Source organism: Planotetraspora mira, assembly GCF_016863275.1.
Lineage (GTDB): Bacteria > Actinomycetota > Actinomycetes > Streptosporangiales > Streptosporangiaceae > Planotetraspora > Planotetraspora mira.
Map to the genome: position 1 here is coordinate 226,053 of NZ_BOOO01000015.1, position 56,447 is coordinate 282,499.

Consider the following 56,447-nt stretch of genomic DNA (forward strand, 5'->3'; position numbering starts at 1 on the left):
GGCCGGCGCAGGTGGGCGCCCGGCCTCTCGGGCGGGATCGGTACGTCGTGCCGCTGCTCACGGAGGCCGGGCTCCTGACCCTGCGGATCGAGAGCGAGCGGGCGCGGGTCGTCAGGCAGAGCCTGTGGGGCGGCCGGTTGCGCCTGGAGGGCCGGGTCGTGACGGGCACAGTGACCGGCACAGTGACCGGCAGAGCGACGCGCACGGCCAAGGGCGGTGCTCGGCATGGGACGAAGGGCGGCGCGGCGCGTGCCGTCAAGCGCGGGGCGAGGTCCCGGGTCGGCGAGGACGTGGGCCTCGGCCCGGAGCCGGTGCTCCGGGTGACGCGCAGGCCCGGCGGTGTGCCGCTGCTCTACCCGATCAGGATCGACGGCCGCGTGTTCACGGCCGACATCGACCTGCGTGACGTCCTTCCGGCGCGTGGATCGGCGGTCGCCGAGAGAGGGCTGCCGGACCGGCCCGCCGAATGGCGGGTCGAGGTGCGGTCGGCCGACGGCGTGCTGACGCCGGTGACCTTCGCCGAGGACCTGCCCGAGGGGCGCCACGGCCTCGCCGGACGGGAGATCGTCGTGTCCCGCGACCACGGCGGTGGGCTCGTGCTGCGGGACCAGCCCGCCGCCGCGTTCGTGGACCTGGCGGAGTGGCTGCCGGGCGGCGAACTGCTGATCGAAGGCGGCTTCGCCGAGCCGTACGAGACGGACGCCCTGGTGATCCGCTCGCGCGACGGCAGAGTCGAGCGGACGGCGCCGATCGAGGGGACGGGCGCCCGGTTCCGGGCGCGGCTCACGCCGGAGGGCGTCGGCTCTCCGCTGGGCCGGCTTCCGCTGCCGCGCGGCCGGTACGGCCTGGCCGTCAGGGTCAGGGGCTCGGACCGGGAGTTGCCGGTCGAGTTCACGCCCGACTTCGCGCTGGTTCACGAGACGGCCCGTCGCACCTTCACTCTCGACGGGGACGCGACCGGGCATGCGGTCCTCGTCGTGAGCGGCGACCTGTCGGGCGACGAGAGGGGCGTGCGGGCCCAGCGGGCACTGCGCAAGGAGGCCTACCCGGCGCTGCGCGACAAGCCGCTGTGGCCCGCGGTCCTCTTCGACTGCGACGACGGCACGGCGTTCTCCGACAGCCCTCGCGCCATCTACCAGGAGCTCGCCCGGCGGAACACGGAGCTCACCGTCCTGTGGAACGTGCACGACGGGCAGGTGGCCCTGCCCGGCGACGTGGAGGCGGTGCGCACGCACGGCCGGGAGTACTACGAGGCGCTCGCCCGCTGCCGTTACGTCGTCACCAACGACCATCTGCCGCCGTGGTTCGAGCGGCGGGCCGGTCAGACCGTCCTGCAGACCTGGCACGGATCCCCGCTGGAGAAGGTCGGCCACGACGGGGCCGTGCGGCACGGGCGGCTGTCCAGGCAGGTCGGGCAGTGGAGTCACCTGCTCTCGGCCGGGCCCTGGTGGACGCCGCTGCTGCGGGAGGCCTTCGGATTCCACGGGGAGATCGTGGAGGTGGGCCTGCCGCGCAACGACGTCCTGCGGGCCCCCGGCCACGAGGCGGCGGCCGTGCGTGTTCGGAGGAGGCTCGGAGTCCCGGACGGATGGCGGCTCGTGCTGTACGCCCCGGAGGGGGAGGAGACGCTCGACCTCGAACGGGTCGTGGCCGCGCTCCAGGACGACCGTGTGCTGCTGGCCCGGCGCGCGGACGCAGGGCGGCCGGCGCCCGCCGGCGTCCTCGACGTGTCGGCGTTCCCGGACGGGCACGAGCTCTACCTCGCCGCCGACGCGCTGGTGACGGACTACTCCAGGGCGATGTTCGACTTCGCCGTGACAGGCCGTCCGATCCTCTTCCACGTCGGCGCTCCGCGCACCGGCCTCTACCTCGACTTCCAGGCCGAGGCGCCGGGCCCGTTGCTGCGCGGCGCCGACGAGGTCGCCGAGGCGATCCGGAACCTCGGGGAGGTCGCGGAGAAGTACGCGGGCCTGGGCGACGCCTTCGTCGCGCGGTACTGCCCGCTGGACGACGGCCGGGCCGCCGCCCGGGTGGCCGACCGGCTGTTCGCCTGACGAGCCGACGGGATCGAAACGATGGACCATGCACCCGCGTGCCGGCCGCTGCCTGCCCGCGTGCCCCCCGTGCTGTCGGTGATCGTGCCTGTCCTGGGCGGGGAGGAGCACCTCGAGGAGTGCCTCGACTCGCTCAGGGACCAGACCCTCACGGGGATCGAGATCGTCCTCGCCGGTCCTGCGGCGGGAGCCGTACGGGATCGGTGGTCGTCCGTCGTCGTGCCGGAGGGCCGCGACGCGGGCACGGCGAGGAACGCCGGAGCGGAGCGGGCGACGGGGGCCTACCTGGCCTTCACCGGCGTCGACTCCGTCGTGCCCGCCGGCGCCTACCGGACGCTCGTGGGAAGTCTCGAGGCCACCGGATCGGATCTGGCCTGCGGGAGGTCGGCTCCGCTGCCCGCGGGACGGGCGCCGGCCGTCGAGGAATGCGCCTGGCTTGCCGCCGAGGGGACCGACGGCGCCGATGTTCCGCGCACGCACGTCACGAGGCTTCCCCGGCTGATCCATGACCGATCGGTGGCGAACAAGGTCTTCCGCCGCGCGTTCTGGGACGAGCACCGATTCCGGTTCCCCGACGGCATGCCCGCGGACTTCCCCGTCGCCGTCCCCGCGCACGTGCTGTCCCGGTCGACGGACGTGCTGGGCGACGTCGTACGGCTGTGCCGCGCGGCGGACGACGAACCCGTCGACCCCGTACGGCGGCTGGCGGCCATGCTGGAGATCTCCGCACTTCTGGATCGGCGTGATCCCCGGCTGAGGCGACGCTGGGACAGGGAGGTGGAGGAGGCCCTCACCGAGGTCCTCGACGCCGCCGTCGTCCAGAGGGATCTCGGCGGGTTGTGGACTCTCGCTCCCGCCCTCGTGGAGTTGCACCCGCACGCCGCCGACGGGTTCACCGCGCTCAGGCGCCTCGTGTTCTTCCTGCTCACGCGGGGCATGGCGAAGGAGCTGTCGGAGGTCCAGCGATTCGCGGCAGAGCAGATCATGGATCGCGGCGTCGTCAGGCGAGGCCTGTTACGGCCCCGCTGGTTCCTCGACTATCCCTTCCTTTACGACGACAGGATTCCCGGCGAGGTCCACTCGGCGGAGCACGACTTCGAGCTTCACGCCAGGGTCGACGACGTGCGAACCGGCGGCGACGGCGTGGTGCGGGTCGAGGGACACGCCTACATCGCCCATCTCGGCAGCCGGCGCAGCCACGTGGAACTCTGGCTCCAGCGTGGGGACGAGCGGATCGAGCTGCCGGTCAGGCGGGTTCCGCGGCCGGATGTGACCGCGGACTCCCGGCAGTCCGCCGCCTGCCATGACAGGTCGGGCTTCGTGGCCGAGGTGGCCGTGCACGGCCTTCCTCCCGGCCGATGGACGCTGCACGTGCTCGTCTCCGCCCGCGGGGTGACCCGGTCCGGCAGTGCCGCGGGCGGCCGGCACGCGGGCGAGCGGACGTTCCGGACCGGCGGAGTGCGGGTGACCCTCACGCGGGAGGACGGGCTGATCCTCAGGCCGGCCGGCCAGCCGGCACCCGCACCGTACGTGGGGGACCAGGTGACCGTGGTCGAGTGGACCGGCGCACACGAGTTGGTCCTGTCCGGAACGGGGGACGGGGACGGTGACGGGCACGGGTACGGGGACCGGATCGTGACGACCTGCGGGGCGGAACGCCACGAGTGGCCGCTGCGCCGCGACGGCGGCCGCTGGGCGGCGACGATCGGCAGGACGGCCGGGGGACTGCCCCTGCGCAGCGGAACATGGCGGGTGTCCACCGGCGGACGGCGACTGCGGCTGAGCCCGGATCTGGTGGCGGAACTGCCGGGGCCGCACACGACCCCACTCCACGAGATCTCCTTCAGGACCAACCTGGCCCGGGAGCTCAGCCTGACGGTCAGGCCCGCGCTGGGGCCTGGCGAGCGCGGCCGTTACGCGACCCTGCGGCGGCGCGGGCACGGCCCGTTCCGCAGAGGCGGCCTTCTCGGGGGTGTCCTCGTCCGCGACGGCCGCCGGCTCGGGGACGCCGCGCTGTTCGACAGCTACGGGGGCGGCCAGTACTCCTGCAACCCGAGGGCGATCTCCGAGGAACTCGCGCGCCGCAGCCCCGGCACGGAGCTGATCTGGGTCACCAGGGACGGGCAGTTCACGGCGCCGGCGGGTGTGCGCACGGTCCTGTACGGCTCCCGCGAACACGAGCACGCCCTGCGCACCAGTCGTTTCGTCGTGGCCAACAGGAGGACCCAGCCCAGCTGGTACCGCAAGCGTTCTGGCCAGTTGTTCGTGCAGACCTGGCACGGCACACCGCTCAAACGCCTGGGCCGTGACATCGGCGCCATGCCGTACGCGCAGCGGGACCTGGACGGCGATCTGGAGCGCTATGCCGCTATGTGGGACGTGCTGGTCTCGCCCAACCCGTTCTCCACGCCGATCCTGCGAAGCGCGTTCGCCTACCGGGGGGAGGTGGTGAACTCGGGTTATCCCCGCAACGACGTGCTCTTCCGCCAGGGACACGGCCCGCGTGTGCGCCGCCTCCTCGACATCCCCGAGGAAAAGCGGATCGTCCTCTACGCGCCCACGTGGCGGGACGGCGAACCGACAGGGGAGGGTGACCTCCGGATGCGGCTCGACGTCGATCGCGCCGTGGCGGCTCTGGGCGAGGACCACGTGCTGCTGGTGCGGGCGCACTACCTGGTGGCCGACCGGATGACCGTCCCACCCGGCGCCATCGATGTCTCGAGATTTCCGGATATGGCGGACCTGCTGGCCGCCGCGGACGTGCTCGTCACCGACTACTCGTCGGCCATGTTCGACTTCGCCTGCACAGGCCGGCCGATGGTGTTCTTCACCTACGACCTCGAGCGCTACCGCGACGAGATGCGCGGGTTCTACTTCGACTTCGAGGCCGACGCCCCCGGGCCGATCGTCCATACATCCGACGAGGTCATCCAAGCCCTGAAATATGGCGATCCATCGTCCTACAAGGTCAGATACGACGATTTCCGATTTGCCTTCTGCCCGTGGGACGACGGACACGCCTCCGAACGAGTGGTCTCCAGGATGCTGACATGAACCTCGTCCTCCCCCGCATGGCGCGCCTGTCCATCCCCCGCACGGCCGCCTGCGTCGCCGTACCGGCCGTGCTGGCGCTCGTCGCCGGGCTGTGGGACCTGGGCGGACCGCCTGTCTGGCGGGACGAGGCGGCGACGGTCAGCGCGGTGACCAGGACGCCGGCCCAGCTCGCGCACCTGTTGAGCGGCGTCGACGCGGTGCACGGCCTCTACTACGCGGTCATGCACGTCGTCGCCGTGGTGTTCGGGACCGGCGAGGTGGCGCTGCGCCTGCCCTCCGTCCTGGCCGGAGTGCTCGCCGCCGCGGGCGTGGGCGCGCTCGGGCGGGCGCTCGGCGACCCCCGAGCCGGTCTGTACGGCGGGGCCCTGATGGCCATGACGCCGGTCTTCTCCCGTTACGTGCAGGAGGCCAGGCCGTACCCGATGACGATGGCGGCGACCGTCGGTGTGACCCTGCTGCTCCTGCGCGCGGTCCGCGAGTCGTCGAGGAGGGCCTTCCTGCTGTACGGCACGGCCCTCGCGGTCCTGGCCTTCCTGAACCTGTTCGCAGTCCTCGTGGTGGGAGCGCACGGCGTCTACGTCGTCTGGTCGCGGGGGCCCCTCGGGAGATGGGCCGCGGCCGCGTTCCTGGCCTTGGCGGCGGCCGCTCCGCTCGCGTGGATCGCGTCCGGGCAGAGTGACCAGATCGGCTGGATCTCCGCACCCGACGCGGGGGACGCCGGGATGCTCGTGGTCCAGCTCTTCGGGGACCTCGGAGCGTCGACCCCCGCATGGGTGGGAGTCGCCCCCCTGGCGTGGGGTCTCACGATCTTCGGGCTCACCCGCCGGATCCGGCGGACCAGACGAGCCCGGCACGGCGTGGAGACCCGCGCGCCGTCGACCGAGCTGACCCGGCTGGCGTTGCCCTGGCTGCTGATCCCGCCGCTCGTGTTGTTCGCCGCCTCGTGGGCGGCGCATCCGGTCTACGTCTTCCGGTACGTCTTCTCCAGCGTGCCCGCCGCCGCGCTCCTCGCCGGAGCGGGGCTGGCCGCGCTGCCCTGGAAGAGCGCCGTCGCGCTCCTCTGCGTGGCGTTCGGGTTGTCGCTCCCGGGGCAGATCGCGACGCGCGGGGCCGACGGCAGGCAGGACGACCCCGAGCCCGTCGCGGCGGTGCTCGCGTCCACGGCGCGGCAGGGAGACGGGGTGATGTTCGTCCCCGGCAAGGTCAGGAAGTACGAGCTCGTGTACCCGGATGTCTTCGCGCGCCTGGACGACGTCGCCCTGTCCAGGTCGCCGCGCCGAGACGGAACCTTCGCCGGCCGCCACGTCGGGCGCCGGGCGCTGGCCGACCGTCTGACCGGCATCCCCACCGTCTGGGTGGTCGGCCACACCGGGAAGACCCGGAACTGGCAGATCGACGTCCTGAACGGCTCCTACACCCCCACGGGCCGGTGGGCGTCACGCGGGTTCTTCGTCGTGCGCTATGAACGGCCGCCGGGTGTGCCCTCTTCGGCTCCGGCGGCCGTCCGACCGCAGGCTCAGGCGAGCTCGAAGGGCGCGGGCATCGGGTAGTAGGCCTCGAGGAACCGGCCCAGGAGCGCGTCCTGCTCCGGGGTGGTCGGCGCGGTGTCGTTCAGGCAGAAGGCGTCGTGCTTGCGCCGGGCCAGCATGCGGCGCAGCTTGGCCGGGGTCTTGCGGAGCGACAGGTCCACGTAGGTGTACTCCACGGCGCCGGGCACCGCCCTGCCGTTCAGGTAGCCGTAGTAGTGCGCCAGCGAGGACGTGACCGAGATGTCGGAGGTCCTCCTGAACTTGCCGCGCGCCGTCGCCTCGAACTCGTCGCTGAACCGCTCCTCGAGCTCGAACATGGCCGAGCGGCGCAGGGCGTAGGGCGCGTGCTTGAGCTTGCGCGTCAGCGTCCGTCCGTAGATGTCCTCCAGCATGCGCCGGTTGTTGATGCCGGCCGCGTGCACGGGAGACTCCTCGCCCTCGGGCTCGCCGAACGGCACGTGCGCCAGACTGGGGAAGAAGTGGGTGATCCCGTTTCCCTCGAAGAACATCCGCGGTGAGAGCGGCCGGCCCAGGAAGAAGTCGTCGTTCAGGTAGAGGAAGTGCTCGGCCAGCCCGTCGATGTGGTGCAGCTGGGTCTCGATCGCGTGCGAGTTGAAGACAGGCAGCACCGAAGGATCGTTGAAGATCTCCTTGTGTTCCACCACCCGGATCATGGGATGCGACGTGTCGAGCCAGGACGGCGTCTGCCCGTCGGTCACGATCCACACGCGGTTGATCCAGGGCGCGTATGTGATCAACGAGCGCAGCGAGTAGCGCAGCTCGTCCCTGCTGGTGAAACGGGCCTCGGTCGTGGCCATCTCGCTGAGGGCGCCGGACGGCCCGCCGTCGGCTCCCTCAGCGAGGGCCTGGTCCCTGCGTGATCGCCACGCGGGATCCGCGCCGTCGACCCAGGTGTAGACCGCGTCGATGGGGAAGTCGATGTCGTCGACCAGGCGCCGGGTGAACTCCCGCCGCGTCCGGTAGGTCCGCACACCCTGCCCGGCGGACACGAGCGGGTTGAACAGCTCCTCGCCGCCCTCGACGATCTCGCCCTTGGCCGGAACGACCGCGCACGCGGGGTTCGCCCTCGGTGCGACGAGCATGTTCTTCTGCTTGGCCCAGAACTCCAGGTCGCAGCCGTGCTCCGGCCCGAGCGTCAACGTCCGGGACGGGCTGGAGAACAACAGGCCCACCCGCACGGCCCACGCGTCGTTCAGCATCGCCGCCGCCCGCTTCAGCGGTCGCAGCCGGCCGATCTCATCGGGCGCCTGGCCCCGGGCGTGTTTGCCGTACGGCAGGCGCGCGGCGAGCAGCGGCCTGCCGCTCGAGGCGAGGACGGTGAGCGCCCGCTTGCGGTCACGCTGCGAGACGGCGACGACCGGCGGGTGGCCCGGCATCGGACGGACGCAGAAGTAGGGCACCTTGGCGGCGGAAAGCAGCGTGCAAACGATGTCCAAGGTTTCCCGCTGCGCCTGAAGCGGACTGGCGTCCTCGCGGATCAGAGCCGACCGCGGTGTGGTCTCCCACGACGGCAGTCGCTCCTGCAGCTGTCGATACAACGTAATCACCGGCATGATCTCCCCCTGGACACGGACTGTAACCGACGGCCGTCCGCGTCGGCGGACGGTTTACCCAGGTCGGGGGAACAGTCAAGAAGTGGCAATGAGATGCCCTACCTGTTCTCGAAGTGCGGGCTACTCGCTACTCACTGTAGTCATTCTTACCTGCATGGGGCGCTACACGCTGGACGACATACTCGCAACTCGCAAGTCGAGAGACGCATGGTGGACCGTTTTCATGGTCGACCCGATCGCCTGCAGGATCGCGCTGCTCGTCGCGAACCACACCTCGCTCACGCCTAACGCGCTCACGGCGCTGTCGATGCTCATCGGCTTCGGCTCCGTGGCCGCGTTCGGCATGGGCGAGCTGGTTCTCGGAGCGGTGCTGTTCTACCTGAGCTTCATGGTCGACTGCATGGACGGGAAGATCGCCCGTCTGAAGGGAACCGGCACGCCGTTCGGCCTCTGGCTCGACTTCGTCGGCGATCGGATCAGGTTCGCCTGCTGCGCCTTCGGGCTCGGCGTCGGCGAGTACTCGCGCACGGGGGACCACGCCTTCCTGGTCGCGGGCGTGGGCGTGGTTCTTCTCGATTTCTTCCGCTACATCAACGGGCCGCAGCTCAAGAAGGTCAAGGACGCCACTCGCGCACTGGCCAAGGCGAGGACTCAGACGCAGGTCGTCTTCGTCGAGGACGTGATCAAGGCTCGGCCGGAGCTGGACGCGACCACGGCGGTCCGGGAGGTCGAGGAGAATCACACCGAAGGCCAGGCGGTCGTCGACCTGCAGAAGGCCTTCCATGCCCGTTTCCCCTGGTACGACCGCTTCCGTCTCGCACTCGTCAAGTACCGCGTGCGCACACATTTCTTCAGCGGGATCGAGTTCGAGGCGGCGGTGTTCGTCGTCGCCCCGTTGCTCGGCTCCTGGGCGTTCGTGCCCACGTCGATCGGCGCGAGCGCGCTGCTGCTGGCCTTCGAGATGAGCCTCATCTACCGCGTCTGGCTGGCATCGCGCCAGGTACCGAAGCGCGCGCCGGAGAAGGCCAAGATCCTCGTCTGAACCGCCGATCGATACACCGCGTGCCGGAGCCTCGCACCCGGCACACGAGCGGCAGGCCGCCTCCACGGGGGCGGCGGCCCGCCATCACGCCTTTTAACTCACATCACGGGGGATTGATCTCATGCAGTCCGACAGACCGCTATTCGTGGTCGGTTGCCCGCGTTCGGGCACCACGATGCTGCAGCTCATGCTGCACTCCCACCACCGCATCGCCGTACCGCCGGAGACCCGCTTCCTAGGCCCCGCATACTTCTCGCGCAGGATGTACGGCGACATGCGGCTGGCGGACAACCGTCGCAAGCTCGCGAAGTGGATCGCCAACGGGCGCAACACCAAGTTCCGCGAGCTGGGCCTCGACCCGGCCGAGTACATCCAGGCCGCCATGCTCGGCCCCGGCAGCCTCGGCTCGGTCACGGGCATGGTCTTCAAGGCCTACGCCGAGCGGTTCGGCAAGCCGCGCTGGGGCGACAAGCGGCCCAGCTACTACCGGCACGTCGAGATCCTCACGCGCATGTTCCCCGACGCCCAGTTCGTGCACATCGTCAGGGACGGGCGCGACTGCGTCGCCTCCCTGAAGGAGATGCCCTGGTACAAGCCGGACAGCATCCACGCGATGGCCAACTGGGCGGAGGCCGTCGACTTCGGCCGCCGCCACGCGCGCAAGCTGCCGGCCGACGCGTTCTACCAGCTTCGCTACGAAGACCTGACGGCCGACCCGGAGGGCGAGCTCAGGAAGCTTTGCACGTTCATCGGCGAGGACTACGACCCGGCGATGTGCGAGCCCCAGCACATGGCCGAGGTGGCCGTGCCCAAGCACAAGGTGTGGCACAGCAACACCCACGGAGAGGTGACCACGGCGCGCTCGGGAAGCTGGGCGTCCCGGCTCGAACCGTGGGAGATCGCCCTGTGCGAGGACGTTCTGAGCGAGCGGCTGGCCCACCACGGATACGAGCTCAGCGGCGCGCCCAAGGCCGAGCGCCAGCACGTGGCCGCGTACAAGGACGCCGCGTCCAAGCGCAAGTCGGCGCGGCTGCGCAAGTACAACCGCGACCGGTTCAGCCGGCTCCGTGAGCCCGGCCCCATCGCGGCGCTGCTGACCGACGGCCAGCGCAGGCTGGCCGGGCTGCCGCAGCAGCGGACCCGCGAGCTCGTCGCCCGCTGACGCCTCCCGCGCGGGAGCACGCCGGCCCACGACAACACACCGCGTTCACAGCGGCGGGCCGGTCTCCCTGAAGCATTCCCTGGCTTCTCGGAGTCTCCCGCGCGGCGACGCTCAGATGCCGCCTCCGCATGAGGCGGCATCGGGCTCCGCGCATCTCACCTGCGCAGCAGTCTGCGCACCAGATAGGCCAGCACGGCGACGGCGGCCAGCGCGCCGAGCGCGGGGGTGAGACGCCGCACCAGCGGCGCACCGGCGATCTCGAGCAGGTCGAGCGCCTCCTCCTCGGCCGACCGGTAGGTCCGGGAGACACCCTCAGGCTCGGCGTCGACACTCCCCGCGGCCTCCGGCCACGGGGCCGGGGACTGCGCCCGGTCCTCCTCCAGGCCCTCTTCGAGGAGCGCGGCGAGGTTGGCGGCGAAGCGGTCGATGAGCCGGGCGCCGACGTCGGCCAGCACGCCCCGCCCGAACTGCGCGGGCCTTCCCGTGACGGTGAACGACGTCTCCACATGGACCCGGGTCCGGTCGGCCTCGGGGGATAGGCGGGCCGTGACCTCGGCGTCGGCGGTGCCCGCCCCGCGGGCCTCCTTGGCCGACGCCTTCAGCGTGACCGTCCGGGCGTCCTTGTCGACGTCCTCGAAAGCCGCCTCTCCCCGGTAGGTGACGGTGATCGGCCCGACCTTCACCCGCATGCGGCCGGCGAAGGCGCCGTCCTCGACGGACTCGAGCGCCGCTCCCGGCAGGCACGGGGCGATCCGCTCGACGTCGATGAGCACCGACCACGCCTGCTCGACCGGCACCGGAACCGTGAACTCGTGCTCGAAGCGCATCGCCATGGCTCGACTCCGTTCTGAGATGGGCCCGCGATCCCGGCAGCCGGCGTGAGATCCCGCGCGAACCCCCATTTGTGACACTACGACTCGCGAAACCGGATCCGCCACCTCGCGGGGGACGCACGACGGTGCGGTTCCGCCGTCCGCGACCTCGGGAAGGCCGGGGTCGCAAACGGCGGAACGTCCCTTCCTACGGCCCGTTCCCGGGACTCCGCTCCGTCACGTCTGAGGGGACCGGTGGGCGGACGCGGAGACCAGCGCGCGATGCGTCAGCACCCGGGCGAGGTGCTTCCGGTAGTCGGGCTGAGCGTGCAGGTCGGCCGGCGGATCGGTGCCCTCGGCGGCCTGCTCCGCCGCCTGGCGCAGCGAGCCATTCCGCCCCGCCTCGACGCCCCGGGCCGCCGCCTCGACGCCCGCCGCCCGCACCGGGGTGGGACCCATGTTGGTCAGGCCGACACGCACCTCCTCGACGGTCCCGTTCGTCTGCCTGACGGCGGCCGCGACCCCCACGGTGGCCCAGGCCTGCGCCGTACGGTGGAACTTCTCGTAGTGGAAGCCCCATCCGGGGCCGAGCTTGGGCACGCGCACCCCGGTGAGGATCTCCCCGGGCTGAAGGGCCGACTCGAGGTAGTCGAGGAAGAAGTCGGCCGCCGGGATCGTCCTGTCGCCCGTGGATGAACGGACCACGAAGACCATGTCGAGGGCGAGGGCGACGGCGGGCAGGTCGCCCGCCGGGTCGGCGTGCGCGAGCGAACCGCCGAACGTGCCGCGATGCCGTACGGCCGGGTCGGCGACCGTCGCGGTCGCCAGGGCGACGAGCGGGCAGTGCTCCCTGACGATCGGCGAGCGGACGACCTCGTCGTGGGTGGTGGTCGCGCCGATGTGGACGTGGTCGCCCCGATCGGCGACGCCTCGCAACTCGGCGACGCGGCCCACGTCGACCATGGCCGTGGGATAGGCCAGCCGCAGCCGAAGAAGGGGCAGCAGCGACTGGCCTCCGGCCAGGACCTTGGCCTCTTCGCCCGCCCCCGCGAACACCTCGAGTGCCTCGTCGAGGGTCGACGGCCGGAAGTAGTCGAACGATGCGGGAATCATGCGGACTCCCCCTCTACGGACCGCAGGGTTCGCCAGACCCGTTCAGGCGTGCACGGCATCCGCACGTCGTGCACGCCGTGTGGGCGCAGCGCGTCGACGATCGCGTTGACCACCGCGGGGGTCGAGGCGATCGTGCCCGCCTCGCCGACGCCCTTGACGCCGAGCGGGTTCGTGGTCGCGGGGGTCTCGGTGCGGTCGGTGGTGAAGGACGGCAGGTCGGCGGCGGACGGCAGCAGATAGTCGGCCATCGTCGTGGTGAGCAGGTTGCCGTCGGAGTCGTAGACCGCCTCCTCGAACAGCGCCTGCGCGATGCCCTGGGCGATGCCGCCGTGGACCTGCCCCTCGACGATGAGGGGGTTGACCACGTTGCCGACGTCGTCGACGGCCACGTACGACCGGATCGCCGTCGCGCCCGTCTCGGTGTCGACCTCGACGGCGCACAGGTGCGTCCCGTGGGGGAAGGAGAAGCTCTCCGGGTCGAAGGTGGCGCTCGCGTCGAGCCGCGGCTCGAAGCCGTCCGGCAGGTTGTGCGCCGCGAACGTCGCGAGCGCGATCTCCTGGATGGTCTGCGACGTCCCGGTTCCGCGGACCCGGAACCGGCCCTCGGAGAACTCGACGTCGTCGGGCGAGGCCTCCATCAGGTGCGCGGCGACCTGCCGGGCCTTCTCCTTCACCTTGTCGCAGGCGTGGACGACGGCGATCCCGCCCACGGCCAGCGAGCGCGAGCCGTAGGTGTCCATGCCCTTGTGCGACGACGCCGTGTCTCCATGGAGGACCGCCACGTCCTCGAACGGCACGCCCAGCGAGTCGGCGACGATCTGGCTCCACGCGGTCTCGTGGCCCTGGCCGTGCGGACTGGTGCCGGTGACGACCTCGACCTTGCCGGTCGGGAGGACCCGGACGTCCGCGTGCTCCCAGCCGCCCGCGGCGTAGGAGAGGCTGCCCAGGACGCGGCTGGGCGCCAGGCCGCACATCTCGGTGTAGGTGGAGATGCCGATGCCGAGCTGGACGGGGTCCTCACGTTCGCGCCGGTCCGACTGCTCGGCGCGCAGCTTGTCGTAGCCGAACAGGGCGAGCGCCCGGTCGGTGGCCGCCTCGTAGTTGCCGGAGTCGTAGGTCAGGCCGCAGATGGTGGTGTACGGGAACTCGTGGTGCCGGATCCAGTTCCGCCGCCTGATCTCCATCGGATCGACGCCGATCTCGGCCGCCAGTTCGTCCATGACGCGCTCGATCGCGAAGGTGGCCTCGGGCCGCCCCGCGCCGCGGTAGGCGTCGGTCGGCATCTTGGTGGTGAAGACGCCGGTGCACGTGAAGTCGTAGGCGTCCATCTTGTAGATGCCGTTGTACATGAACGCGCCGAGGATCGGGACGCCCGGCGTGACCAGCATCAGGTACGCGCCCATGTCGGCGAGCAGCTTCACCTGCACGCCCCTGACCCGGCCGTCGGCGTCGGCGGCGACGCGGATGTGCTGGATCTGGTCGCGTCCGTGGTGGACGGTCAGGTTCCCCTCGGACCTGGCCTCCGTCCACTTGACCGGCTTGCCGAGGCGGCGCGTGATCAGCAGGCAGAGCACCTCCTCCGCGGTGACCTGCAGCTTGGAGCCGAAACCGCCGCCCACGTCGGGGGCGATCACCCGCAGTTTGTGCTCGGGGATCCCGGTGGTGAGGGCGAGCATCACCCGCAGGACGTGGGGGATCTGCGTCGAGGTGTGCAGGGTGAAGGAGTCGCCGTCGGTCTGCGCCACGACCGCGCGCGGCTCCATCGCCGAGGGGATGAGCCGCTGCTGGACATAGGTCCTGTCGATGACGACCGGCGCTTCACGGAAGGCCGCTTCGATGTCCCCTCCGGCGAACTTCCAGGTGAAGGACTCGTTGCCGGTCTCATGGACCTTCGGGCTGCCCTCCGCCAGCGCCTCGTTCATGTCGAGGACCGGCTCCAGCGGCTCGTAGTCGATCTCGATGGCCTCCAGGGCGTCCGCCGCCTTGTAGCGATCGGTGGCGATCACACAGGCCACCGCCTCGCCGACGTACCGGACCTCGCTGACGGCCATCGGCGGGTGGTCGGGGATGACGGTGTCCGGGGTGACCGGCCACGCGCACGGCAGGCTGCCCTGCTCGCCGGCGAAGTCCTGGCCGCTGAAGACGGCGACGACTCCGGGCCGGGTGCGGGCCGGCGAGGTGTCGACCCGGGTGATGCGGGCGTGCGCCATCGGGCTGCGCAGGAACGCCACGTGGAGCAGGCCGGGTAACTGGATGTTGTCCGTCCACTGGGTGCGGCCCGTGACCAGGCGTGCGTCCTCCTTGCGCCTGCGCGCCTTGCCGACCTCGCCGCCGGGGGCGCCGAGCGCGCCGTTCTCCTTCACCTGCTGGGTGACCGTGCCCGCCTCGAGTTGCTCGGTCATGGCGTGGTCACCCGCATCTCCTGCGCGGCCCGCCGTACGGCGCGGACGATGTTGCAGTAGCCGGTGCACCGGCACAGGTTCCCCTCCAGGCCCTGGCGCACGGCCTCCTCCGACGGGTCGGGATCGTCCTTCAGCAGGTCGATGGAGGCCAGGACCATGCCGGGGGTGCAGTAGCCGCACTGGAGGGCGTGCTCCTCGTGGAAGGCCTTCTGCACGGGATGCCAGACCCCGTCGCTCGAAACGCCCTCGATGGTGGTGATGTCGCACCCGTCCACCTGGACGGCGAGTACGGAGCAACTCTTCACGCTCCTGCCGTCCAGGAGCACTGTGCAGGCGCCGCAGTTGGTGGTGTCGCAACCGATCGGGGTCCCCGTCTTCCCCAACCGATCTCGCAGGTAGTGGACGAGGAGCAACCTCGGCTCCACTTCGTCCTCGTAGGCGATTCCGTCGACCTCGACGGAGATTCGGGCCATAACAGCCTCCCGAACAGAGCAGTGAGACCGGATACGAGTGAACGTACGCTCCCGTTCTGTTCGGTCAACCCCCCGGAATCGCGAGGGCCGGAATCCGTCAGGCCGCCGGCTGCGGGAAACGCCGGGGCCGTCACCGCAGGAAACGCCGGACCGTCACCGGCTGACCCTCACCGCCGGATCGTCACCGCCGGATCGTCTTACCGGCGGATCGCCTTGGCGATGATCGCGACGAAGGCCGCGAAGCCGAGGCCCCCGACGACCACGGGGGTCATGACGACGGCGTCGGCCGCCGGCGCGGCCATGTAGGTGATGCCGACGCCGATGAAGAGCAGACCGCACAGCAGGGCCATCCAGTCGGTCCTGTGCACCCGCCGCGGGCGCGCCGGCAGCTCCGTGCCGGGAGAGGCCGGCTTCGCGTCAGGCCGCACGGCGCACCTCCACGTCCCCGATGCCCGCCTTGACGTGCAACTCGATCGTCGGCGCGTCGGCGGTGCCCGTGACCTCGGGTTCGAGGACCCGGTCGAACTGCACGTCGGCGCCGTCCTCCACCTTGTGGTCGATCTTTACCTCGCCCAGCCGGGTGTATCCGTACACCTCGACCCTGGCGGTCGCGGGGACGATCACAGTGATCTGCCCGACCGCCACCGACGCGTTGAACCTGACCCGGGCGCCCGGAGTGAGGGGGACGTCGCTCAGGTCGAGCCTTCCCTCACCCATCCCGAGCGCGTAGTCCTCGGTCGTCTGGGTGACCGTCACCGGGTGCCAGACGAAGCTGCCGACCTTCTTCGGAATTCCGTTCACCGTCGACCCCGCGACCAGGACGAGTGACACGAACATGCCGGCGACGACGAGCCCCGCGCCCCGGCCGAACCACGTCGCGACGAGCAGGCCCGCCCCGATCGTGACGAGAACCGCCCCGCCGACCATCGGCAGGCTGACCGAGCCGGTGCCCGACTGCTGAACCGCAGCCATGACTCCTCCAACAATGAGAGCCAGGCAGAGGGTGAGTCCGCCGATGAAAGATCTGGGACGCTTCGGCTTGACCGGTCGCGGTGGCGGCGGCACTGCCGTAGGTGGTTCCTCGGGCCGGTACGGCTCCCGCACCGAGTAGGGACCATGGGGTGCGAAGGGCTCACCGGTGGCGTAGCCGTACGTGCCGGCGCGTGCCTCCCTGGCGAGATCGGACAGACGCCGGTATCCGCCCGTCGGGCCCGTGGGGGGGACCGCGGTCGGCGGCTGCGGCGCGGGTCCGGCCGGGTTCGTGGTCTCGGCGGGGGCGCCGGCCTCCCCCTCGACGCCGGCGCCCGCCGTGTCCCGCTCGGGAGCGGTGTCCTGGCTGGACGCGGTGTCCTGCCCGGAGGCCGTGCCGCCCGGTGCTCCGGCGGGAGCGGCGGTGAACGGCGCGGAGGGAGATGAGGGAGTCCAGCCGGCGTACTGCGCCCCCGAGGAGGGGGAGCCGAACGGGTTCTCGACGGGATTGCGGGTCATGCCACGCCGCCCGATCGCCCGGTCCGGCACGGACTTGGCCATCGTCAGCAGGTCGACGCCGCGGGAGTGGGCGGCGAGCAGCACGATCGCCAGCAGCGTGCCCACCACGATCGTGCCCCGGTTGATCCCGCCCGACGCCACGTTGATGATCAGTCCGAACGCGAAGACGGCCGCCATCAGGGCCAGCACGGTCTCGGCGTCGAACAGGCGGTGCGTCCAGCGCTCCAGGTAGCCGGGCCCCCCGCCGGGCTCCCGCATGAGCAGGAACGCGGCCACGTACAACATGGCCCCGATGCCCGAGGCGAGCAGGAGGACGGCGAAACCCACCCGGAACAGGACCGGGTCCATCCCCGTGTACCTGCCGAGCCCCGCGCAGACGCCGGTGACCATGCGGCCGGAGCCGCTCCGGCACAGCGGGCGCTCCGGCTCGGGGCCCGTGGTGGGTTCGTCGGTGGTGGGTGGTGCCTCGGTCATACGTCCATCCTGGCGTTCGGCGCTATCGGCGCACTATCGGGGGAACCCCTGACTCGTCCCGGAGCCGGGGACTCCGGTGACGGATGGGCCCGAGGGTCCGGGGGCTTGGCGAGAGCCGTACAAGGAGGTATCAAAGAGATCAGATCGGCGATCCTGGGGTGATGTCCGTCGAGTGGCGCACAGAGGATCGCCAGACAGGAGGAGCGCGATCGTGATCCAGTGAGCCGCAAGTGGGTCGGGCCCATGTTGAGCGCGGCGGCCGGCCTCGGGTCGGCCATCCTGGCCTCCGGCCAGCCGACGCCCGTCCCGATCCTCGCGACCGCTGTCGGAGTGGCGGCCGTGTCGGTGATCCTCTTGGGGGTCGTCGCCTGTGCCGCGACGTTCTCCCAGACCCACGGCGACCGGGCGCTGAAGGTGCTCGCGCTGCTGATCGGGCGGGACGAGCCCGAGCCTCCGGACGGAGGTGAGGCCCGCTCCGGCTCCTGATCGTCGCCGGGCCGCCGGTCGGATTCACGGGGGTCCCGGTGGCCCCATGCGGCTTCATGGGCATCGCGCGAACTCACGAACCCTGCTCCGGCTCACGGGTGCGCGAGCGGCTCAGGGCTGCGCGAGTGGTTCACGGGCGCGCGAGCGGCTCACACCGCCGCCTGCGCCTCGTCAGGCGCGACCGGCTCATGAGCGAGCGGACCCGCGCACGCTTTCCCGGCGCTCGCCGCCACGCTTGCCGGTCGCCCCATATGGTCGGAGGTGAGGGAACTGAAGGAGGGACCCCGAAGCACAGGACGTCGTCTCGGGGACGGGCCAGGGGCATGCCTGATGCGCGCCGTGCCGCGGCGTGTGACGATGCTTGCCAAGATGTCCGCCGTCACCGGAATGCGTCGCCGAAATGTCAGTCATGTCAGAAGTCGGGATCAGAGTGCGGGAAACCGAGGTGTCCAACGCTCCTGAGGCGTACCCGAGACTCGTCAGGCCCGTGAAGGGCCGCGTGGTCGCGGGCGTCGCCCAGGGCGCCGCCGCCCAGTTGCGACTCGACCCGGTCGTGCTGAGGCTGGCCTTCGTGCTGCTCACCGTCGTCGACGGGCTCGGGTTCGTGGCCTACGCCGCGTTGTGGATGTTCACCCCGAAGGAGCAGATCAAGGGCCGTGAGCCCGGACGAGACTGGGGCCAGCTCGCGGCGTACGGCGTGCTCTGGCTGGCGCTCGCCGCCTTCGGCTGGATGACGGGCGCCTCGAGTGGGGGATTCGGGACCTGGCCGATCGCCGTCGGCGGCATCGGCGCGCTGATCCTGTGGCAACAGGCCGATCCCGGCCGGCGGCAGCGGTGGATGACCGGCGCGGTCAAGCAGGTCAGCACGACCTGGGTGCGGACGATCATCGGTGCCCTGCTCGTGGCCGTGGGGGCCATCGGGTTCCTCGCCGCCAGCGGTGAGCTCGCCAAGGCGCGGACCGGCCTGGTCTTCACCGCCGTCGTCGTCGGCGGCATCCTCATGATCGCGGCGCCGTACCTGGCCTCCCTGGTCAAGGAACTCCAGCGGGAGCGCACCGAACGCATCAGGCAGGAGGAGCGCGCGGAGGTGGCCGCACACGTCCACGACTCCGTGTTGCACACACTGACTCTGATCCAGCGCAACGCGAGCGACGCGCGCGAGGTGACCCGCCTCGCCCGTTCGCAGGAACGCGAGCTGCGCAACTGGCTCTACCAGCCCAAACAGGACGCCGACGCCACCCTCGCAGCCGCCGTGCGGAGGGTCGCCGCCGAGGAGGAGGACGCCCACGGCGTGCCGATCGAGGTGGTCTGCGTGGGCGACTGCGAGCTGACCGACGGTCTGGTGGCCTTGCTCCACGCCGCCAGGCAGGCGATGGTGAACGCGGCGAAATACTCCGAGTCGCCGGTGATATCCGTCTACGCGGAGGTCGAGGCCGACGAGGTGACGGTGTTCGTCCGCGACCGCGGGAAGGGATTCGTGCTCGACGACGTCCCGGAGGACCGGATGGGCATCCGCCAGTCGATCATCGGCAGGATGGAACGCCATGGAGGCGGCGCCCGGGTCAGGACCGAGCCCGGAGACGGTACGGAGGTCATGCTGACCATGAAGAGGAACACTTGATGAAGACCGTGCGTGTCCTGATCGTCGACGACCACCGGCTGTTCCGGTCGGGTGTCCGCGCCGAGCTCGGGCCGTCGATCCAGGTGATCGGCGAGGCCGACGACGTGGATTCGGCCGTCGCCGCCATCGCCGACCTGCAGCCCGACGTCGTCCTGCTGGACGTGCACATGCCGGGCGGCGGCGGCCAGGAGGTGCTCAAGCGGGTGCTCGGCCCGGGCTCGCAGGTCCGGTTCCTCGCCCTGTCGGTGTCCGACGCGGCCGAGGACGTGATCGGCGTGATCCGCGGCGGCGCCCGGGGCTACGTCACCAAGACCATCAGCGGCGCGGAGCTCACCGACGCGATCAACCGGGTGTCCGACGGCGACGCGGTGTTCTCGCCCCGGCTCGCGGGGTTCGTCCTGGACGCGTTCGCCTCCACCGAGGCCCCGCCGATCGACCCGGAGCTGGACTCGCTCACCCAGCGCGAGCGCGAGGTGCTGCGGCTCATCGCCAGAGGCTACGCGTACAAGGAGATCGCCAAGGAGCTGTTCATCTCGGTCAAGACGGTGGAGACGCACGTGTCGAGCGTGCTCAGGAAGCTCCAGCTGTCCAACCGGCACGAGCTCTCCCGCTGGGCGACCGCCCGCCGCCTCGTGTAGTTCCGGGGGAACGGTCGGATGGTTCGGAGGGAACGGTCGGATCTGAACCTCGAAACGGTCGCACTCGCGTCAAATGCGGGGAAGGTACCTCCTATGTGATCGGGGGTCCAGGCGCCGCTCGGAGGTTCAGATGGGCCGTGACGTTCCCGCCATCGCGTTCACCAGGGAAGACCGCCGCCGCTACCGCGACAAGGTCAGGCGGTCGCTCGACGTCCTCGCGCAGATGTTGCGCGAGTCGCGCTTCGAGCTCGACCGCCCGCTGGCCGGGCTCGAGATCGAGCTCAACCTGGTCGACGCGCGCGGTGAGCCGGCCATGAAGAACGCGGAGGTCCTGGAGGTCATCGCGGAGCCCGACTGGGCGACCGAGCTGGGCCAGTTCAACGTCGAGATCAACATCGAGCCTCAGGAGCTCGGCGGCGACGGATTCCTCAGGCTCGAGGAGTCCGTACGGCGCCGCCTCAACCATGCCGAGGAGCGGGCACGACAGGTGGGCGGGCACCTCATGCTCGTGGGGATCCTGCCCACGCTGAAGGAGACGGACGTCAGCGAGGCGACCCTGTCCGCCAACCCGCGGTACAAGCTGCTCAACGAGCAGATCTTCGCCGCGCGCGGAGAGGACCTGCATTTCGAGATCGAGGGGACCGAGCGCCTCGACACCTACGCCGACAGCATCACGCCTGAGGCCGCGTGCACGAGCGTCCAGCTGCATCTGCAGGTGAGCCCTTCGGCGTTCGCCGACCACTGGAACGCGGCGCAGGCCATCGCGGGAGCCCAGATCGCGGTCGCGGCCAACTCGCCGTACCTCTTCGGACGGGAGCTCTGGCGGGAGACCCGCATCAGCCTGTTCGAGCAGGCGACCGACACCCGGCCGGACGAGCTGAAGGCGCAGGGCGTGCGGCCGAGGGTCTGGTTCGGCGAGCGGTGGATCACCTCGGTCTTCGACCTCTTCGAGGAGAACGTCCTCTACTTCCCGGCTCTGCTCCCGATCTGCGAGGAGGAGGACCCGCGGGAGGTGCTCGACCAGGGAGGCACGCCCGAGCTGCACGAGCTCACCCTGCACAACGGCACCGTCTACCGGTGGAACCGGCCCGTGTACGCCGTCGTCGACGGCGTCCCGCATCTGCGGGTGGAGAACCGGGTGCTCCCCGCGGGGCCCTCCGTGGTCGACATCGTCGCCAACGCCGCCTTCTACTACGGGCTCATGCGCGTGTTGCCGATGGAGGAGCGGCCGGTGTGGACGCGCATGTCCTTCGCCGCCGCGGAGGAGAACCTGCGCAACGCGGCACGCCACGGCCTCGACGCACGCCTGTACTGGCCGGGGCTCGGGGAGGTGCCCGCCGCCGAGCTCGTTCTGCGCCGGCTGCTGCCGTTGGCCCACCAGGGTCTCGACCTGTGGGGGGTCGATCCCGTCCAGCGCGAGCGACTGCTCGGGATCATCGAACGGCGATGCCTCACGGGCCGCACGGGGGCGGCCTGGCAGGTGGACGCCGTCCGCGACCTCGGCGGCGGGTACGAGGCCCTGCGCCGGATGACCCTGAGGTACCTGGACCGCATGCACGAGAACAAGCCGGTCCACCTCTGGGATCTTTGACCGGGATGGGTCACTATGACGGAGTGATCCTGCGACGTCTCCTCGTACTCGTCCTCGCGGGGACACTGGCCGCGGCCTGTGGCGGTGACGCGAGGGATCCCACCGGTGCCTCCCCGCGCGGCTCGGCCGCCGGATGCGACGCGAGGGGCGAGGACTTCGCCGGAGACGTCGAGCTGGCCAGGTGTCTCACCGAGCGGTTCTGGGCGCGGCGTTTCCAGGCGAGCGGGAGCACGTACGCGCCCATCAGCGATTTCGTCGCCTACAACGGCGAGGACGGCCCCGACTGCGGCCGGGAGCCTTCGGTGCCGAACAACGCGTTCTACTGCCCGAGCGGGCATTTCATCGCCTACGACGCCGCGTGGCTGGAGGGGATGTACGACCGGATGGGAGACGGGGCCGTCTACCTCGTCATCCCGCACGAGTTCGGGCACGCCGTGCAGGCGCAGCTCGTCAACGACTTCCGCTTCAGCGTGCAGCGTGAGTTACAGGCGGACTGCTACGCCGGGGCCACCCTCAGCGGGCTGATCCAGGAACAGGCCCTCCAGGCCGACGAGGGGGACGGCGCGGAGCTTCTGGCCAACCTCGAGGCGGCCGGCGATCCCACCGACGCGTGGTGGGCGCCGGACGCCCACGGCACGGCGGCACAGCGCCAGGCGTCCTTCGCCAAGGGATTCGGCCAGGGCGTCGGGGCCTGCTGACGCTCGTGGCGTGGCCGCCGGTGGCAGCATGGCGGCAAGGGCGCTCGCCGGTGAGAGGACATCTGTGAAGGGCATCGACCCGCTCGTGACCTCACTCGGCGTGCTCGCCGGGGCGAACGTGCTGAACAACCGCGTCGCCGAGCGCTGGGCGCCGGTGACGTCGGCCGTCGCCACAGCGGCCCTCCTCGGCGTCGCGCGGCGTGAGGGGCTGACGTGGCCTGCGCTGGGCTTCGAACGTGCGGAGCGCGGAGCGCGGATCGGCGGTCTCCTCGCGGCGGGGGTGGCCGCGGTCTACGCGGCAGGGATCGCGCTGCCTCGGACCCGGCCGCTGTTCCACGACGAGCGTGCGCTCGCCCTGTCCCGGGGCCGTCTGCTGGAGGAGATCCTCGTCCAGGTGCCCGTCGGGACCGTGCTGCTGGAGGAGGTCGCCTTCCGCGGCGTCCTGCCCGCCCTCCTGGCGCGCAGATGCTCCTCGCGTACGGCTCTCGCCGGATCGGCCGCCCTGTTCGGGCTGTGGCACGTGCTGCCGTCCATGGACATGGCCCGTGCCAACCCCGCGCTGGGAGGCATGGCCTCGGATCCCACAGTTCTCACGGCGGGGCCTGCGGGATCCGCAGGTCTCACGGCGGGACGTCGCCCGGCCACGGCGCGCGTGGTGGCGGGGACGGTCGTGTCCACCGCCGCGGCCGGCGTGCTCTTCCACGAGTTGCGGCGCCGGGGCGGCCTGCTCGCGCCGTCGCTGTTCCACCTCGCCACGAACTCCTTCGGCTACGTGGCGGCGCGCGTCGCCGCCCGGGTGGCGTCGCGCTGAGGCTTGCGGCGTGTCTCACCTGGAGAAGCGGCCACGGGCCGCCAGTTCGATCGTCACCATGACGGCCACGGACTCCGCGGCGAGCAGGGCGACGAGCACGGCGACCTGGACGACTCCCGCGTGGACGGGATCGGAGCCGGCGATCATCATGCCGACGAACGCGCCGGGAAGCGTGACCAGGCCCACGGTCCTCGTCTGGTCCAGCGCGGGGATGAGCGCCTGGGCGGCGGAGGTTCTGCAGATCTCCATCGCCGCGTCCCGCTGGGAGAAGCCCAGTGACAGCGCCGCCTCCACTTCGCCGCGCCGCTGTTCGAGGGCGTCCAGCGCCCGGCGCCCGGCCAGGGAGGTGGCGGTCAGGCACCCGCCCAGGAGGATGCCGGTGACCGGGATGAGGACCATTCCCGTCACCGGCATCACGCGGGCTCCCAGCATCAGGACCAGGACGGGGACCACTCCCGCGGCGATGGGCAGAGCGGCCCACCAGGCGGTGCGGCCACGGGCGATCCGCCGTCCCGCGGTGAAGGCCGCCACGCCGTACATCAGCAGCAGGAACCCCGTCGCGGCGGGCAGGTGGCTGATCGCCCAGACGATGATCAAGGAGACCGCGGAGAGCTGCACGGCGGCCCGCAGGGAGGCGGTCAGGATCGCCGTCGAGTGCCCCAGCCGCCCGACCGCGGCGACGCCCGCGCCCGCGAGGGCGAGCAGGACCACCACCACGCCGAGTTGCGGGGTGACGGGAAGCAGCGTGTTCACGTGACCGATCCTGCCCCGCCGTGCCCACCCGACCCGCACCGGTGCGGCCACGGCGGTGGAAGGCGGGCAGCCGGGCGGCGGAATCAGATGGGCGGCCGGCGGTCTGGAGGCCGGGCTCGAGGTGGCGATGGTGCCGGGCTGGAGGTCGGGCTCGAGGCGGTGACGGTGCCGGGCTCGAGGTGGTGACCCGCGGCTTGGACGTGTGGCTTCAGGCGGTGACCCCGGGCTCGGATGTGTGGCTCAGGCGGTGATCACGGCCTGGAACGCCTCCGCGAACCTGCCTTCGGGAAGGCCGGCCGCAGCGGCGTTCGTCGCGAGCCAGCCCCGTACGAATTCGTCGAGGTTGTCCATGTGGGCGGTCTGGCTCTCGTGAGCCCTCAGAGCCTCGATCTTGCGGTCCACGGTGGCGGTGACGTCGACGTAGCGGTCGGGCGTCATCGTGCCCATCAGCCACACCTCGCGGACGATCCAGGCCTCCAGCCCCTCGTCCGCGAGCAGTTCGGGGAAGGCGTAGGGGTTGCGGGCGTCCGGGTAGACCGCGTCGAGTGTGGCGCCGCCGACGGCCCGGTGGTCCGGATGGCTCGGGCCGATGCGGGCGTAGTTGCGCTCGGGAGTGGACGTCAGCACGATATCCGGCCGGACCTGCCTGATCACCCGTGCGATGTCGCGCCGGAGGTCCAGGGACTGCTCGACCATGCCGTCCCGGTAACCGAGGAAACGGATGTCCTCGACGCCGACGCACCTGGCAGCGGCCATCTGCTCGGCCCGCCGGGCGACCGCCATCTCGCCGTTGTCGAGCTTCCTGTCGAAGCCGCCCGCGTCGCCATCGGTGACCAGGCAATACACCACCTCGGCCCCCGCATCGACGAGTTTCGCGACCGTTCCCGCGCCGCCGAAGTCGATGTCGTCGGGGTGAGCGGTCACCACGAGAACGTTCTTGATCTCAGCGTCGTCGAGCATTTCGTACGGCCTCCTCGTTTCTGGCACCTCACCTTAAAGGGGGCGGTATGGACGGCGAGGCACCGGATGTCGGTGGGCGGCAATACCCTTAGGAGGTGTCCATCGGAACCGCCACTCACCCTTTGCTCGACGGCCTGAACCCTCAGCAGCGGGAGGCCGTCGTCCACCAGGGCAGCCCCCTGCTGATCGTGGCGGGGGCGGGCTCCGGGAAGACACGGGTGCTCACCCACCGGATCGCCTACCTGTTGGCCGAGCGGGGCGTCCAGCCGTCCGAGATCCTCGCGATCACCTTCACCAACAAGGCCGCGCGCGAGATGAAGGAGCGGGTGGACCGGCTCATCGGCCCCCGGTCCAAGGCCATGTGGGTGATGACGTTCCACAGCGCCTGCGTGCGCATCCTGCGCCGGGAGGCCAAGCGGCTGGGCTTCACCAGCAGCTTCTCGATCTACGACCAGGCCGACTCGCAGCGGCTCATGGCGCTGGTGTGCCGGGAGCTCGACCTCGATCCCAAGCGCTACCCGCCGCGGTCGTTCTCGGCCCAGGTGAGCAACTTCAAGAACGAGCTGATCGACTACGAGACGGCCGCCGAGCGCGCCCAGACCCACCTGGAGCGCACGCTCGCCGAGGCGTACAAGACCTATCAGCAGCGGCTCACCGAGGCCGGCGCGATGGACTTCGACGACCTCATCATGCTCACCGTCACCCTGTTCCAGCTCTTCCCCGAGGTCGCCGAGCACTACCGGATGCGGTTCCGGCATGTGATGGTCGACGAGTACCAGGACACCAACCACGCGCAGTACATGCTGATCCGCGAGCTCGTCGGCCGTCCCGAGGTCAGGACCGCCGACGGCGACGTGGTCAGGGAGGGCGTCGAGCCCGCCGAGCTGGTCGTGGTCGGCGACGCCGACCAGTCGATCTACGCCTTCCGGGGTGCGTCGATCCGCAACATCCTGGAGTTCGAGCGCGACTACCCCGACGCGAAGACGATCCTGCTGGAGCAGAACTACCGCTCCACGCAGACGATCCTCAACGCGGCGAACGCCGTGATCTCCAGAAACGAGAGCCGCAAGCCCAAGAACCTCTGGTCCGAGCAGGGCGCCGGGGCGAAGATCGTCGCCTACGTGGCCGACAACGAGCACGACGAGGCCATGTTCGTCGCGCAGGAGGTCGACCGGCTCGCCGACGACGAGGGGGTCACCCCCGGCCAGGTCGCGGTCTTCTACCGGACCAACGCGGCCTCCCGCGTCTTCGAGGAGATCTTCATCCGCACCGGCCTGCCGTACAAGGTCGTGGGCGGGGTGCGGTTCTACGAGCGCAAGGAGGTCAAGGATCTCCTGGCCTACCTGCGAGTCCTGGCCAACCCGAGTGACACGGTCTCGCTGCGGCGCATCCTCAACGTGCCCAAGCGCGGCATCGGCGATCGGGCCGAGGCGATGATCGAGTCGTTCTCGACGCGAGAGCGGATCAGCTTCTGGGAGGGGCTGCGGCGGGCGGAGGAGGCCCCGGGCCTGGCCACCCGGTCGCTCAACGCGATCAAGGAGTTCACGGCGCTGCTCGACGATCTCCGCGCCAAGGAGCTGCCGCTGTCCGACCTGGCGGAGGAGGTGCTGAACGGCACCGGCTACCGCACCGAGCTGGAGACCTCCGGCGACCCGCAGGACGAGAGCCGCCTGGAGAACCTGAACGAGCTGATCTCGGTGGCGGCCGAGTTCGAGGAGGCCAACGCGGACGGCACGCTGGTCGACTTCCTGGAGCAGGTCTCTCTCGTCGCCGACGCCGACCAGATCCCCGAGGGGGAGGACCACGGCGGCGTCGTCACGCTGATGACCCTGCACACGGCCAAGGGCCTGGAGTTCCCCGTGGTGTTCCTCACCGCGCTGGAGGACGGCGTCTTCCCGCACATGCGCTCGCTCAGCGACGCGAAGGAACTGGAGGAGGAGCGCCGCCTCGCCTACGTGGGCATCACCCGGGCCGAGCAGCGGCTCTACCTCTCCCGGGCGGCCGTGCGGACCTCGTGGGGCGCCCCCTCGTTCAACCCCGCCTCGCGCTTCCTGTCCGAGGTGCCGGGCGATCTCATCGACTGGCGCGGCGACCCGGGCAAGAACGCCTGGTCGGCGGCCGTCTCCCGAGGCCCCGCCCGTACGGCTCCCGCCCCGAAGAAGGCGGGCGCCAAGGAGATCCCGAATCTCTCGCCGGGAGACCGGGTCACCCACGACTCGTTCGGCCTGGGCACGGTGGTCGCCGTGGAGGGGAATGCGGAGAAGACCCGGGTGAAGATCGACTTCGGCGCCTCGGGGGAGAAGACCCTGCTGCTCGCCTACGCCAACGTCGAAAAGCTCTGAGCCGATCTGACCTGGTCTGGCCTGATCGGCCGAGGCCGGGCCGGCCCTCACCGAGGTGCAGGCTGGCCCTGTTCCATGAGGGGCGCGGACTAGCGAGTGATCGGGCCGGGCAGAGCCGGCTCGGGCGGGGTCGTCGAGTCGGGGGGAGTCAGGTCGGCCAGCCCGGCGACCTGGCTGGCCGGCGGAGCCTTCAGCGCCACCTTGGCGCCCCAATGGGCGTAGCGCGAGTCGACGGTGAACGTCGTCCCCGGCATGCCGACCGCCCTGCCGTTGTACGAGCTCACCACGCGCGTGATCACGCCCTTGCTGGTGACGTACAGCTTCCAGGAGACCTTGGTCTTGGCGTCAGAGCCCGTGGGGCGCTCGCCGACCGAGTACCGGAACCAGCTGGAGACCTTCCACAGGTCCGCGAAGGTGGTCGCGCCGCTGTAGGTACCGCCCTTGCGCTTCCCGTGCGACAGCAACCCCTTCAGCGTGCGCGGCTCGGTGACGCCGATGAGCTGCCCCAGGGCACTGCTCGTCCCGCCCACGGGGCCCTTGGGGTACTTGAGCCAGGTCTTGCCCTTGGGCAGGTAGTCGCCGAGGAGGCCGCCCTTGATGTATGCCGTCGTGCCGATGCGGATCGTCCGCTCCGACTTGAGGAGGCTCCTCATGTCCTTCGGCACGTCCTTGAGCTGGGGGGCCGAGAGGTTGAACCTGGCGGTGAGGTCCGATGCGGCCAGCCCACTCTTGTTGAACTGGAACTTGCCGGACCGCTGCAGCAAGAGATTGGCGTGCCCGGCCTCCTTCACGGAGGTGCGGTCTGCGAACGTGGCGCCGTGGCCGGAGACGAACTGCTTCTTGAGTACGGCTACGGGGTCCGCGACGCGGGTCTGGGCGTGCGCGGGTGTGGCGAGCGCCGACGCGGCGACCGTGGCCGTCGTGGCAAATGTCAAAGTGGCGATAAATCGCCTCATAAAAGGATTCCTCCCGTAGGCCCCCGCCTGGTCGAGGGGCAGTCCGCACATGGTGCTGAAAGATGATCACTTCGCGGTCACGGAAGTCCGTCTTCGCGGTGAGGGAAGGGTGTACAAGGCGTGTGGGCGCGCAGGCCGTGACGACGTAGAGGCATCGGCCGCCACGGGTGACTACGCTGCGGGCAGCGGGCACGCTATCGAGGCGACGTAGCCTCGGGTACGGCCGGGCGCGCGATCCGCGCCCTTCAGCGCCGTAGCTTGGCGGGCATCACTCGGGAGGTCTGCATGGAAGCCAGGATCCGCGTCGTCGTCGCCAAGCCGGGGCTCGACGGGCATGACCGCGGGGTCAAGCTCGTGGCGAGGGCCCTTCGCGACGCCGGCATGGAGGTCGTCTACACCGGGCTCCACCAGACTCCGGAGCAGATCGTGCAGGCGGCGATCCAGGAGGACGCGGCGGCCATCGGCCTGTCGATCCTCTCCGGCGCCCACATGACGTTGTTCGCGCGGCTCATCGAGATCCTGCGCGAAAAGGGTGCCGAGGACATCGTGGTGTTCGGCGGCGGCATCATCCCCGAGGCCGACATGCCCGAGCTTCACAAGATGGGAGTGGCGAAGATCTTCACACCCGGTGCCACGACCCAGGAAATCGTCGACTGGGTCCGTACAGCGGTACCTGCATCGGTTTGAGATATTTTGCCTAACACTGCCGTAATTCCCTGTCCGGGGCAAGGTGCGATATGGACCCGATGATGTGGCGCGGTCCCGGCTAAGGCTAGGCTTCATGGGCGGAATCGCCGGGCGGCAGCGACGGCGCCTGGCCTCGACATCAAAAGGGACGGACCCTCGTGGACCTGTTCGAACATCAGGCGAAGGAGCTCTTCGCGGAGTACGGCATCCCGGTGCCACGCGGCATCGTCGCGCACACCGTGGAGGAGGCGCGCGCGGCCGCCGAGCAGCTGACCGGCAAGGTCGTCGTCAAGGCTCAGGTCAAGACCGGCGGGCGCGGCAAGGCGGGCGGCGTCAAGGTCGCCGACGACGCGGAAGACGCGTACCAGAAGGCGACCCAGATCCTCGGCATGGACATCAAGGGCCACACGGTTCACAAGGTCCTGATCGAGGAGGCCAGCCAGATCGCGGAGGAGTACTACTTCTCCTTCCTCCTTGACCGGGCGAACCGGACCTTCCTTGCTATCTGCTCCGCGTCCGGCGGAATGGACATCGAGGAGGTGGCCCACACCGCGCCGGAGAAGGTCGCCAAGGTGCCGGTGAGCTCCCTCGACGGCATCGACCGCGCCACGGCCCGCGAGATCGCGCAGGCCGGCGGCCTGCCGCCGCAGTCGCTCGACGGCGCCGCCGAGCTCATCGAGAAGCTCTGGGCCGTGTTCGTCGACGAGGACGCCTCGCTGGTCGAGGTCAACCCGATGATCCTGTCGGCCGACGGCCAGGTGAAGGCCCTCGACGGCAAGGTCACCCTGGACGACAACGCGAACTTCCGCCAGCCCGAGCACGTGGCCTACGTCGACAAGGCCGCCGAGGACCCGCTCGAGGCGAAGGCCAAGGAGAAGCACCTCAACTACGTCAAGCTCGACGGCACGGTCGGCATCATCGGCAACGGAGCCGGCCTGGTCATGTCCACGCTCGACGTGGTGGCGTACGCGGGCGAGGCCTACTCCGGCCAGCCCAAGCCCGCCAACTTCCTCGACATCGGCGGCGGCGCCTCGGCCGAGGTCATGGCCAACGGCCTGGAGATCATCCTGTCCGACCCCTCGGTCAGGTCGGTCTTCGTCAACGTCTTCGGCGGCATCACCGCCTGCGACGCCGTCGCCAACGGCATCGTCTCGGCCTTCCAGCTGCTCGAGGGCCGCGGCGAGGCTGTGACCCGCCCGCTGGTCGTCCGGCTGGACGGCAACAACGCCGCTCTCGGGCGGCAGATTCTGGCCGACGCCGGCCTGCCCGGCGTCGAGCTGGTGGACACGATGGACGATGCGGCCCAGCGTGCCGCCGAGCTCGCCGCGGTAGGTGCGTAATGGCTATCTGGCTCACTGCCGACAGCAAGATCATTGTTCAGGGCATGACCGGCGGGGAGGGCACCAAGCACACCCGCCGCATGCTCGCCTCGGGCGCCCGGGTCGTGGGCGGCGTCAACGCCCGCAAGGCCGGCACCGTCCACGAGGGCCTGCCCGTCTTCGGCACGGTCGCCGAGGCCATCTCCTCGACCGGAGCCGACGTCTCGGTCGTCTTCGTGCCGCCGGCCTTCACCAAGGACGCCGTCAAGGAGGCCATCGACGCCGAGATCCCGCTCTGCGTGGTGATCACCGAGGGCGTCCCCGTCCACGACACCACCGAGTTCTGGGCGTACGCCGTGGCCAAGGGCAACAAGACCCGCGTCATCGGGCCGAACTGCCCCGGCATCGCCTCGCCCGGCGCCTCGAACGCGGGCATCATCCCCGCCGACATCACCACGCCCGGCCGTATCGGCCTGGTGTCGAAGTCGGGCACGCTGACCTACCAGCTCATGTACGAGCTGCGGGACATCGGTTTCTCGACGGCGGTGGGCATCGGCGGTGACCCGGTCATCGGGACGACGCACATCGATGCGCTGCAGGCGTTCCAGGACGACCCGGGCACCGACGCGATCGTGATGATCGGTGAGATCGGCGGCGACGCCGAGGAGCGGGCGGCGGCCTACATCGAGCAGCACGTGACCAAGCCGGTCGTGGCCTATGTGGCGGGGTTCACCGCGCCCGAGGGCAAGACCATGGGTCACGCGGGCGCGATCGTGTCCGGTTCGGCCGGTACGGCCCAGGCCAAGAAGGAAGCGCTGGAGAAGGTCGGCGTCCGCGTCGGCAAGACCCCCAGCGAGACCGCCCGCCTCATGCGCGAGGTCATGCAGTCCCTCTGACCCTCCCACCCACTGGCCGTGATCATGCACAGATTCGTGATCAGGCCCTCCGACCGGCCCCATCCTCGTTCGTGATCATGCACAGATTCGGCGCTGTATCGCCTGACCAGCCCCGTTGCTGTGCGTGATCATGCACGGGTTCGGGATCATGCCGTTTGGCCTGCGCGAATCCATTTCGTGATCATGCGCGGAATCTGTCGCAGCCCCTCTGGCCTGCTTCTTCGTCGTTCGTGACCATGCATCTCTCTTTGAGGTGCATGGTCACGAACATTTCTGGCCCAGTTCGAAGGCGCTGTCCGCGAATTCGTGCATGATCACGAATTGTGAATGGGCAGGTCAGGGTACATGTTTGCGAACCTGTGCATGATCACGGGATGTGTTCGGGCAGGTCAAGGGCAATGATCGCGAATGTGTGCATGATCACGCCGAAGGGGCGCCGGGGGAGTGCTGGGGGTTTTGGTGGGGTGGTGCGGCGTGGCGGCGGGGAAATGAGGGGGCGGGCTGGGAGCATGGGGTAGCGTGACGGCGCTTCTCGACCAACTTCGGACCGCCCCCCGTGCCGTCCTCGGCCGCGGGCCCCAAAACGATGACGACGAGACCCGGCGTCCCCTGCCCGTCTCCGGCATGCTCGCCGCCGTCTGGACGCTCGGTGCGGGCCTTGCCGTCCTCACCACCCTCACGCTCGTCGGCTGGATCGCCGCGCCGCTCAGCGCCTTCGGTGACGGGCTTCCCGGTGTCTTCCGTACGGCATGCCAGCTCTGGCTCGCCGCCCACCACGCCGGCTTCGCCATCCCCGGCGGACGGGTCGGCCTGCTGCCACTGGGCCTGATGATCCTTCCTGGGGTTCTGCTCTACCGGGCAGGTCTATGGATGGCCCGGGACGCCGACCTGCGACTGCGCATGCCGGCCAGGCTCCCGAAGGGCACGCCGCGCGACGCGGAGAACGCCCGGCGGCGTGCGCAACTCGTGCTGATCGCGCAGGCCGGCATCTCGCTCGCCGCGCCCTACTCGCTGCTCGCGGGGATGATCGCGCTCGTCGCGCGCAACCAGGTGACGCAGCCGTTCCTGGGAGAGGCGCTCGTCAGCCACGTCGTGCTCGCCTTCGTCGCGGGGTCGCTGGCCACCGCCCGCACGATCGGGCCGTGGAAGTCGATGTTGCGCCTGCTGCCGGAGCGTCCGCGCTCGGTCGTCGCCGCCACCGCCGTCGCCGTTTCGATACTGCTCGCCGCGGGAGCCCTGCTGGTGCTGGGTGCCATCGTGGTGAACTTCCGGCAGATCCACGAGCTGTCCGGCGTCCTTGCCCCGGGATTCGTCGGCGGGCTGCTGCTCTTCCTCGTCGAGGGCCTCTACCTGTTCAACGCCGTCGTCTGGGGCATGGCGTACATCTCCGGGCCGGGATTCGCCCTCGGCGCCGGGACGCTGGTGGCGCCGACGGGCGTCAAACTCGGCGCCGTGCCCTCGCTGCCGCTGCTGGGCGCGCTACCCCCCGCGGGGCCCTCGCCCGCCTGGGTGATGGCGGTGATCGCGGTCCCGTTCGCGGCGGGGACGGTGGCGGGCGTCGTGATGGCGCGCATCGCGCCGACCCCGACGATCGAGGTGGCGCCTCTGTGGGGGTTCGTCTGCGGGCTGAGCACCGGGGCCATGGCGGGTCTGCTCGCCGCTCTGTCAGGCGGACCGCTGGGCGGTGCCAGGTTGTCGGCCGTCGGGCCGTCTCCGTGGGAGGTGGCGCTGTCCATCACGCTGGAGGTCGGCGTGGCGGCCGGCATCTCCGCCGGGATCGCCAACTGGTGGCTGATCTCCCGCAGGCCCGCCGTCACTCCCGAGCCCGTCCGCAAGGCGGGCGCGGTCATCGCCAAGGCGGCGAGCCGAGTACGGCTGGCCGATCGGAATCCGCGTGTCCTGCCCGGCCACTGGCTCGACGCGACCGAGTCCGACACCCAGCCGATTCCGGTGATCAAGGACGACTGGGCCGATGAGCACGCGGCCGCCACGGCGGAGACGTTCGACGGGATGGGGCCCGGCGAAACCCGCCCGGATGAACGGAGACCTCAGCCTCCGCAAGGCGGCCGGCCTCCGCGACGGAGCGAGCCGCGTCCCCCGCGCAAGGACATCGTGGACGAGTCCGATGATCGTGGCGGGCACGTCATCTACGTCGACCCGTACGCCTGGGATCGCGACGAGTGACGGCGGCCGTGTAGGTCCAGGCGCGCCCGATCGGGGCGCGCCTGGAGCGGCTACATCAGCGGCTATGCCGGGAACGGGATGTCGGACGGCCAGGCGACGCCGATCTTCTGTTCGATCGCCCGCTTGAACTGCTCGGAGCAGTCCTGCCGGGCCTCGACGGTGCCCGCGCCCTTGCTGCACTCGCCGTAGGCCGAGATCTCCGCGGAGAAGTACAGCTGGCCGGCCAGTGCGAAACCTCCCAACAGCAGGGAGATGGAGGAGATCACGACGGCGCTCGTCGCCATTCCGGTCCGCTGCTTCTTCCGGTGCAGGACGCGCAGGTCCCGGATCGCGATGACGAGCCCGAACAAGGCCAGGGCCAACCCGCCCGCGGGCAGGTACAGAGAGAAGACCAATGCCATGAGCGCGAGACCGAGTGCCCTCCGGCCGCCCATCTCCGGCATGGACATCTGGATGGGTGTAGTCACAGTCTCCTCGCCTCACATTGCGCCGCACCTCGACCGTCGTGGGTCGTGGTGACCGGGGCCCGATACCCTTTGTCCTGCGTCGAGGGTCATCACCCTCCGCGCTCGTACGCGTCTAAGCAATCATCTCTTCGGCGTCATCCGCAAAACGAAGCCCGCACATGAAGGAGTTCCATCCTGTCCTTCCGGCTCGTGGTCCTCGTCTCCGGTTCGGGGACCAACCTACAAGCGTTGCTCGATGCCTCGGCCGACGAGGCGTTCGGTGCACGCGTGGTCGCCGTCGGCGCCGATCGTGACGGCATCGAGGGGCTCACGCGGGCTGAGCGGGCGGACGTGCCGACGTTCGTCCAGAAGGTGGGCGACCACGCCACCCGAGAGAAGTGGGACGAGGCGCTCACCGCGCAGATCGCCGAGTTCAAGCCCGACCTGGTCGTCTCCGCGGGATTCATGAAGATCCTCGGGCCGCGCGTCCTGGGATCGTTTTCCGTGGTGAACACGCATCCGGCACTCCTGCCCGCCTTCCAGGGCGCGCACGCCGTGCGTGAGGCGCTGTCGTACGGCGTCCGCGTCACCGGCTGCACCGTGCATCTGGTGGACGCGGGAGTGGACACCGGCCCGGTGATCGCCCAGGAGGCTGTGGCCGTACAGGACGGGGACGACGAGGAGTCGCTCCACGAGCGGATCAAGACCGTCGAGCGAAGGCTGCTGGTCGAGATCGTCGGCCGCATGGCCAGGGACGGCTGGACGGTGTCCGGCCGCACGGTCCGTCTCGGCCGGGCGGGAAACCGCTCATGAGGACAGGTAAGGCCGTAGGGGAGCCGGCTGAGACCAGCCACTCCCAGCAATGAGGGAGGACCAGGAAGTGACCCGCATCGCCATCCGGCGCGCGCTCATCGCGGTATACGACAAGACGGGGCTGGAGGAGCTGGCCCGAGGACTCGAGGCCGCGGGCGTGGAGATCGTCTCGACCGGTGGCACCGCCGCCGCGATCGCCTCGTTCGGTGTGCCGGTGACGAAGGTGGAGTCCCTGACCGGCTTCCCCGAATGCCTGGACGGCAGGGTCAAGACCCTGCACCCCCGCGTCCACGCGGGCCTGCTCGCCGACGGGGAGAACCCCTCGCACGTCAAGCAGCTCGAAGAGCTCGAGATCGAGCCGTTCCAGCTCGCGGTGGTGAATCTGTACCCGTTCGCCGAGACGGTGGCGTCCGGCGCCTCCGACGCGGAGTGCGTCGAGCAGATCGACATCGGCGGTCCGGCCATGATCCGGGCGGCCGCCAAGAACCACAACACGGTGGCCGTGGTCGTCGATCCCTCGGCCTACGGCGAGGTGCTCGCCGCGGTCGGTGCGGGCGGCTTCACGACGGCCGACCGGCGCAGGCTCGCGGCGACCGCCTACGCGCACACCGCGTCGTACGACGTGGCCGTGGCCTCGTGGTTCGCCAACGGTTACGCGGCCGACGACGACCGGTGGCCGTCGTTCATGGGCGCGACCTGGCAGCGCAAGACGGCCCTCCGGTACGGGGAGAACCCCCACCAGGCGGCCGCCCTCTACTCCGGGCAGGCCGGCGGCCTCGCCAACGCCGAGCAGTTGCACGGCAAGGAGATGTCCTACAACAACTACGTGGACGCCGACGCCGCGTGGCGGGCGGCGTGGGACTTCGCGGACCCCTGCGTTGCGATCATCAAGCACGCCAACCCCTGCGGCATCGCGGTGGGCGCCGACGTGGCGGAGGCGCACCGGAAGGCGCACGAGTGCGACCCCGTCTCGGCGTACGGCGGTGTGATCGCCGTCAACCGCGAGGTGACCGGTGAGCTGGCCGGGCAGATCGCGCCGATCTTCACCGAGGTCGTCGTGGCCCCGTCGTTCGCTCCCGAGGCCGTGACGGTCCTGACGGAGAAGAAGAACATCAGGCTCCTCGTGTGCCCGTCCGGGCCGGCGAACGCGGCCGAGTTCCGCCGGATCGACGGCGGACTGCTCGTCCAGACGGTCGACCGGGTGGACGCCGCGGGTGACGACCCCGCCACCTGGGAGCTCAGGGCGGGCTCGGCGGCCTCACCCGAGGTGCTGGCCGACCTGGCGTTCGCCTGGAGGGCCTGCCGTTCGGTGAAGTCCAACGCCATCCTGCTGGCGTCCGGCGGCGCGACCGTGGGCGTAGGGATGGGCCAGGTCAACCGGGTGGACTCCGCGAGGCTGGCCGTCAGCCGGGCAGGCGAGCGTGCCCGGGGCTCGGTCGGGGCGTCGGACGCGTTCTTCCCGTTCGCGGACGGCCTGGAGGTCCTGGCGGAGGCCGGGGTGAAGGCGATCGTCGAGCCGGGCGGGTCCGTCCGCGACGAGGAGGTCATCGCCGCGGCCGAGGCCGCGGGCATCACGCTCTACTTCACGGGGACGCGTCACTTCTTCCACTGAGGCGCCGAACGGCACGAGCGCCGCGAAGGCACCCAAACGGACACATGGAAGGATGACGAGTCATGAGCGCGCAGATTCTGGACGGCAAGGCCACGGCGGCCAAGATCAAGGGCGAGTTGACGGAGCGGGTCAAGTCGCTGGCGGCGAAGGGCGTGACGCCGGGCCTCGGCACGATCCTGGTCGGTGACGACCCGGGCAGTCAGATCTACGTCGCGGGCAAGCACCGCGACTGCGCCGAGGTCGGCATCGCCTCGATCCGCAAGGATCTGCCCGCCACGGCGACGCAGGCCGAGGTCGAGGCCGCGATCGACGAGTTGAACGCCGACCCGGCCTGCACCGGGTACATCGTCCAGCTTCCGCTGCCCCGCCACCTGGACACCCAGGCGCTGATCGAGCGGATGGACCCGGAGAAGGACGCCGACGGTCTGCACCCGATCAACCTGGGCAGGCTCGTCCACATGGTCGACGCCCCCCTCCCGTGCACCCCGCGCGGCATCGTGGTGCTGCTCCGGGAGTACGGCGTGCCGATCAAGGGCGCCGAGGTCGTGGTGGTCGGGCGTGGCATCACGGTGGGCCGCCCGCTCGGCCTGCTGCTCACCCGCCGGTCGGAGAACGCCACGGTGACCCTCTGCCACACCGGCACGCGGGATCTGGCCGCGCACGTGCGCGACGCCGACATCGTCGTGGCCGCCGCGGGTGTGCCCGGCCTGGTCAGCGCCGAGATGGTGAAGCCCGGCGCCGCGGTCCTCGATGTGGGCGTCTCGCGCGTGGACGGCAAACTCGCCGGAGACGTGGCGCAGGACGTCAGGGAGGTCGCGGGGTTCGTCGCCCCCAACCCCGGCGGCGTAGGCCCGATGACGCGGGCGATGTTGCTGGTCAACGTGGTCGAGGCCGCCGAGCGGCTCTGATCGCCGCCTGACGCGCCTGACGCCTGGCGTGTCCGTCGCGCTCGCCGCGGTCTTCCGCGGCGAGCGTGCGAAGGGCGCGAAGAGCCTGGTCGGGCCCTTTCAGGGTTTCAACATGTCGCGCGCCTCGGCGTTCAGCCGGTCGGCTTCCTCGCGGAGAAGGGACGCCGCGGTCCCGCAGCGTGACTTCCATGTTCGGATCTCGCCGCGCACCCGGTCGGTCAACGGGCCCGACCAGTCCATCTTGGCGGCCTCGGTATGCACCGTATTCGCGAGTTTCTCCACGTCATCGGCTAATTTGTGGATTTTGAGGGCCCTACTCTTGAGCTCCTCCACCTCGGGCGGCGGCACACTACCTCCTCCGTTAAAGCACACAATTAGCCGATAAGTTACATGTACACTCGCCGCTCGTGGGTGGAGATGACAAGCGCGGTTTCAAGCCCGACCAACTCGAGCGCCTCGCCGGCCTGATGGCCGACCTCAACACATCCACGGACGAGATGTTCAAACGCGCGTCGTCCCTGCAGGCGTCCCAATTCCTCAATTCGTTGCGGGAAATGCCTCGTTGGGGAAGTGACAGCGCCAAGGACCTGACAAAGCGCGCCGCCCTCCTCCGGCTGACGACGGGCGACCCTCTCTCCGGGCTCGCGTGGGCGGGATTTTCTCCGCTCGAGATCGCCGCGGGTGGCGACAAGCTGGACCCGACCACGCTGATCTACATCAACACGGTCGCGGACTGGGCGAACAAGACCGGCAACGTCATGTTCGGGCGCAAGTCCGGCGAGTCGCTGGACGACTACCTGAAGCGGCTTGAGGCCGGTGCCATCACAAAGATCATCCCTGATCTCAAGCCGCACGAGGCGACGGTCGCGCAGGTACTCGAGATCGCCGGTGACGTCCGAGGGGTGACCACGACGGCGCCGCTCGTCACCGCCCAGGCCACGTCGCTCAGCCGGCTCCTGCTGAACAACTATGCCTGGCGGCCGATCACCAGCAAGTTGACCGGCGGGCGATGGGCTCTGCAGACCAGATCCGCCGTTTCGCCGGGCACCGGTATCGCCGGCCTCACCCGCCAGCTGTTCATGAAGAGCAGCCTCTACCGCGACTTCGCGGCCATGCTTCCCGAATACACGGAGATGGACCAGGTCGGTCGGGCGGCGAACGCGGGCCGGGCCCTTCTCGGGGCTCGGGTGAACAGCCTCCTCGACCTGACGTTCGGCAGCAACAAGCTCGCTTCCGTGCTCGGGGGCACGACCCACTCCGGCCAGGTCGTGAGCGTTTCCGGCCAGGCCAACCTGCTCAAGGTCTGGGCCTCCACCGCGAACCCCTCGAGGCTGGAGGCCGCGGCCCAGGTTCTCAGGGTGGAACCGGCTGCCCTCGCCCGGCTGGGGACGGTCGGCAGGCTGGGGATGGTCGCCAAGACCGCGGGCGCCCTCCGGACGCTCGGAGTCGTCGGCGGCGTCGCCTCCACCATCTACAGCGGCGCCAACGTGATCTCGCAGGGCAATCCGGTCGACGCCTTCAAGCGCAACGGCGCGGGTTACGTCGCCGACGTGGCCGAACTCGGCTTCAACGCCTCCCTCACCGCCGCCATGGTCTGCCCCAATCCCGTCACCATCGGCGCTACCGTCGTCTTCGGAGCCGTGTACGTCGGCGCGAAGGTCGTCGAGCACTGGGACGACGTCAAGGACGGCGCGAAGAAGGTGGGCAACGCGATCGGCGACGGAGCCAAGAAGGTCGGCGACGGCGCCAAGAAGGTTTTCAAGAGTCTCAATCCGTTCGGCTAGTGCAGGCAGGAAGATCAACCAATGCCGTCCTTCGACAGCGCACGTGACCGTTTCCGGCTCGGCCCGGCCCACCTGGGCGTGCTGGGCTGCCTGTACGACGGGAAGCGCGTCACCTCCGACCTCGTGGCAGCTCGTGACGAGCTGCGTGAAGCCGGGCTCGTCAGTGACGACGACGCCGTCCTTCCGGAGCTCGCCGGCCTCACGGGCGCGCTCGCCGAGCCGATCGTGCTCGTCGTGATCGAGATCACCGGAGCGCATGGGCTGACCAGCCACGGCGCGGTCATCGGCGACGACGCCTGCTACACGTACGAGACGTGGCCGGGCGAGACCGAGTCCGAGTACGTCCGCACCGACCTCAGCATGCTGATGTGGTCGCTGGCCCGGATCGTCGGACTGCGCGACAAGGAGGCCAAGCCGCCCGTGGCGCCGGTCGTCAACACGAAGATCGGCGTGATGGACGCCGGCTTCACCGCCCTGGCCGAGCTGGACAGCGATGACGTGGTGGAGGCGGCCGATCGGCTGCGTGCGCTGTTCTCCGAGGCCGGGCTCGCCGATCCCGAGCTGACCGTCTTCACACATCTGCTGCTCCAGCTCAACGGCAACTGGCGGATGACCGTCGCCTGGGACAACCGGGAGGGCAAGGGCACCGACATCCGCGGCATCGCCGTCCTCGACTGCGGCCCCCTCGGCTACTGGGTGCGCGAGCTCCCGGCCGAGCCGATCGGCCCGGGGACGGTCACCCCCGACAGCGACCTCCGGCTGGTCTTCACCGATGTGCGGCACCTGTGGGAGCTGATCACCGACCTCCTGCCCGACACCGGGGAACTGCCCGTCCCCGTCGAAAGGTGACGTGACATGTCCGGGTTCACGTTCGATCTGGCGCGGCGGACGCCCACCCGTCCCGCCGAGATGCGGACCACCCATCTCGTCCTGACCGGTACGGCGGGGCCGTACGGGGAGGTGACCGTCACGGTCGGCACCATTCCCCGGTCGGCGGCCCTCGCCGCGCCGGGGCTGCCCGAGGCGTCCGTCTCCCATCCGGATGAGACGAGGCAGGGGCTGATCGCCGTGGACGAGCGCACTCGGATCAGTGTGGGCGGAGTCTCCGCCGTCCTCAGCCAGAACCGGCGTTCCCTCGGCAAGAAGGGCCGCGGCATCGGCATCAGGCTGGATGACCGGGACTACGCCTACCTCAGCGTCGCCGTCGCCGAGGAGGAGTTGCGTGACCGGGAGCGCGGCCCGCTGGTACGGCTGAGCAGCCCCTTCGTGTCGTCGAAGGTCGGAGTCACGGTTCTGCCCGCGGCCGACGCGAGCGATCTCGCACTGGCTCTCGTCCTACAGGGCGCGGACAGGACCGGATTGACGATCACGCAGTCGGCCGTCTCCGGAGTCCTCTCATTCCTCAACAACGGCAAGGCTGATGTCTGACACTGATGTGGTGTACCGCGAACGCCCCGGCAAGTTGAAACTGTGGTTCGGCATCCCCTGGGCGATCTGGGCCGTCGTCATGGTGTGGAGCTTCTGGGATTACCGGTCGCGCACCGGCGAGGTCCCCCTCGACGCGCTGCTCGTCCTCGGCCCGTTGTTCTTCGCCGTCTTCTCGATTCCGGGACTGGTGTCCTACAGCAAGCGCCGCTATCACACGATCACCCTGACGCCGCAGACGCTCCGCGTCGGCCGCGACTCGTTACCGGTCGCCGGCCTCACCCTCGAGTCGCCGGACTCAGGCAAGCCGCCTCGCCTGCTGGGCGGGGCCTCGGGCGTGCCGATGGGAATGCGCGAGGTCGTCTTCGGCGGCCGTGGAGGGGAACGCTACCTGGTCGCGGTGCTCGATCCCGACGCGTTCCTCGCCGCGCTGGGGCGTGTGATCGCACCGTCCTCGCAGGGCTGACGCGCGGAGCCTCAGAGCCCGTCGATCTCCGTCAGATCGATGTCGATCTCGAAGGGGACCGAGAGTCGCAGCTTGTCGTGGTGGATCCCCATCAAGGCGTACGCGCCGGTGGCCGGGTCAAGTTCGTAGACGTACACCGTCGGCTGTCCGCCGTTCTGCTCGACCCGCCAAAAATGACGGATCCCGGCTGCGGCGTAAAGTTGCGGCTTTCGCCGCTATGAGGCCCGGCGACCCGCCGGAGCGCGCTGCTGCTGTTCGGGCTCGGGCGCTCCCGTCGCACGCTGTGGCGGCACGACCGGGGTGGGGCGGACCAGGCCGAGGGCCACGACCTCGTTGGCCAGCCGCGTCCGCCGGTTGGTGCCCTCCGGGATGCGGAACTTCTGGTAGAGCCGCAACAGGTGCTGCTTGACCGCCGCCTCCGTCACCACGAGGTCGTCGGCGATCTCCCGTGCCGTCGCGGGGGCCACGAAGGCCTCGTCCGAGAGGGCGGGACGGCACAGGGAGGTCAGGACGTCGACCTCACGACGGGTCAGCTCGGGCGCCGCGGCCCTGCGGAGCTCGACCTCGGGTGCGAAGTCCTCGCGCGGGATGCCGCCGACCCGTGCGCGGGCCGCGCCGAAGGACACGACGTCGCCGTCGTCGAGCACCCTCCTGGCGATCGGCCTGCCGTTCACCCGGGTGCCGTTGCGGGACAGGCCCAGGTCGACGACGTACAGATAGGGCCCTCGGCGGACGAATTCGGCGTGCAGACGGGACACGCTCGGATCCGTCAACCGGATGTCCACGCCGCGGCCTCGGCCGATCGTGGTGACCTCGGGACGGAGCGGGACGACTTCACCGCTGTCCTCGATCCGAATGAACGGCCCCTCCACGGCAGTTCCTCCCCAGGTAGCCCGCCGTTACTTTCGCTACAGCTCCGGCTTACCCAAACGTGGCGATGGGGAATCGCCTTTGCCAGAAGGAGAATCCTTCTTGAAATTGGTCTGGACCTCTGTGAAGCGGTTTACCTGCTCACGGGTAGACTTCGGGCCAAGATAAGCGGAGGAAACAGTTATGGCGGACAAGCCCACCAAAGGCCTCGCCGACGTCGTCGCCGCGTCCACAGCGCTGAGCGACATCGACGGCAAGGCCGGTCGCCTCTTCTACCGTGGCTACGACATCCACGACCTGGCCGGCCGCACGTCCTTCGAAGAGACCGCCCATCTGCTCCAGCACGGATCGCTGCCGACTCGAGCGCAACTGGCCGACTACGGCGCCGAACTGGTCCGGGGCCGGACGCTGGGGGCGCTCGTCGAGAGCAACATCCCCGAGATCGCCGAGAAGCAGGGGCCCATGGAGGCACTGCGGACTCTGGTCTCGCTGAGCGGCGCCGAGGACCCGGAGAAGGACTCCAACTCGCCGGAGGCCAACCGGCGCAAGGCCGCCCGCCTGACGGCGCAGCAGCCGATCCTGGTGGCCAGGTATCACGCCGCACGGACGGGCGGCGCCGTACTCGATCCCGATCCCGAGCTGAGCGTCGCCGCCAACTTCCTGCGGCAGATCACCGGGCGGGACCCGTCCGCGCGCGAGGTGGCGATCTTCGACGCCTGCCTCGTGCTGCACGCCGACCACACGATGAACGCCTCCACGTTCGCCGCCCGCGTGTGCGCCGCGACCCTGTCGGACATGCACTCGGCGATCGTCGCGGCCATCGGCACCCTGAAAGGCCCCCTCCACGGCGGGGCCAACGAGCAGGTCATGCGTACGCTGGAAGGGCTGGACCCCGAGGGGGTGGCCCAGGCGGTACGGGACAAGCTGGCCGCGGGCGAGAAGATCATGGGATTCGGGCACCGCGTGTACAAGACCGAGGACCCGCGGGCGACGCATCTCCGGCGGATGTCGCAGGAACTCGGCGAGGCGTCCGGAGACGACACGTTCTACCGCATGTCGAAGGAGATGGAGGAGGTCGTCTTCGCGGAGAAGGGCCTGTATCCCAACGTCGACTTCTACGCCGCGACCGTCTACCACTACCTTGGCATCCCGACGGATCTGTTCACGCCGGTGTTCTCGGTGAGCAGGATGTCCGGGTGGACCGCCCACGTGATCGAGCAACACGCCGACAACCGTCTGATCCGGCCGGACAGCGAGTACATCGGCGAGCGCGACCAGAAGTGGGCTCCGATCGACGAGCGATGAGTGCGACAACGTGAACAAGCGAGACAACGGCACGGCCTGGGGGCCGTACCTGCTGGTGGTGGTGGGTGCGGCCGTCGGCCTCGGGGTGGTCGGCTTCGGCGGAGCCCCCTGGGTCGGCGGTGTGGTCATGGGAGCCACCCTGCTGGTGGGCTCGGCCGTACGACTGGTCCTGTCCGAGGAGCGGGCCGGCGCGCTGGCGGTGAGGACCAAGAAGACGGACGTGGTCGTGTTGGCCGTCCTCGGGCTCGCCCTCGTGGGCGGGTCGCTCAGTCTCCTGCTCAAGCTGCACAACACCTAGTCACGGGCGCAACACGCCCGTCCGATAGCCTCACGGCCAGTGAGCCTCATAAGGACTGTATGGCCGAGTTAGTTCAGAAGGGGAACCCCACGCATGCCCAAGATCAAGGTAGCGGGTCCGGTCGTCGAGCTTGACGGCGACGAGATGACCCGGATCATCTGGCAGTTCATCAAGGACCAGTTGATCCTGCCCTACCTGGACGTCGACCTGAAGTACTACGACCTCGGCATCGAGCACCGGGACGCCACCGACGACCAGGTCACGATCGACTCCGCCCTCGCGATCAAGAAGTACGGCGTCGGCGTGAAGTGTGCGACGATCACGCCGGACGAGGCCCGGGTCGAGGAGTTCGGCCTCAAGAAGATGTGGAAGTCCCCGAACGGGACCATCCGCAACATCCTCGGTGGTGTGATCTTCCGTGAGCCGATCATCATGTCGAACGTGCCGCGGCTCGTGCCCGGCTGGACGAAGCCGATCATCGTCGGCCGTCACGCCTTCGGCGACCAGTACCGCGCCACCGACCTGAAGATCCCCGGCGAGGGCACGCTCACGCTGACGTTCACGCCGAAGGACGGCGGCGAGCCGATCGAGCTCAACGTCTTCGACTTCCCCGGCAGCGGCGTCGCGCTGGCCATGTACAACCTGGACGAGTCCATCCGCGACTTCGCCCGCGCCTCGATGCGGTACGGCCTGGCCCGCAACTACCCGGTCTACCTGTCGACGAAGAACACGATCCTGAAGGCCTACGACGGCCGCTTCAAGGACATCTTCGCCGAGGTCTTCGAGAGCGAGTTCAAGGCCGACTTCGAGGCCGCCGGCATCACCTACGAGCACCGCCTGATCGACGACATGGTCGCCGCGTCCCTGAAGTGGGAGGGCGGGTATGTCTGGGCGGCGAAGAACTACGACGGCGACGTCCAGTCCGACACGGTCGCCCAGGGCTTCGGTTCGCTCGGCCTGATGACCAGCGTTCTCATGACGCCGGACGGCCAGACCGTCGAGGCCGAGGCCGCCCACGGCACGGTGACCCGGCACTTCCGCCAGCACCAGCAGGGCAAGCCGACCTCCACGAACCCGATCGCCTCGATCTTCGCGTGGACCCGCGGCCTGCAGCACCGCGGCAAGCTCGACAACCAGCCCGAGGTGATCGACTTCGCCGAGAAGCTCGAGCAGGTCTGCATCGAGACGGTCGAGGGCGGTCAGATGACCAAGGACCTCGCGCTCCTGGTCGGCGGCGACGCGGAGTGGCTGACCACCCAGGACTTCCTCGCCGCTCTGGACGAGAACCTGAAGAAGAAGATGGCTCTGTAGCCGAACCTGGCTCTGTAGTCGAACCTGGCCTCTACCTGCGAATTCGCCGTCAGGTAGGGGCCAGTTCGTTTTTCTGGGCCGTCTCTGGGCCGTCGAGCCTTCGGGGCGGCCTAACCGTGCGAATCATCGATCTTGAGCTTGTCTCCGGTGTCGGAGATGAAGATGACCAGAAGTTTCGCCGGTCGTGTCCGGCTGACGTTCTCCGTGAGCACGTGGTGGGCTCCCGGCGCCTCGACCCAGTTCTCGCCTTGGTGGTAGGTGCGCACCGGCTCACCACCGAGCTGGCTGCGCACAGTGCCCTCGAGCACGTAGGCGTAGACGAAGGCCTTGCCGTGCCGATGCGGGACAGCGCGGGCAGCGGGCGGGAAGTCCACGATCGCCGAGGTGAACGTCTTGCCCTTGACGTTCGGAAGCGCCTGCTCCAACAGGGGCGACAGCGTCTCGGGCGGTGGCTGCGTGACCATGGCGGCGACCGGCGCCTTGTCAGCGACCGGCACCTTGTCAGCGACCGGCACCTTGCCGGTCGCACGGTCTTCCGCGACACCGCATGCCGGGACCGCGGTCACCATGCCGACAGCCAGAAGACCGCTGACGAACCGTACTCGGATCATGACGACTCTCCCCTCCTGCTGCTCCGACCCGCCGCGCACCGGACACAGTCGGAAGCGGCTCACCTCGGCGCGGGGTCTCGGTCGGGCGGGGTGGAGCTTTTTCGGTACCATGCCCAGGCATTTCGACTACCTGCCTGGTGCGAATCCAAGCCTTGGTGACGGTGTGCTCAGGGAGAGGCCGACCGATCAAGGACCGAACTGCTCGGGCGGACCTGTGTCCTGCGGCGACGCGGCCTTCAGTGGCCCTTTCGGGTAGCGGGCTCAAATTCATTGAGGAACTAAACGATGATTACGGCCTACCTCAATGGTTTCTGCCGCATAAAACACCACAAAACCGAAGGTTACGGCGCGGTCTCGAGAGGCTGAGTATGAGCCCGGTGGGACGTAAAGTTTTTCTCGACATCGTTTCACTGAATCGTGGGGATCCTGGATGCCGGAGGTCGAGCCGCTAGGTCGGGGTGATCCGACACAGCTGGGTCCGTTCGTGTTGTCCGGACGCATCGGCGAGGGCGGCCAGGGTGTGGTCTATCTGGGGGAGAACGAGGCGGGGGATCGCGCCGCGGTCAAACTGCTGCACATCAAGTTCAGCGGGGACACGATCGCGAGGTCCCGCTTCGCCCGGGAGTTGAAGGCCGCTCAGCGGGTCGCCGGCTTCTGCACCGCGCGCGTCATCGCCGCGGACCTGGACGGGGACACTCCGTACATCGCGAGTGAGTACATCGACGGGCGATCCCTGCGGGAGACCGTCGAGTCGTACGGCCCGCTGAACGGGGCGGCGCTGGAGCGTCTCGCGGTCGGCACGGCCACCGCGTTGATCGCGATCCACCGCGCCGGGATCGTGCACAGGGACTTCAAGCCCGACAACGTCCTCATCGCCGAGGACGGGCCTCGGGTGGTCGACTTCGGCATCGCCCGCATCGTCGACTCCACCGGCACGGTCACCAGCCGGGCGGTCGGGACGCCCGCCTACATGGCCCCCGAGCAGATCTCGGGTGAGCCGGTCGGGCCGCCCGCCGACGTGTTCGCCTGGGGCTCGACGATGGCGTTCGCCGCGACGGGGACCGCGGTGTTCGGCGGCTCGTCGATCGCGGCCGTGCTGAACCGCATCCTCAACCACGACATCGACGTGAGCGTGTTGCCGGAGCGGATCCGTGACGTCGTGAATTCGTGTCTCACCAAGTCGGCGGCGTCCAGGCCCACCGCGGAGCAACTCCTGCTTCGCCTGCTCGGTCACGCCGAATCGCAGGGCCCGTCCACGGGTGTCCTGGCGGCCGTGGAGCCCGACGCGTCCGGGAACGCCGGCATGACGGCCGTCGCCGCGAGCGCGGGCACCACCGTGAGCTCAGGCGGCGGATCCGGTCAGGACAGGACGTCGGGCCCGGAGGACGCCGGCGCCGGCCGGGAGTCCACCCGCGGCCTCACCGCCGACCCGGGTGCCCTGCCCGTCGAACCCGTCGTCCCGTCGATCGCCGAGGAGGAGCCGGCCGAGACGACGAGCCCCGACTGGATCGCGATCTTCAGGGGCACTCCAGAGGTCGCCGACCGGCCGAGTCCCCGGGCCTCCACTGAATTCCGCACGGGCTCGCCGCCGGGAGGTCGCGGCGGCGGCAGGTCCCGGCCGCGTTCGAGGGGCGGCAGGGCGCGATGGATCGCCGTCGCCACGGCGGCGGTGGCCCTGGCCGCGACCGGCGCGGTGGTGCTCTCCAACAAGATCGCGTCGGAGAAGGGCGGCGGCGCCGATCCCACCGGCATCTCCACGAGCAGTCCTCCGGCCGCCGCGCTCGTGCCCGTGATCGACAAGGCGCGGAGCACGCATCGGCTGACCATCGCGGTGAAGGGCGACCTGCCCGGGGTCGGCCTCGAGACCGGCGGGGCCTTCACCGGCTTCGAGGTGGACGTCGCCACGTACATCGCGGGCAAGCTCGGGGTCCCGGCGAGCGGGATCACGTTCCGCAGGGTCGCGAGGAGCGAAAGGACCGGGGCGCTCAAGAACGGCGAGGCCGACATGGTGCTGGCCACCTACTCCTACGACGAGAACAAGGCGGACGGCGTCACGTTCGCCGGCCCGTACTACACCGCCCACGCCGACGTGCTCGTGCGCGAGGACTCCGGGATCCACGGGCTGAAGGACCTCAGGGGACATGTCCTGTGCGCGCCGCAGGGAACCGACGCCTACCGGCTCGTCGAGCAGACGGTCGGGGGAGGGGAGACCGGCGGCGTCGACGGAGTGCCGGCGGCGAACTACGCGGTCTGCATGGACCTGCTCGCACAGGGCCGTGTGGACGGCGTTCCCGGGGACGACCTGATCCTCGCCGGGTTCGCCGACCGGGCCCAGGGCATGGACCTGGCGGTGCTCGGGCTCAAGCTGACCGACCAGCGGTACTCGGTCGGGCTGCCGGCGAAGGACGCCCGCACCTGCGCGGTCGTACGGGACGCCATCGCGGAGATGTACGCGGACGGGACCATGAAGACCCTCGCCAGGAAACATTTCTCGCACGTGCGGTTCACCCTGCAGCAGAAGGCCCCGCCCGCGTTTTCCTGCGGTTAGGCGGGTCAGGCCGTGCCCGATCGCCGTTCGATGTCGGCGATGGAGTCGTCGGCCCACTCCACGACGCCGCGTGTCTGGCGGATGCCGAGGTCCAGCGCGTAGGCCCCGAACCTGCCCCATCTCCCGGCCAGGTCCGCGATCGCCTCCCGCATGGCCCGCAACTCCTCCAGCTCCGCGAGGTGGGCCTGCGCGCTCGTCTTCATCCTGCGCAGGACCGCCACGGCCTCGCCGGGCTCGAGCAGCGGCACCAGGAAGGCCTGGAGAGCCGTTTCGCTGCGCGTCGTCGTGGACGGGCTGTGGTCGAGGAGCCACCGCCGCAGCTCGGCTTCGCCGTCCGGGGTGACGCTGTAGATCTTCCTTCCGCGCGCGCCCTCGGCCCCGACCGCCACGAGCCCGTCGGCCGTCATCTTGGCGAGCTCCGGATAGATCTGGCTGTGCCCGGCCTGCCACACGTGGGCGACGGACGTCTCGAACTTCTTCGCCAGGTCGTAACCACTGGAGGGCCCGGAGACCGTCAGCAGGCCGAGCAGCGCGATACGCAGGGACATGCACCGCAGCATATACCGAGATTGACATGTCACTTCTTACATGTCACTTTCGACACATGCCACGCAAGAACGGAATCCTCCTCCTCGCCGTGCTCGGCGGGATGTTCCTCGCGATGCTCGACCAGACGATCGTGGGGACGGCGCTGCCCCGGATCACCGCCGAACTCGACGGCACGGACCTCTACACCTGGGTCGTGACCGCCTATCTGCTGACCTCCACCGTCACCGTCCCCCTGTACGGCAGGCTGTCCGACGTCCACGGCCGCAAGCCGTTACTGCTCATCGGGGTGACGGTCTTCCTCGTGGGCTCGATCCTCTGCGGGGTGGCGCAGAGCATGGGTCAGCTCATCGCCTTCCGCGGCCTGCAGGGACTCGGCGCCGGCGCGCTGCTGCCGCTCTCCCTGGCGCTGGTCATCGACCTGTTCCCGCCGGAGCGCAGCGGCCGGGTGCAGGGCGCGCTCGGCGGCGTGATGGCGCTCAGCTACATCGCCGGGCCCTTCCTCGGCGGGCTGTTCACCGATCATGCGAGCTGGCGCTGGGCCTTCTACGTCAACGTGCCCATCGGCATCGTGCTGATCGCGATCATCTGGACGACGCTGCCCCACCGGGCGGGTGACAGCGAAGGCGCGCGACCCGACTATCTGGGCATCGCGGTCTTCGCCGCCGCCGTCAGCGCGCTGCTGGTCGGACTCACGGAGAAGGGGCTCGACGGTCATACCTGGACGAGCGGCCCCGTCGTCGGCCCGATCGCGGCGGCCCTCGTGCTGCTCGCCGTGTTCGTCGCCGTCGAACGGCGCGCGCGGCAGCCGATCGTCCCCCTGGGGCTGTTCGCCAACCGCACCTACACCCTGGTCAACGTGGCCTCGTTCTCCACGGCCTTCTGCCTGTTCGCCGGCGTGGTCTTCCTGCCCCGCTACTTCCAGGAGGCCCACGGGCTCAGTGCCACGTCGTCGGGCCTGCACATCTATCCGCTGATGCTCGCGATGGTCGTGGGCAGCGTGGTGACCGGCGTGCTGATCTCCAGGACCGGCCGCTACAAGCCCTGGCTCGTGACCGCGCCGATCTTCCTCGTGGTGGGCACATCGTTGTGCGCGAACCTGGCCGTCGACACCTCGACGCTCATGCTCACCGTGTGGATGGCCCTGATCGGCCTCGGAATCGGCCCCATGTTGTCGGGGCTCACGGTGGCGATCCAGTCGTCGGTCCCGCCCAGCCACATCGGGACCGCCAGCGCGAACCTGACGTTCTTCCGCCAGATCGGCGGGTCCGTGGCGCTGGCCTTCGCGGGCACGGCCTACACGTCCGTGGTGGCCCGAGAGGCTCCGGTGCACGGGCCCCAGGCCGCGCACGCCGCCGCGACCGCGACCGTCATCCCCTGGCTCGGCGTCGCGGGCGCCGTCGTCGCCCTGGTGGCGCTGGCGCTGATGCCGGACGGCGGCCTGCGGCGCGGCCCCGCCGCACAGGACCGGACACCGGCCGAGGCCCAGCCGGAACCGGTGTGAGCGTCATGGGGAGAACGACTGTTTCCCCTGCGTGTCGAACGGTTGAGCGCGTGCCCGCACACGATTGAATTGATCTCGAGTGTTCGGGGGAGCGGTATGGGTCGCAGGGTCGTCACGGGTTTGGTGTGCGTTTTCGTCGCCGGAGCGCCGCAACCGGCGCTCGCGGGGGAGCAGTGGGGAGCGGCCGACCTCTCGGTCGCCATCTCCGCCTCGCCGAAGGTCGCCCAACCGGGCCAGCCGCTCACCTACCACGTCAAGGTGCACAACGACGGCCCCGGAGACGCGGTGTTGCCGGTCCTGCGGGTCCACACGCCGCGCGACTTCCAGATCATCAACGTCGACGTCGCCGAATGCACGCCCGGCCGGGGTATGAACGAGGTGATCTGCCGGGCATCGCAGGACGTCCTGGCCGGAGGCTCGGGAAGCATGACGATCACCGGTCTCATTCGGCCGGGAGCCGACGGGCCGCTCCGCGCCGAGGCCAGGTTGTCGTCCGAGATCGTGGACTCCGACAAGTCCGACAACACCGCCGAGACGCTGACCAAGGTCGACGGGGGCGCCGACCTGGCCGTGCGATTCGGCGAATCCACCCGGTTCACCCGGCCGGGCCACTGGTTCGCGGTGCGTGCCGAGGTGCGCAACCGCGGGCCCCGGGTCGTCCGCGACGCCTACGTCTTCCTGCAGCCGCGGGAGGCCAAGCTCGAGTCGGCGACGGGAGGCAGGTGCCGCCGGGGCCCCGCCTTCGTCGGGTGCTCGCTCCCGCCGATCAGGTCGGGGGCCACCGGCCTGCTGCAACTGGTGTTCCGGGTGCCGTCCCGGGCGTCGCACGCGGTGGACACGATGGCCACCGTGTACTCCCGCCGTCTCGGCGATCGCCGCCCGAACAACAACAAGGCGCGGATGCGGGTCGCCCTCCGCCGCGGCTAGACCCCCGGCGGCGGCCTGCGGGCCGTCAACTCCGGTACGCCGCCCAGGCGTCGGCGACGATGCCCTCCAGCGAGGTGTGGTCGGGCTTCCAGCCGAGCTCCCGCTGGATCTTGTCCGACGACGCCACCAGGAAGGCGGGGTCGCCGGGCCGCCTCGGCGCCGTCACCACGGGGATGTCGTGCCGGGTGACCTCCCTGCACACGTCGATGACGTCCCGCACGGAGAACCCCGTGCCGTTGCCGAGGTTGAAGATCCGGTGGGTGCCGGCCGTACAGGCGCCGAGGGCGAGCAGGTGGGCGCGGGCGAGGTCGGAGACGTGCACGTAGTCGCGGATGCAGGTGCCGTCGGGCGTCGGGTAGTCGTCGCCGAACACGTTCACCGACTCCCGCTCCCCGAGGGCGACCTTGAGGACGTTGGGGATCAGATGAGTCTCGACCGTGTGGCGCTCACGGAACCGGCCATATGCCCCGGCCACGTTGAAGTAGCGCAGGCTGACGGCGGCCAGGCCGTACAGGCCGGCGAACGTGGTCAGCGCGGTGTCGACCGCCAGCTTCGACGCGCCATAGGGGTTGGTCGGCCGGGTGGGGTCGGTCTCCACGATCGGCCGGGCGGCGGTTCCGTCGGCGGAGGGGTCCCCGTACGTCGCGGCCGTGGAGGAGAACACGATCCGGCCGACGCCCGCCTGGCGCATGGCGTCGAGCAGGGTCAGGGTGCCGCCCATGTTGTGCGACCAGTACAGCCCGGGCTTTTCGACCGACTCGCCCACGAGGGACTTGGCCGCGAAGTGGAACACCGCGTCGAAGCCCTCGGACAGCAGGTCGTGGGCCCCGGTGATCGAGCCCTCCACGAACCGGGCTTCGGCCGGCACCGCGTCCCTGTGCCCGGTCGACAGGTCGTCCAGCACCGTGACGTCGTGCCCCTCCTCGGCGAGCTGGGCCGTCACGACGCTGCCGATGTACCCTGCTCCACCAGTAACCAGCAGCTTCACTGTGTACTCCTGTTGGGTTTTGTTGGATTATGTACGGCGCGCCCTAGCTTACGCGGTTCGAGTACGAGTGGGCGGGAACCCCAGGCAGTACCGTGATCTGAGACGTCGGCACGAGATCGCGAACAGCCAGCGGGCGCGATCACCAATCCCTGTGAACGGACTGATGACGTGGACAACGTCGCGTTGACCCTCACACTGGTCCTGATATTCATTCTGATCTGCGGGTTCTTCGCCGCCGCGGAGATGGCCCTGGTCTCGCTCCGGGAGAGCCAGATCCGGCGGCTGAGCGCGACCGGCCGTCGTGGCGCCCGGGTGCAGAAGCTCACCCGCGATCCGAACAGGTTCCTGTCCTCCATCCAGGTCGGCGTGACCGTCGCCACGGTGTTGTCCGCCGCGCTCGGCGCCGACGCGCTGGCCGGCCGGCTGCAGCCGCTCCTGGTGGGCTGGGGGTTCAAGCCGGGCGTCGCCGCCCCGGTCGCGTTCGTGATCGTGACGCTCGGCATCTCCTACGTGACGCTCGTGCTGGGCGAACTCGCGCCCAAGCGGTTCGGGCGGCAGCGCGCCGAGTCGATCTCCCTCCTGGTCGCCCCGCTGCTCGACCGCATCGCGACGTTGTCGAGGCCGGTGATCTGGGTGTTGTCCCAGTCCACCAATGGGATCGTCCGGCTGCTCGGCGGCAACCCGCTGGCCGACCGCGCCGCCATGACCACCGAAGAGCTCAAGGACATGGTGGTGGGCCACAAGGACCTCACCCAGGACGAGCGCGATGTGATCGCCGAGGTCTTCGCCGCGGGCAAGCGCCAACTCAGGGAGGTGCTGCTGCCCCGGACGGAGGTCGAGTTCATGGCGGCGGACACCCCGCTCGCCGAGGCCGCGATACTCGCGGCGGGGTTGCCCCACTCCCGATTCCCGGTCTACCGGGACTCCTACGACGACATCATCGGCTTCGTCCACGTGCGGGACCTGCTGGACCCGGTCCTCACCGGCCGGATCGAGCCGATCAGCGAACTCGTCCCCATCCGGCCGGTCAAGCTCGTGCCCGCGAGCAAGCGGGTGCTCGTGACGCTGGCCGAGATGCGCGACGAAGGCCACCACCTGGCGATCGTCGTCGACGAGTACGGCGGCACCGACGGCATCGTCACCCTGGAGGACCTGGTCGAGGAGCTCATCGGCGACATCAGGGACGAGTACGACGAAGACGGGCAGGCCGTCCGCGTCATCGCGGGGGACATGGAGGTCGAGGGGCTGGTCAACATCGACGAGTTCGCCGACCAGACGGGGGTCCGGCTCCCCGACGGCCCCTACGAGACGCTCGGGGGATACATGATGGCCGCCCTCCGGCATCTGCCGCAGACCGGCGAGACCGCCGAGGCGCCCGGTGTCAAGCTCACGGTGACCGAGATGGACGGCCGCCGGGTCTCCCGCGTCCGCGTCACCCCTACGGCCCCGTCCCCGCCCGCTGAGGACGACGCGCCGGAGCCCGGGGAGTGACCCTGTCGCGGATACCCACCGAACCCTGCCAGAATGGGATGCCATGGCTCGACCTCGCGTTCTGTCCGGCATCCAGCCCACCGCCGACTCCTTCCACATGGGCAACTATCTCGGCGCGGTGCGGCAGTACGTCGCGCTCCAGGAGACGCATGAGGCGTTCTATTTCATCGCCGACCTCCATGCGCTGACCGTCGCCCCCAAGCCGGACGAGTTGCGCCGCCGTACGCGGATCGCCGCGGCCCAGCTGTTCGGGGCGGGACTCGACCCCGAGCGGGCCGCCGTCTTCGCGCAGAGCCACGTTCGTGAGCACTCCGAGCTGGCGTGGTACCTCATCTGCCAGACGGGCATGGGCGAGGCGGGCCGGATGACCCAGTTCAAGGACAAGTCCGCCAGGTACGGCGAGAACGCGGCCAGCGTGGGCCTGTTCACCTACCCGATCCTGCAGGCCGCCGACATCCTGATCTACCAGGCCGACCAGGTGCCGGTGGGCGTCGACCAGAAGCAGCACCTCGAGCTCAGCCGCGACCTCGCGCAGCGGTTCAACAGCCGGTACGGCCAGACGTTCAAGGTGCCGAACCCGTACATCCTGAAGGAGGTCGAGAAGATCGGCGACCTCCAGGACCCGACGGCCAAGATGTCGAAGTCCTCGTCGAGCCCGCAGGGCATCCTCGACGTGCTGGAGGAGCCGGCGGCGCTGCGCAAGAAGGTCATGCGGGCCGTGACCGACACCGGCAGCGAGATCGTCGCCGACGAGGAGAACAAGCCGGGCGTCACCAACCTGTTGCGGATCCACTCGGCGATCTCGGGTGTCGCGATCCCCGAACTGGAGGCGCGGTTCGCCGGCCAGGGTTACGGCGCCCTCAAGAAGGAGATCGCCGAGGTCGTCGTGGAGGCGTTCGGGCCGATCCGGGAGCGTACGGAGAAGTTGCTGGCCGACGAGCCCGAGCTTGACCGGCTGCTCGCCGCGGGAGCGGCCCGGGCGCGCGCGGTCGCCCGGGAGACCATGGAGCAGGTCCGCGACCGGCTGGGGCTGCTTCCGACGCCCTGAGCGTCGGGTCGCGGTGGCGCGAGCCCCTCATGGGCGACGTGGAAACGGATGCCGGCGCGCCCGCGTCGGCCGTGTTTCGTGGGGTAATGACCGGCCGTGGGAACAGGGATGGTGCAACGGGTCACGCGCCGTGTCGACGCCGTGCGGGCCTGGGGCCGGGACGTCGTCGAGCGGGAGCGGATCCGCTTCCGCTGGCTCGACCATGTGATCCGGACCGTCCAGCGGTATCAGGTGCAGTCTGGCGACCGGCTGGCCGGGGCGTTCACATACTTCGCCTTCCTGTCGTTCTTCCCGCTGATCGCGCTGGCCTTCGCCGTGATCCAGTTCCGCACGCCCGAGGTGGTGGAGACCCTCGTCAAGGCGATCAACGAGCAGCTCCCCGGGCTGGCGTCGAAGCTGCAGATCGACAAGCTCAAGGACGTCCAGACGAGCGCCGGGGTCTTCGGGCTGGTCGGCCTCTTCTACGCCGGCCTGGGCGCGATGGACGCCCTGCGTTCGGCCCTGCGGGAGATCTGGATGCTCGCGGAGCCGCCGCTCAACTACTTCCTGGGCAAGCTCAGGGACCTGGTAGCGCTCGTGCTCGTCGGCGTGACCATGCTCGTCTCGGTGGCCGTGGGCGGGTTCGCGACCGGCGCGACCGGAACGGTGACCGAGTTCATCGGGCTGGACGACACCGTCCTCGCGGGGCCGTCCGTCTGGATCGCCGGCGTCCTCGTGAGCCTCGCCGCCGATCTGCTGCTCTTCCTGATCATCCTCGGCTGGCTCGCGAGGCCGCCGCAGCCCTTCCGGGTGATCGTCAAGGGCGGGCTGCTGGGCGCCGTGATGTTCGGGCTGCTCAAGCAGGTCGCCACGCTGATCCTCGCCGGCACGCTGCGCAACCCGGTCTACGGCGCGTTCGCCGTGATCGTGGGCCTGCTGCTGTGGATCAACCTGGCGGCCCGGGTGATCCTCTACTCCGCCGCGTGGACGGCGACGGCCACGATGGGCCCGCCTCCCGAGCCCACGCCGGTGCCGTCGACCATCATCGGCGGTCAGGGTTGATCACGAGCTGATCAGGGGCGGTCGGGCTCCCGCCTGCGGCGGCGCAAGCCGTAGCCGAGGCCGAGGGCCCCGGCGAGGACACCACCGAGGACCACCGCCGTCACGAGCGGGGCGTGGTCCTTCCACGTGCCGGAGACGGGCGTCTGCGCCGCGGGTGACCGCAAGGCCAGTGGGGAGGCCTTGGGAGTCGGCGGAGGCGTGGGCTTGACCAGCTCTCCCACCGGGGTGACCTTGCCGTCGGCGGCGAAGCCCCAGTCGAGCAGCTTCTCGACCTCCTCCCAGAACCCGCCGGGGTGATGCATGATCACGACGATGATCGTGTGGCCGTTGCGAGTGGCCGCCCCCACGAAGCTGCCGAGCGCCTTCGTGGTGTAGCCGTTCTTGATGCCGATCATGCCCTTGTACTTGCCGAGCAGCTTGTTGTGGTTGGCGATCTCGTAGTACGCAGGGGGGGTTTTCGTCGGGGTGGGTGTGTCGCGGTCGTCGTCGCCCTGCCTGTTGCGGTCCTTCTTCTTGCCGAAGTCCTTCGGCGCGGGGAATTTGGAGGTCCGGGTGCTGACGTATTTGCGGAAGTCGGGCATGGCCAGCCCCGCCCGGGCGATCAGCGCGAGGTCGTAGGCCGAGCTGCGCTGCCCCGGCTTGTCGAGACCGTTGGGCGTCTTGGCGACCGTGTCGTACGCCTGGAGCTTCCTGGCCTCCTTGTTCATGTCGGCCAGCGTCTTGGTCAGGCTGCCGTTGGCCTCGGCGAGGGCGTCGGCCGCGTCGTTGCCGGAGACGATCAGCATGGCGCGCATCAGGTCGTCGATCTGGTAGATCGGCTCGGGGACGATGCCGACGGCGCTGCCCTCCTCGTCGCAGGCCCACTGGCTCGGCTTGACCCAGCGGTCCTTGTCGAGCTTGGGGATGAGCGTCACGGCGGTGAGCGTCTTCAGCGTGCTCGCCGGCCGGTAGTGCCCGTGCGGGTCCTTCGCGGCGAGCACCTGGCCGGTGTCGGCGTCCGCGATCAGGAAGGCCGAGGCCTCGGTCTTGGGCGGCGGGGCGATCCCCGCCGGCGCGATCAGCCCTCGCCCGCTGAGCCGCCGGCCGCCGATCGAGCTCGCTGCGGTCTTAGCGTCGTTCAGCCGCCCGGTGTCGGGACCGGCGCTCGCGGAGTTCTCGGCGTCAGGGGTCGCCGTGTCGGGGGCGCCGGTCTCGAGGCCGGATCCGTCGGCCAGGCTTCCGCGCACGATCGTCGCGCCGGCGGCGGGTGCGGCCGTCAGCCCGATCAGCGTTGTCGTGATGAGCGCGGCCACGAGGGCCTGCTGGTTCGTCCCCATAGGGGGATCAGCCTAGCTTCGGGTCTTTTCGCATGTAGGGACATGTCCCCCAAAGATCGCAGACACAGTC

49 protein-coding genes and 1 pseudogene (1 of these 50 only partly in view) are annotated in these 56,447 nt (G+C 70.0%); 32 read left to right on the plus strand and 18 right to left on the minus strand.

Going from position 1 to position 56,447, the window contains the following annotated elements:
- The 3 genes in view from Pmi06nite_RS14590 to Pmi06nite_RS14600 are tightly spaced (at most 21 nt apart) and all read left to right on the plus strand, a layout consistent with a single transcriptional unit that may run on beyond the window.
- Positions 1-2,054: the 3' portion of a bifunctional glycosyltransferase/CDP-glycerol:glycerophosphate glycerophosphotransferase gene (locus tag Pmi06nite_RS14590; protein WP_203953499.1), read on the plus strand. The gene continues 1,423 nt to the left of window position 1, outside the view; only the last 2,054 of its 3,477 coding nucleotides appear in the window; the start codon falls outside the window, past its left edge; it ends in the stop codon at positions 2,052-2,054.
- Positions 2,055-2,075: 21 nt separating this feature from the next.
- On the plus strand, positions 2,076-5,108 hold the full coding sequence (locus Pmi06nite_RS14595) for a bifunctional glycosyltransferase/CDP-glycerol:glycerophosphate glycerophosphotransferase (protein WP_203953500.1): 3,033 nt from the start codon (positions 2,076-2,078) through the stop codon (positions 5,106-5,108).
- Positions 5,105-6,658 carry a glycosyltransferase family 39 protein gene (locus tag Pmi06nite_RS14600; RefSeq protein WP_203953501.1) on the plus strand — a complete coding sequence of 518 codons (1,554 nt, stop codon included), beginning with the start codon at positions 5,105-5,107 and terminating at the stop codon, positions 6,656-6,658. Before Pmi06nite_RS14595 ends, Pmi06nite_RS14600 begins: the two co-directional genes overlap by 4 nt.
- On the opposite strand, the gene Pmi06nite_RS14605 is transcribed toward Pmi06nite_RS14600, so the two are convergent.
- On the minus strand, positions 6,625-8,205 hold the full coding sequence (locus tag Pmi06nite_RS14605; RefSeq protein ID WP_203953502.1) for a stealth family protein: 1,581 nt from the start codon (positions 8,203-8,205) through the stop codon (positions 6,625-6,627). The two genes, Pmi06nite_RS14600 and Pmi06nite_RS14605, sit on opposite strands and share 34 nt — an antisense overlap.
- Positions 8,206-8,365: 160 nt before the next feature.
- On the opposite strand from Pmi06nite_RS14605, the gene Pmi06nite_RS14610 reads away from it, so the two are divergent.
- Both Pmi06nite_RS14610 and Pmi06nite_RS14615 read left to right on the plus strand, forming a co-directional pair.
- Complete coding sequence (locus tag Pmi06nite_RS14610) at positions 8,366-9,253, plus strand: CDP-alcohol phosphatidyltransferase family protein (protein WP_203953503.1); 888 nt, start codon at positions 8,366-8,368, stop codon at positions 9,251-9,253.
- A gap of 121 nt (positions 9,254-9,374) precedes the next feature.
- A complete protein-coding gene (locus tag Pmi06nite_RS14615) occupies positions 9,375-10,415 on the plus strand; it encodes a sulfotransferase family protein (RefSeq protein WP_203953504.1) in 1,041 nt (346 codons plus the stop codon).
- A gap of 155 nt (positions 10,416-10,570) precedes the next feature.
- On the opposite strand, the gene Pmi06nite_RS14620 is transcribed toward Pmi06nite_RS14615, so the two are convergent.
- The 6 genes from Pmi06nite_RS14620 to Pmi06nite_RS14645 all read right to left on the minus strand — a co-directional run bounded on the left by Pmi06nite_RS14620 (position 10,571) and on the right by Pmi06nite_RS14645 (position 17,177).
- Positions 10,571-11,248 (minus strand): SRPBCC family protein, encoded by a 678-nt coding sequence (locus Pmi06nite_RS14620; protein ID WP_203953505.1) that lies wholly within the window; start codon positions 11,246-11,248, stop codon positions 10,571-10,573.
- 216 nt (positions 11,249-11,464) lie between these two features.
- On the minus strand, positions 11,465-12,340 hold the full coding sequence (locus Pmi06nite_RS14625; protein ID WP_203953506.1) for an FAD binding domain-containing protein: 876 nt from the start codon (positions 12,338-12,340) through the stop codon (positions 11,465-11,467).
- A complete protein-coding gene (locus tag Pmi06nite_RS14630; RefSeq protein WP_203953507.1) occupies positions 12,337-14,742 on the minus strand; it encodes a xanthine dehydrogenase family protein molybdopterin-binding subunit in 2,406 nt (801 codons plus the stop codon). Before Pmi06nite_RS14630 ends, Pmi06nite_RS14625 begins: the two co-directional genes overlap by 4 nt.
- A complete protein-coding gene (locus Pmi06nite_RS14635; RefSeq protein ID WP_203953508.1) occupies positions 14,739-15,215 on the minus strand; it encodes a (2Fe-2S)-binding protein in 477 nt (158 codons plus the stop codon). Before Pmi06nite_RS14635 ends, Pmi06nite_RS14630 begins: the two co-directional genes overlap by 4 nt.
- 197 nt (positions 15,216-15,412) lie before the next feature.
- Positions 15,413-15,643, minus strand: a complete 231-nt coding sequence (locus tag Pmi06nite_RS14640) for a hypothetical protein (RefSeq protein ID WP_203953601.1) — start codon at positions 15,641-15,643, stop codon at positions 15,413-15,415.
- Complete coding sequence (locus Pmi06nite_RS14645) at positions 15,633-17,177, minus strand: PspC domain-containing protein (protein ID WP_203953509.1); 1,545 nt, start codon at positions 17,175-17,177, stop codon at positions 15,633-15,635. The genes Pmi06nite_RS14640 and Pmi06nite_RS14645 overlap by 11 nt, the downstream gene beginning before the upstream one ends.
- 219 nt (positions 17,178-17,396) lie before the next feature.
- On the opposite strand from Pmi06nite_RS14645, the gene Pmi06nite_RS14650 reads away from it, so the two are divergent.
- From Pmi06nite_RS14650 to Pmi06nite_RS14675, 6 genes are all read left to right on the plus strand, one after another.
- Positions 17,397-17,663 (plus strand): hypothetical protein, encoded by a 267-nt coding sequence (locus tag Pmi06nite_RS14650; protein WP_203953510.1) that lies wholly within the window; start codon positions 17,397-17,399, stop codon positions 17,661-17,663.
- Between the two features lie 409 nt (positions 17,664-18,072).
- A complete protein-coding gene (locus Pmi06nite_RS14655) occupies positions 18,073-19,284 on the plus strand; it encodes an ATP-binding protein (RefSeq protein ID WP_203953511.1) in 1,212 nt (403 codons plus the stop codon).
- A complete protein-coding gene (locus tag Pmi06nite_RS14660) occupies positions 19,284-19,922 on the plus strand; it encodes a response regulator (protein ID WP_203953512.1) in 639 nt (212 codons plus the stop codon). The genes Pmi06nite_RS14655 and Pmi06nite_RS14660 overlap by 1 nt, the downstream gene beginning before the upstream one ends.
- A 130-nt stretch (positions 19,923-20,052) precedes the next feature.
- Positions 20,053-21,513, plus strand: a complete 1,461-nt coding sequence (locus Pmi06nite_RS14665) for a glutamate-cysteine ligase family protein (protein WP_203953513.1) — start codon at positions 20,053-20,055, stop codon at positions 21,511-21,513.
- Between the two features lie 5 nt (positions 21,514-21,518).
- Positions 21,519-22,211: a neutral zinc metallopeptidase gene (locus tag Pmi06nite_RS14670; RefSeq protein ID WP_203953514.1), complete on the plus strand. Its 693-nt coding sequence runs from the start codon at positions 21,519-21,521 to the stop codon at positions 22,209-22,211.
- Between the two features lie 64 nt (positions 22,212-22,275).
- On the plus strand, positions 22,276-23,022 hold the full coding sequence (locus tag Pmi06nite_RS14675; RefSeq protein ID WP_239113903.1) for a CPBP family intramembrane glutamic endopeptidase: 747 nt from the start codon (positions 22,276-22,278) through the stop codon (positions 23,020-23,022).
- A gap of 15 nt (positions 23,023-23,037) precedes the next feature.
- Here Pmi06nite_RS14675 and Pmi06nite_RS14680 read toward each other — a convergent pair whose 3' ends face one another.
- Together Pmi06nite_RS14680 and Pmi06nite_RS14685 are read right to left on the minus strand one after the other, a co-directional pair.
- The gene (locus Pmi06nite_RS14680; protein ID WP_239113904.1) at positions 23,038-23,775 is read right to left on the minus strand and encodes an ABC transporter permease; all 738 of its coding nucleotides are present in this window, start codon (positions 23,773-23,775) and stop codon (positions 23,038-23,040) included.
- A 240-nt stretch (positions 23,776-24,015) separates the two neighbouring features.
- Positions 24,016-24,735, minus strand: coding sequence for a PIG-L deacetylase family protein (locus tag Pmi06nite_RS14685; RefSeq protein WP_203953515.1), 720 nt, complete (start codon positions 24,733-24,735; stop codon positions 24,016-24,018).
- Between the two features lie 95 nt (positions 24,736-24,830).
- Between Pmi06nite_RS14685 and pcrA the strand changes: the two genes are divergently transcribed.
- On the plus strand, positions 24,831-27,077 hold the full coding sequence (pcrA, locus tag Pmi06nite_RS14690; RefSeq protein WP_373317299.1) for a DNA helicase PcrA: 2,247 nt from the start codon (positions 24,831-24,833) through the stop codon (positions 27,075-27,077).
- Positions 27,078-27,166: 89 nt separating this feature from the next.
- Here the strand turns inward: pcrA and Pmi06nite_RS14695 are convergent, their stop codons facing one another.
- Positions 27,167-28,033 carry a hypothetical protein gene (locus Pmi06nite_RS14695; RefSeq protein WP_203953516.1) on the minus strand — a complete coding sequence of 289 codons (867 nt, stop codon included), beginning with the start codon at positions 28,031-28,033 and terminating at the stop codon, positions 27,167-27,169.
- Between the two features lie 285 nt (positions 28,034-28,318).
- On the opposite strand from Pmi06nite_RS14695, the gene icmB reads away from it, so the two are divergent.
- From icmB to Pmi06nite_RS14715, 4 genes are all read left to right on the plus strand, one after another.
- Positions 28,319-28,720 (plus strand): coenzyme B12-dependent isobutyryl CoA mutase small subunit, encoded by a 402-nt coding sequence (gene icmB, locus Pmi06nite_RS14700; RefSeq protein WP_203953517.1) that lies wholly within the window; start codon positions 28,319-28,321, stop codon positions 28,718-28,720.
- A 158-nt stretch (positions 28,721-28,878) separates the two neighbouring features.
- A complete protein-coding gene (gene sucC, locus Pmi06nite_RS14705; protein ID WP_203953518.1) occupies positions 28,879-30,060 on the plus strand; it encodes an ADP-forming succinate--CoA ligase subunit beta in 1,182 nt (393 codons plus the stop codon).
- Positions 30,060-30,935 (plus strand): succinate--CoA ligase subunit alpha, encoded by an 876-nt coding sequence (gene sucD / locus Pmi06nite_RS14710; protein WP_203953519.1) that lies wholly within the window; start codon positions 30,060-30,062, stop codon positions 30,933-30,935. Before sucC ends, sucD begins: the two co-directional genes overlap by 1 nt.
- A 519-nt stretch (positions 30,936-31,454) precedes the next feature.
- Positions 31,455-33,119: a cell division protein PerM gene (locus Pmi06nite_RS14715; RefSeq protein ID WP_203953520.1), complete on the plus strand. Its 1,665-nt coding sequence runs from the start codon at positions 31,455-31,457 to the stop codon at positions 33,117-33,119.
- A gap of 62 nt (positions 33,120-33,181) precedes the next feature.
- On the opposite strand, the gene Pmi06nite_RS14720 is transcribed toward Pmi06nite_RS14715, so the two are convergent.
- Positions 33,182-33,586, minus strand: a complete 405-nt coding sequence (locus Pmi06nite_RS14720; protein ID WP_203953521.1) for a hypothetical protein — start codon at positions 33,584-33,586, stop codon at positions 33,182-33,184.
- 174 nt (positions 33,587-33,760) lie between these two features.
- Here Pmi06nite_RS14720 and purN point away from each other — a divergent pair, with 174 nt between their 5' ends.
- The 3 genes from purN (at position 33,761) to Pmi06nite_RS14735 (ending at position 36,898) form a co-directional block, all read left to right on the plus strand.
- Positions 33,761-34,378: a phosphoribosylglycinamide formyltransferase gene (gene purN, locus Pmi06nite_RS14725; protein ID WP_203953594.1), complete on the plus strand. Its 618-nt coding sequence runs from the start codon at positions 33,761-33,763 to the stop codon at positions 34,376-34,378.
- A gap of 67 nt (positions 34,379-34,445) precedes the next feature.
- Positions 34,446-35,990 (plus strand): bifunctional phosphoribosylaminoimidazolecarboxamide formyltransferase/IMP cyclohydrolase, encoded by a 1,545-nt coding sequence (gene purH, locus Pmi06nite_RS14730; protein WP_203953522.1) that lies wholly within the window; start codon positions 34,446-34,448, stop codon positions 35,988-35,990.
- Positions 35,991-36,052: 62 nt separating this feature from the next.
- Positions 36,053-36,898, plus strand: a complete 846-nt coding sequence (locus Pmi06nite_RS14735; protein ID WP_203953523.1) for a bifunctional methylenetetrahydrofolate dehydrogenase/methenyltetrahydrofolate cyclohydrolase — start codon at positions 36,053-36,055, stop codon at positions 36,896-36,898.
- Positions 36,899-36,997: 99 nt separating this feature from the next.
- On the opposite strand, the gene Pmi06nite_RS14740 is transcribed toward Pmi06nite_RS14735, so the two are convergent.
- Positions 36,998-37,246 carry a hypothetical protein gene (locus Pmi06nite_RS14740; RefSeq protein WP_203953524.1) on the minus strand — a complete coding sequence of 83 codons (249 nt, stop codon included), beginning with the start codon at positions 37,244-37,246 and terminating at the stop codon, positions 36,998-37,000.
- Between the two features lie 59 nt (positions 37,247-37,305).
- Between Pmi06nite_RS14740 and Pmi06nite_RS14745 the strand changes: the two genes are divergently transcribed.
- Genes Pmi06nite_RS14745 through Pmi06nite_RS14760 form a run of 4 tightly spaced genes read left to right on the plus strand, consistent with a single transcriptional unit; the run spans position 37,306 to position 40,573 of the window.
- Positions 37,306-38,682 (plus strand): hypothetical protein, encoded by a 1,377-nt coding sequence (locus Pmi06nite_RS14745; RefSeq protein WP_203953525.1) that lies wholly within the window; start codon positions 37,306-37,308, stop codon positions 38,680-38,682.
- Between the two features lie 21 nt (positions 38,683-38,703).
- On the plus strand, positions 38,704-39,531 hold the full coding sequence (locus Pmi06nite_RS14750) for a hypothetical protein (protein ID WP_203953526.1): 828 nt from the start codon (positions 38,704-38,706) through the stop codon (positions 39,529-39,531).
- Between the two features lie 6 nt (positions 39,532-39,537).
- A complete protein-coding gene (locus Pmi06nite_RS14755; RefSeq protein ID WP_203953527.1) occupies positions 39,538-40,110 on the plus strand; it encodes a hypothetical protein in 573 nt (190 codons plus the stop codon).
- Positions 40,103-40,573 (plus strand): hypothetical protein, encoded by a 471-nt coding sequence (locus tag Pmi06nite_RS14760; RefSeq protein ID WP_203953528.1) that lies wholly within the window; start codon positions 40,103-40,105, stop codon positions 40,571-40,573. The genes Pmi06nite_RS14755 and Pmi06nite_RS14760 overlap by 8 nt, the downstream gene beginning before the upstream one ends.
- Before the next feature lie 11 nt (positions 40,574-40,584).
- Here the strand turns inward: Pmi06nite_RS14760 and Pmi06nite_RS14765 are convergent.
- A pseudogene (locus Pmi06nite_RS14765) lies at positions 40,585-40,785 on the minus strand (Uma2 family endonuclease); the annotation flags it as partial.
- Positions 40,786-40,788: 3 nt separating this feature from the next.
- Complete coding sequence (locus tag Pmi06nite_RS14770) at positions 40,789-41,445, minus strand: FHA domain-containing protein (RefSeq protein WP_203953529.1); 657 nt, start codon at positions 41,443-41,445, stop codon at positions 40,789-40,791.
- A gap of 181 nt (positions 41,446-41,626) precedes the next feature.
- On the opposite strand from Pmi06nite_RS14770, the gene Pmi06nite_RS14775 reads away from it, so the two are divergent.
- The 3 genes from Pmi06nite_RS14775 (at position 41,627) to Pmi06nite_RS14785 (ending at position 44,357) form a co-directional block, all read left to right on the plus strand.
- A complete protein-coding gene (locus Pmi06nite_RS14775) occupies positions 41,627-42,748 on the plus strand; it encodes a citrate/2-methylcitrate synthase (protein ID WP_203953530.1) in 1,122 nt (373 codons plus the stop codon).
- Between the two features lie 10 nt (positions 42,749-42,758).
- Positions 42,759-43,046: a DUF3017 domain-containing protein gene (locus Pmi06nite_RS14780; protein ID WP_203953531.1), complete on the plus strand. Its 288-nt coding sequence runs from the start codon at positions 42,759-42,761 to the stop codon at positions 43,044-43,046.
- Between the two features lie 93 nt (positions 43,047-43,139).
- On the plus strand, positions 43,140-44,357 hold the full coding sequence (locus Pmi06nite_RS14785) for an NADP-dependent isocitrate dehydrogenase (protein WP_203953532.1): 1,218 nt from the start codon (positions 43,140-43,142) through the stop codon (positions 44,355-44,357).
- A 110-nt stretch (positions 44,358-44,467) separates the two neighbouring features.
- Here Pmi06nite_RS14785 and Pmi06nite_RS14790 read toward each other — a convergent pair whose 3' ends face one another.
- Complete coding sequence (locus Pmi06nite_RS14790; protein WP_203953533.1) at positions 44,468-44,968, minus strand: cupin domain-containing protein; 501 nt, start codon at positions 44,966-44,968, stop codon at positions 44,468-44,470.
- A gap of 484 nt (positions 44,969-45,452) precedes the next feature.
- On the opposite strand from Pmi06nite_RS14790, the gene Pmi06nite_RS14795 reads away from it, so the two are divergent.
- Entirely contained in the window at positions 45,453-47,516 is a 2,064-nt protein-coding gene (locus tag Pmi06nite_RS14795; RefSeq protein ID WP_239113905.1) for a serine/threonine-protein kinase, read from the plus strand.
- Between the two features lie 5 nt (positions 47,517-47,521).
- On the opposite strand, the gene Pmi06nite_RS14800 is transcribed toward Pmi06nite_RS14795, so the two are convergent.
- On the minus strand, positions 47,522-48,064 hold the full coding sequence (locus Pmi06nite_RS14800) for a PadR family transcriptional regulator (RefSeq protein ID WP_203953535.1): 543 nt from the start codon (positions 48,062-48,064) through the stop codon (positions 47,522-47,524).
- A 56-nt stretch (positions 48,065-48,120) separates the two neighbouring features.
- On the opposite strand from Pmi06nite_RS14800, the gene Pmi06nite_RS14805 reads away from it, so the two are divergent.
- Positions 48,121-49,566, plus strand: a complete 1,446-nt coding sequence (locus Pmi06nite_RS14805; RefSeq protein WP_239113906.1) for an MDR family MFS transporter — start codon at positions 48,121-48,123, stop codon at positions 49,564-49,566.
- Positions 49,567-49,662: 96 nt separating this feature from the next.
- Positions 49,663-50,493: a DUF11 domain-containing protein gene (locus tag Pmi06nite_RS14810; protein WP_203953537.1), complete on the plus strand. Its 831-nt coding sequence runs from the start codon at positions 49,663-49,665 to the stop codon at positions 50,491-50,493.
- A gap of 25 nt (positions 50,494-50,518) precedes the next feature.
- Here Pmi06nite_RS14810 and galE read toward each other — a convergent pair whose 3' ends face one another.
- Positions 50,519-51,481, minus strand: a complete 963-nt coding sequence (gene galE, locus Pmi06nite_RS14815; RefSeq protein WP_203953538.1) for a UDP-glucose 4-epimerase GalE — start codon at positions 51,479-51,481, stop codon at positions 50,519-50,521.
- Between the two features lie 168 nt (positions 51,482-51,649).
- On the opposite strand from galE, the gene Pmi06nite_RS14820 reads away from it, so the two are divergent.
- From Pmi06nite_RS14820 to Pmi06nite_RS14830, 3 genes are all read left to right on the plus strand, one after another.
- Complete coding sequence (locus tag Pmi06nite_RS14820; RefSeq protein ID WP_239113907.1) at positions 51,650-52,972, plus strand: hemolysin family protein; 1,323 nt, start codon at positions 51,650-51,652, stop codon at positions 52,970-52,972.
- A 43-nt stretch (positions 52,973-53,015) separates the two neighbouring features.
- Positions 53,016-54,020, plus strand: a complete 1,005-nt coding sequence (gene trpS / locus Pmi06nite_RS14825; RefSeq protein ID WP_203953539.1) for a tryptophan--tRNA ligase — start codon at positions 53,016-53,018, stop codon at positions 54,018-54,020.
- 108 nt (positions 54,021-54,128) lie between these two features.
- Positions 54,129-55,061, plus strand: a complete 933-nt coding sequence (locus Pmi06nite_RS14830; protein ID WP_203953540.1) for a YihY/virulence factor BrkB family protein — start codon at positions 54,129-54,131, stop codon at positions 55,059-55,061.
- A gap of 11 nt (positions 55,062-55,072) precedes the next feature.
- Here the strand turns inward: Pmi06nite_RS14830 and Pmi06nite_RS14835 are convergent, their stop codons facing one another.
- Positions 55,073-56,377: a D-alanyl-D-alanine carboxypeptidase family protein gene (locus Pmi06nite_RS14835; RefSeq protein WP_203953541.1), complete on the minus strand. Its 1,305-nt coding sequence runs from the start codon at positions 56,375-56,377 to the stop codon at positions 55,073-55,075.
- Positions 56,378-56,447: the final 70 nt, after the last annotated feature.

Coding starts and splice junctions, on each gene's coding strand:
- Pmi06nite_RS14685 (WP_203953515.1), bottom strand. CDS start 24,735: ATGCTCGACGACGCTGAGATCAAGAACGTTCTCGTGGTGACCGCTCAC.
- Pmi06nite_RS14665 (WP_203953513.1), top strand. CDS start 20,053: ATGGGCCGTGACGTTCCCGCCATCGCGTTCACCAGGGAAGACCGCCGC.
- trpS (WP_203953539.1), top strand. CDS start 53,016: ATGGCTCGACCTCGCGTTCTGTCCGGCATCCAGCCCACCGCCGACTCC.
- Pmi06nite_RS14750 (WP_203953526.1), top strand. CDS start 38,704: ATGCCGTCCTTCGACAGCGCACGTGACCGTTTCCGGCTCGGCCCGGCC.
- Pmi06nite_RS14610 (WP_203953503.1), top strand. CDS start 8,366: ATGGGGCGCTACACGCTGGACGACATACTCGCAACTCGCAAGTCGAGA.
- sucD (WP_203953519.1), top strand. CDS start 30,060: ATGGCTATCTGGCTCACTGCCGACAGCAAGATCATTGTTCAGGGCATG.
- Pmi06nite_RS14600 (WP_203953501.1), top strand. CDS start 5,105: ATGAACCTCGTCCTCCCCCGCATGGCGCGCCTGTCCATCCCCCGCACG.
- Pmi06nite_RS14760 (WP_203953528.1), top strand. CDS start 40,103: ATGTCTGACACTGATGTGGTGTACCGCGAACGCCCCGGCAAGTTGAAA.
- Pmi06nite_RS14800 (WP_203953535.1), bottom strand. CDS start 48,064: ATGTCCCTGCGTATCGCGCTGCTCGGCCTGCTGACGGTCTCCGGGCCC.
- Pmi06nite_RS14805 (WP_239113906.1), top strand. CDS start 48,121: ATGCCACGCAAGAACGGAATCCTCCTCCTCGCCGTGCTCGGCGGGATG.
- Pmi06nite_RS14630 (WP_203953507.1), bottom strand. CDS start 14,742: ATGACCGAGCAACTCGAGGCGGGCACGGTCACCCAGCAGGTGAAGGAG.
- Pmi06nite_RS14810 (WP_203953537.1), top strand. CDS start 49,663: ATGGGTCGCAGGGTCGTCACGGGTTTGGTGTGCGTTTTCGTCGCCGGA.
- Pmi06nite_RS14835 (WP_203953541.1), bottom strand. CDS start 56,377: ATGGGGACGAACCAGCAGGCCCTCGTGGCCGCGCTCATCACGACAACG.
- Pmi06nite_RS14595 (WP_203953500.1), top strand. CDS start 2,076: ATGGACCATGCACCCGCGTGCCGGCCGCTGCCTGCCCGCGTGCCCCCC.
- Pmi06nite_RS14645 (WP_203953509.1), bottom strand. CDS start 17,177: ATGACCGAGGCACCACCCACCACCGACGAACCCACCACGGGCCCCGAG.
- Pmi06nite_RS14830 (WP_203953540.1), top strand. CDS start 54,129: ATGGTGCAACGGGTCACGCGCCGTGTCGACGCCGTGCGGGCCTGGGGC.
- Pmi06nite_RS14660 (WP_203953512.1), top strand. CDS start 19,284: ATGAAGACCGTGCGTGTCCTGATCGTCGACGACCACCGGCTGTTCCGG.
- Pmi06nite_RS14615 (WP_203953504.1), top strand. CDS start 9,375: ATGCAGTCCGACAGACCGCTATTCGTGGTCGGTTGCCCGCGTTCGGGC.
- Pmi06nite_RS14775 (WP_203953530.1), top strand. CDS start 41,627: ATGGCGGACAAGCCCACCAAAGGCCTCGCCGACGTCGTCGCCGCGTCC.
- Pmi06nite_RS14785 (WP_203953532.1), top strand. CDS start 43,140: ATGCCCAAGATCAAGGTAGCGGGTCCGGTCGTCGAGCTTGACGGCGAC.
- Pmi06nite_RS14620 (WP_203953505.1), bottom strand. CDS start 11,248: ATGGCGATGCGCTTCGAGCACGAGTTCACGGTTCCGGTGCCGGTCGAG.
- icmB (WP_203953517.1), top strand. CDS start 28,319: ATGGAAGCCAGGATCCGCGTCGTCGTCGCCAAGCCGGGGCTCGACGGG.
- Pmi06nite_RS14635 (WP_203953508.1), bottom strand. CDS start 15,215: ATGGCCCGAATCTCCGTCGAGGTCGACGGAATCGCCTACGAGGACGAA.
- Pmi06nite_RS14670 (WP_203953514.1), top strand. CDS start 21,519: ATGGGTCACTATGACGGAGTGATCCTGCGACGTCTCCTCGTACTCGTC.
- Pmi06nite_RS14655 (WP_203953511.1), top strand. CDS start 18,073: ATGTCAGAAGTCGGGATCAGAGTGCGGGAAACCGAGGTGTCCAACGCT.
- Pmi06nite_RS14755 (WP_203953527.1), top strand. CDS start 39,538: ATGTCCGGGTTCACGTTCGATCTGGCGCGGCGGACGCCCACCCGTCCC.
- Pmi06nite_RS14735 (WP_203953523.1), top strand. CDS start 36,053: ATGAGCGCGCAGATTCTGGACGGCAAGGCCACGGCGGCCAAGATCAAG.
- Pmi06nite_RS14625 (WP_203953506.1), bottom strand. CDS start 12,340: ATGATTCCCGCATCGTTCGACTACTTCCGGCCGTCGACCCTCGACGAG.
- Pmi06nite_RS14790 (WP_203953533.1), bottom strand. CDS start 44,968: ATGATCCGAGTACGGTTCGTCAGCGGTCTTCTGGCTGTCGGCATGGTG.
- Pmi06nite_RS14695 (WP_203953516.1), bottom strand. CDS start 28,033: ATGAGGCGATTTATCGCCACTTTGACATTTGCCACGACGGCCACGGTC.